54 protein-coding genes and 3 riboswitches (2 of these 57 cut by a window edge) are annotated in these 56,903 nt (G+C 64.5%); of the genes, 21 read left to right on the top strand and 33 right to left on the bottom strand.

Annotated features, from left to right (window positions below; all coding sequences use genetic code 11):
• Positions 1-1,359: the 3' portion of a VWA domain-containing protein gene (locus NZU74_03150; GenBank protein MCS6880306.1), read on the top strand. The gene continues 45 nt to the left of window position 1, outside the view; 1,359 of the gene's 1,404 nt are visible here — the last part of the coding sequence; its start codon lies beyond the left edge, outside the window; its stop codon occupies positions 1,357-1,359.
• Positions 1,360-1,624: 265 nt separating this feature from the next.
• On the opposite strand, the gene NZU74_03145 is transcribed toward NZU74_03150, so the two are convergent.
• The 5 genes from NZU74_03145 to NZU74_03125 all read right to left on the bottom strand — a co-directional run bounded on the left by NZU74_03145 (position 1,625) and on the right by NZU74_03125 (position 6,794).
• Positions 1,625-2,062: a gamma-glutamylcyclotransferase gene (locus NZU74_03145; GenBank protein MCS6880305.1), complete on the bottom strand. Its 438-nt coding sequence runs from the start codon at positions 2,060-2,062 to the stop codon at positions 1,625-1,627.
• On the bottom strand, positions 2,052-3,071 hold the full coding sequence (locus NZU74_03140) for an endonuclease/exonuclease/phosphatase family protein (protein ID MCS6880304.1): 1,020 nt from the start codon (positions 3,069-3,071) through the stop codon (positions 2,052-2,054). The genes NZU74_03145 and NZU74_03140 overlap by 11 nt, the downstream gene beginning before the upstream one ends.
• Positions 3,072-3,397: 326 nt before the next feature.
• On the bottom strand, positions 3,398-4,909 hold the full coding sequence (locus NZU74_03135; GenBank protein ID MCS6880303.1) for a restriction endonuclease-like protein: 1,512 nt from the start codon (positions 4,907-4,909) through the stop codon (positions 3,398-3,400).
• 56 nt (positions 4,910-4,965) lie between these two features.
• Positions 4,966-5,985: a magnesium/cobalt transporter CorA gene (gene corA / locus NZU74_03130; protein MCS6880302.1), complete on the bottom strand. Its 1,020-nt coding sequence runs from the start codon at positions 5,983-5,985 to the stop codon at positions 4,966-4,968.
• A gap of 197 nt (positions 5,986-6,182) precedes the next feature.
• Complete coding sequence (locus tag NZU74_03125; protein MCS6880301.1) at positions 6,183-6,794, bottom strand: GNAT family N-acetyltransferase; 612 nt, start codon at positions 6,792-6,794, stop codon at positions 6,183-6,185.
• Positions 6,795-7,176: 382 nt separating this feature from the next.
• On the opposite strand from NZU74_03125, the gene NZU74_03120 reads away from it, so the two are divergent.
• Positions 7,177-7,716: a flavodoxin gene (locus NZU74_03120; protein MCS6880300.1), complete on the top strand. Its 540-nt coding sequence runs from the start codon at positions 7,177-7,179 to the stop codon at positions 7,714-7,716.
• A gap of 263 nt (positions 7,717-7,979) precedes the next feature.
• Here the strand turns inward: NZU74_03120 and NZU74_03115 are convergent, their stop codons facing one another.
• Positions 7,980-9,260: a hypothetical protein gene (locus NZU74_03115; protein ID MCS6880299.1), complete on the bottom strand. Its 1,281-nt coding sequence runs from the start codon at positions 9,258-9,260 to the stop codon at positions 7,980-7,982.
• Between the two features lie 109 nt (positions 9,261-9,369).
• Here NZU74_03115 and NZU74_03110 point away from each other — a divergent pair, with 109 nt between their 5' ends.
• A complete protein-coding gene (locus NZU74_03110) occupies positions 9,370-9,972 on the top strand; it encodes a Uma2 family endonuclease (GenBank protein ID MCS6880298.1) in 603 nt (200 codons plus the stop codon).
• Positions 9,973-9,983: 11 nt separating this feature from the next.
• Here NZU74_03110 and NZU74_03105 read toward each other — a convergent pair whose 3' ends face one another.
• From NZU74_03105 to NZU74_02975, 27 genes are all read right to left on the bottom strand, one after another.
• Positions 9,984-12,320, bottom strand: a complete 2,337-nt coding sequence (locus tag NZU74_03105) for an FTR1 family protein (protein MCS6880297.1) — start codon at positions 12,318-12,320, stop codon at positions 9,984-9,986.
• Between the two features lie 7 nt (positions 12,321-12,327).
• Positions 12,328-13,443 carry an EfeM/EfeO family lipoprotein gene (locus NZU74_03100; protein MCS6880296.1) on the bottom strand — a complete coding sequence of 372 codons (1,116 nt, stop codon included), beginning with the start codon at positions 13,441-13,443 and terminating at the stop codon, positions 12,328-12,330.
• 222 nt (positions 13,444-13,665) lie between these two features.
• On the bottom strand, positions 13,666-14,877 hold the full coding sequence (locus tag NZU74_03095) for a radical SAM protein (protein ID MCS6880295.1): 1,212 nt from the start codon (positions 14,875-14,877) through the stop codon (positions 13,666-13,668).
• Between the two features lie 460 nt (positions 14,878-15,337).
• Positions 15,338-16,144, bottom strand: a complete 807-nt coding sequence (locus NZU74_03090; GenBank protein MCS6880294.1) for a YwiC-like family protein — start codon at positions 16,142-16,144, stop codon at positions 15,338-15,340.
• Between the two features lies 1 nt (position 16,145).
• Positions 16,146-16,619, bottom strand: coding sequence for a hypothetical protein (locus NZU74_03085; protein ID MCS6880293.1), 474 nt, complete (start codon positions 16,617-16,619; stop codon positions 16,146-16,148).
• A gap of 308 nt (positions 16,620-16,927) precedes the next feature.
• Positions 16,928-17,959, bottom strand: coding sequence for a hypothetical protein (locus NZU74_03080; GenBank protein ID MCS6880292.1), 1,032 nt, complete (start codon positions 17,957-17,959; stop codon positions 16,928-16,930).
• Positions 17,943-18,716 (bottom strand): ABC transporter ATP-binding protein, encoded by a 774-nt coding sequence (locus tag NZU74_03075; GenBank protein MCS6880291.1) that lies wholly within the window; start codon positions 18,714-18,716, stop codon positions 17,943-17,945. Before NZU74_03075 ends, NZU74_03080 begins: the two co-directional genes overlap by 17 nt.
• A 4-nt stretch (positions 18,717-18,720) precedes the next feature.
• The gene (locus NZU74_03070) at positions 18,721-19,533 is read right to left on the bottom strand and encodes an ABC transporter permease subunit (protein ID MCS6880290.1); all 813 of its coding nucleotides are present in this window, start codon (positions 19,531-19,533) and stop codon (positions 18,721-18,723) included.
• 9 nt (positions 19,534-19,542) lie between these two features.
• Entirely contained in the window at positions 19,543-19,878 is a 336-nt protein-coding gene (locus NZU74_03065; protein MCS6880289.1) for a cupin domain-containing protein, read from the bottom strand.
• 91 nt (positions 19,879-19,969) lie between these two features.
• Positions 19,970-20,803, bottom strand: a complete 834-nt coding sequence (locus NZU74_03060; protein MCS6880288.1) for a class I SAM-dependent methyltransferase — start codon at positions 20,801-20,803, stop codon at positions 19,970-19,972.
• 349 nt (positions 20,804-21,152) lie between these two features.
• A complete protein-coding gene (locus tag NZU74_03055; GenBank protein ID MCS6880287.1) occupies positions 21,153-21,839 on the bottom strand; it encodes a Crp/Fnr family transcriptional regulator in 687 nt (228 codons plus the stop codon).
• 1 nt (position 21,840) lies between these two features.
• Positions 21,841-22,782, bottom strand: a complete 942-nt coding sequence (locus NZU74_03050) for a nitroreductase family protein (GenBank protein MCS6880286.1) — start codon at positions 22,780-22,782, stop codon at positions 21,841-21,843.
• Entirely contained in the window at positions 22,779-23,516 is a 738-nt protein-coding gene (locus NZU74_03045; GenBank protein MCS6880285.1) for a metal-dependent transcriptional regulator, read from the bottom strand. Before NZU74_03045 ends, NZU74_03050 begins: the two co-directional genes overlap by 4 nt.
• Positions 23,517-23,589: 73 nt before the next feature.
• Positions 23,590-24,570: an iron chelate uptake ABC transporter family permease subunit gene (locus tag NZU74_03040; protein MCS6880284.1), complete on the bottom strand. Its 981-nt coding sequence runs from the start codon at positions 24,568-24,570 to the stop codon at positions 23,590-23,592.
• 91 nt (positions 24,571-24,661) lie between these two features.
• A complete protein-coding gene (locus NZU74_03035; GenBank protein MCS6880283.1) occupies positions 24,662-25,069 on the bottom strand; it encodes a hypothetical protein in 408 nt (135 codons plus the stop codon).
• On the bottom strand, positions 25,069-25,440 hold the full coding sequence (locus tag NZU74_03030; protein ID MCS6880282.1) for an antibiotic biosynthesis monooxygenase: 372 nt from the start codon (positions 25,438-25,440) through the stop codon (positions 25,069-25,071). Before NZU74_03030 ends, NZU74_03035 begins: the two co-directional genes overlap by 1 nt.
• Entirely contained in the window at positions 25,437-26,477 is a 1,041-nt protein-coding gene (locus NZU74_03025) for an ABC transporter ATP-binding protein (GenBank protein ID MCS6880281.1), read from the bottom strand. The genes NZU74_03030 and NZU74_03025 overlap by 4 nt, the downstream gene beginning before the upstream one ends.
• Complete coding sequence (locus tag NZU74_03020) at positions 26,474-28,087, bottom strand: iron ABC transporter permease (protein MCS6880280.1); 1,614 nt, start codon at positions 28,085-28,087, stop codon at positions 26,474-26,476. The genes NZU74_03025 and NZU74_03020 overlap by 4 nt, the downstream gene beginning before the upstream one ends.
• Positions 28,088-28,525: 438 nt before the next feature.
• Positions 28,526-29,581, bottom strand: coding sequence for an extracellular solute-binding protein (locus tag NZU74_03015; GenBank protein MCS6880279.1), 1,056 nt, complete (start codon positions 29,579-29,581; stop codon positions 28,526-28,528).
• Between the two features lie 218 nt (positions 29,582-29,799).
• Complete coding sequence (locus NZU74_03010) at positions 29,800-30,186, bottom strand: hypothetical protein (protein MCS6880278.1); 387 nt, start codon at positions 30,184-30,186, stop codon at positions 29,800-29,802.
• The gene (locus NZU74_03005) at positions 30,183-30,533 is read right to left on the bottom strand and encodes a hypothetical protein (GenBank protein MCS6880277.1); all 351 of its coding nucleotides are present in this window, start codon (positions 30,531-30,533) and stop codon (positions 30,183-30,185) included. The genes NZU74_03010 and NZU74_03005 overlap by 4 nt, the downstream gene beginning before the upstream one ends.
• Positions 30,530-31,489 (bottom strand): cytochrome c biogenesis protein, encoded by a 960-nt coding sequence (locus NZU74_03000; GenBank protein MCS6880276.1) that lies wholly within the window; start codon positions 31,487-31,489, stop codon positions 30,530-30,532. Before NZU74_03000 ends, NZU74_03005 begins: the two co-directional genes overlap by 4 nt.
• A gap of 24 nt (positions 31,490-31,513) precedes the next feature.
• Positions 31,514-31,897, bottom strand: a complete 384-nt coding sequence (locus NZU74_02995; protein MCS6880275.1) for a hypothetical protein — start codon at positions 31,895-31,897, stop codon at positions 31,514-31,516.
• 70 nt (positions 31,898-31,967) lie between these two features.
• A complete protein-coding gene (locus tag NZU74_02990) occupies positions 31,968-33,038 on the bottom strand; it encodes an iron ABC transporter permease (GenBank protein MCS6880274.1) in 1,071 nt (356 codons plus the stop codon).
• Positions 33,035-34,045, bottom strand: a complete 1,011-nt coding sequence (locus NZU74_02985) for a hemin ABC transporter substrate-binding protein (GenBank protein ID MCS6880273.1) — start codon at positions 34,043-34,045, stop codon at positions 33,035-33,037. Before NZU74_02985 ends, NZU74_02990 begins: the two co-directional genes overlap by 4 nt.
• A 114-nt stretch (positions 34,046-34,159) precedes the next feature.
• Positions 34,160-35,011, bottom strand: a complete 852-nt coding sequence (locus NZU74_02980; GenBank protein MCS6880272.1) for a heme ABC transporter ATP-binding protein — start codon at positions 35,009-35,011, stop codon at positions 34,160-34,162.
• 383 nt (positions 35,012-35,394) lie between these two features.
• A complete protein-coding gene (locus NZU74_02975) occupies positions 35,395-36,384 on the bottom strand; it encodes a deoxyhypusine synthase family protein (protein MCS6880271.1) in 990 nt (329 codons plus the stop codon).
• A 336-nt stretch (positions 36,385-36,720) separates the two neighbouring features.
• On the opposite strand from NZU74_02975, the gene NZU74_02970 reads away from it, so the two are divergent.
• The 18 genes from NZU74_02970 to NZU74_02885 form a co-directional block, all read left to right on the top strand.
• Positions 36,721-37,839, top strand: coding sequence for a permease (locus tag NZU74_02970; protein ID MCS6880270.1), 1,119 nt, complete (start codon positions 36,721-36,723; stop codon positions 37,837-37,839).
• Between the two features lie 139 nt (positions 37,840-37,978).
• On the top strand, positions 37,979-38,647 hold the full coding sequence (locus NZU74_02965) for an alkylmercury lyase family protein (GenBank protein MCS6880269.1): 669 nt from the start codon (positions 37,979-37,981) through the stop codon (positions 38,645-38,647).
• A gap of 170 nt (positions 38,648-38,817) precedes the next feature.
• Positions 38,818-38,963, top strand: a riboswitch (cobalamin riboswitch).
• A gap of 132 nt (positions 38,964-39,095) precedes the next feature.
• Complete coding sequence (locus NZU74_02960; protein ID MCS6880268.1) at positions 39,096-40,100, top strand: hypothetical protein; 1,005 nt, start codon at positions 39,096-39,098, stop codon at positions 40,098-40,100.
• Entirely contained in the window at positions 40,087-40,470 is a 384-nt protein-coding gene (locus NZU74_02955; protein MCS6880267.1) for a hypothetical protein, read from the top strand. Before NZU74_02960 ends, NZU74_02955 begins: the two co-directional genes overlap by 14 nt.
• 90 nt (positions 40,471-40,560) lie before the next feature.
• On the top strand, positions 40,561-42,717 hold the full coding sequence (locus tag NZU74_02950; GenBank protein ID MCS6880266.1) for an acyl-CoA mutase large subunit family protein: 2,157 nt from the start codon (positions 40,561-40,563) through the stop codon (positions 42,715-42,717).
• On the top strand, positions 42,714-44,951 hold the full coding sequence (gene scpA, locus NZU74_02945) for a methylmalonyl-CoA mutase (GenBank protein ID MCS6880265.1): 2,238 nt from the start codon (positions 42,714-42,716) through the stop codon (positions 44,949-44,951). The genes NZU74_02950 and scpA overlap by 4 nt, the downstream gene beginning before the upstream one ends.
• Positions 44,948-46,090, top strand: coding sequence for a methylmalonyl Co-A mutase-associated GTPase MeaB (gene meaB / locus NZU74_02940; GenBank protein MCS6880264.1), 1,143 nt, complete (start codon positions 44,948-44,950; stop codon positions 46,088-46,090). Before scpA ends, meaB begins: the two co-directional genes overlap by 4 nt.
• Positions 46,083-46,475: an acyl-CoA thioesterase gene (locus tag NZU74_02935; protein ID MCS6880263.1), complete on the top strand. Its 393-nt coding sequence runs from the start codon at positions 46,083-46,085 to the stop codon at positions 46,473-46,475. The genes meaB and NZU74_02935 overlap by 8 nt, the downstream gene beginning before the upstream one ends.
• Before the next feature lie 221 nt (positions 46,476-46,696).
• A riboswitch (cobalamin riboswitch) is annotated at positions 46,697-46,846 on the top strand.
• A 175-nt stretch (positions 46,847-47,021) separates the two neighbouring features.
• A complete protein-coding gene (locus NZU74_02930) occupies positions 47,022-47,465 on the top strand; it encodes an AAA family ATPase (protein MCS6880262.1) in 444 nt (147 codons plus the stop codon).
• A 23-nt stretch (positions 47,466-47,488) separates the two neighbouring features.
• Positions 47,489-48,088: a hypothetical protein gene (locus NZU74_02925; protein MCS6880261.1), complete on the top strand. Its 600-nt coding sequence runs from the start codon at positions 47,489-47,491 to the stop codon at positions 48,086-48,088.
• Positions 48,089-48,103: 15 nt separating this feature from the next.
• Positions 48,104-48,880, top strand: coding sequence for a hypothetical protein (locus NZU74_02920; GenBank protein ID MCS6880260.1), 777 nt, complete (start codon positions 48,104-48,106; stop codon positions 48,878-48,880).
• A gap of 133 nt (positions 48,881-49,013) precedes the next feature.
• Positions 49,014-50,048 (top strand): hypothetical protein, encoded by a 1,035-nt coding sequence (locus tag NZU74_02915; GenBank protein ID MCS6880259.1) that lies wholly within the window; start codon positions 49,014-49,016, stop codon positions 50,046-50,048.
• Positions 50,049-50,285: 237 nt separating this feature from the next.
• Positions 50,286-51,857, top strand: coding sequence for an ABC transporter substrate-binding protein (locus tag NZU74_02910; protein ID MCS6880258.1), 1,572 nt, complete (start codon positions 50,286-50,288; stop codon positions 51,855-51,857).
• Entirely contained in the window at positions 51,857-52,789 is a 933-nt protein-coding gene (locus NZU74_02905) for an ABC transporter permease (protein MCS6880257.1), read from the top strand. Before NZU74_02910 ends, NZU74_02905 begins: the two co-directional genes overlap by 1 nt.
• On the top strand, positions 52,786-53,697 hold the full coding sequence (locus tag NZU74_02900) for an ABC transporter permease (protein MCS6880256.1): 912 nt from the start codon (positions 52,786-52,788) through the stop codon (positions 53,695-53,697). The genes NZU74_02905 and NZU74_02900 overlap by 4 nt, the downstream gene beginning before the upstream one ends.
• A 158-nt stretch (positions 53,698-53,855) precedes the next feature.
• Positions 53,856-54,006: riboswitch (cobalamin riboswitch) on the top strand.
• A 559-nt stretch (positions 54,007-54,565) separates the two neighbouring features.
• On the top strand, positions 54,566-54,781 hold the full coding sequence (locus NZU74_02895; protein MCS6880255.1) for a hypothetical protein: 216 nt from the start codon (positions 54,566-54,568) through the stop codon (positions 54,779-54,781).
• Positions 54,782-54,855: 74 nt separating this feature from the next.
• On the top strand, positions 54,856-56,151 hold the full coding sequence (locus tag NZU74_02890) for an ABC transporter substrate-binding protein (GenBank protein MCS6880254.1): 1,296 nt from the start codon (positions 54,856-54,858) through the stop codon (positions 56,149-56,151).
• Between the two features lie 219 nt (positions 56,152-56,370).
• On the top strand, positions 56,371-56,903 hold the beginning of the coding sequence (locus NZU74_02885) for a hypothetical protein (protein MCS6880253.1). Its footprint extends 1,813 nt past the window's final position; the window shows 533 of its 2,346 coding nt (coding positions 1-533); the start codon lies at positions 56,371-56,373; its stop codon lies off the right edge, out of view.

Genomic DNA, 56,903 nt, shown 5'->3' with positions numbered 1-56,903 from the left:
GGCCTGCGGGTCAGCGTAGCGGAGAGCATTGACGCCCTGCGCGCGCTGGAGCATACCGGGGTGGCCGAGCAAGGGTTGCTGCGTAGAGCATTGCGCGCCACGCTGGTGAAGGAGCGTGCCGATCTGCCGGTCTTCGAGCGGCTGTTTCCGCTCTACTTCGGCGGCAACGGCGTCACCCTTGTCACGCCCGACGACGATGGCGCATTGAGCGCTGCGGAGCGCGAGCATCTGCGCCGGGCCGTTGTAGAGGCGGCTGCCGCGGCGCCCACGCCCGCCCTGGCATGGCTCTTCACTGCCATCATTGCCGGAGAGCCGTTGCGCCGGGAGCAACTGGATGCTCTGCTGGCAGGGGTGGACCAGCTCGAGGTGAGCGCTCCGCTCTTCGAGCCGTGGATGGCCCGGCGGGCGCTGCGTGAGGTGCAGTTCGAGCGCCTGGAGGGGCTGCTGCACGAGCTGCTGGAACGTTTGCGGGCCGCGGGGATGCGCGCGGAGGCGCTGGAAGCGATCGCCCGGACCGCGCGGCTCAACCAGGAGGCCCAGGCCGGCCAGATCGGGCGCGCCGTGGCCCTCAGCATGCAACGGCGGGCCGCCACCCGGCGAGATGCGCCTCTGCCGCGAGAGGAACTCCTCGACCGCCCCTTCCACCTGCTCGACAGCGAAGAGCGCGCCGCCCTGCGGCGCGAAGTCGCCCGGCTCGCGGCCCGTTTGCGCGCCCACGCCGCCCTGCAGCGTCGCCGCAACCGCCGGGGCGCCCTCGACCCCCGGGGCACGCTGCGAGCCAGCCTGCGCTACGCCAGCGTGCCGGTGGACCTGCGCCGCCGCCGGCGCCGGCTGACGCCGCGGCTGGTGATCCTCTGCGACCTCAGCGCCTCGATGCGCGAGGTCGCCAGTTTCATGCTCCACCTGGTCTACGCCCTGCACGACCACATACGCCGCGCGCGCGCCTTTGCCTACATCGCCGAACTCTACGACATCAGCGCCGACTTCCACGCCGCGCGACCGGCGGAGGCCGTTAGCGCGGTCCTGCGGCGCATTGACGCCGCCTATACCGCCACCGATTTCGGCGCGGCGCTGCAACAATTCATCCGCGACCATCTCCACACGCTCGATCGGCGCGCCACCGTCCTTATTCTCGGCGACGGGCGCAACAACCGCAGCGACCCCGGTCTGGCCCATCTTCGCCAGATCAAGGCCCGCGCGCGCCAGGTGATCTGGTTCACCCCCGAGTCGCCCCGCGACTGGGGCACGGGCGACAGCGACCTGCCGGCCTATCTCCCGCTCTGCGACAGTGTGCACGTAGTCCGCAACCTGCGGCAACTGGCCGAGGCGGTCGAGCGCCTCGTGCTGCGGATGGTGTGAGTGGTTTTTGAACTACGTTTTCCGACAACCACCCGCCCCCTCCCCAACCCTCCCCCGCTGGGGGAGGGCAGGATCGGATCGGTGCGCGGCGCCTTCCCAGTGCCCCAACCCTCCCCCGCTGGGGGAGGGCGCCTGGCGCCTCCCCCCAACGGAGGGAGGCTGGGAGGGGGGCGGACATGCAGGAATCTCTCCTGGCCACTTTCCGTGAAAATCCGAAGACTCCGGACCCCGCCGGCCCCCAAGCCCCCGCCGAGCCGAATTCTCGTTACAGGAGCCACTCGCCGCCGGGCACGCGGCGCATGCGCCCCTGGCGAATGAGCCGCAGGGGGCGCTCCGCTGCGACGTACACCCAGGCCCGCCGTAGGCCGTCCGCCGTCTCGACTTCCAGAGCTACTCGCTCGTACAGATTGGTCGCCCGCCCGGCAACGAACCCCTCCAGCCGGTCGAGGGCGGCCAGGGTCTCCGGATAGAAGGCGGGGTGAACCGCGATCAGGTCGCCGCGGACCGTATCGGTGGGGGCCGCCAGTTCGGGAACAGTGGTGAGAAACGGGAATGGCCCGGGGGTAAACAGGACCGCCCCGCGCAACACAGCCGGGGTTTCGGCGCTGGTGCGCCCGAACAGATACTGCCGGTAACTGATCCCGCCGGGCCGCAGGGTGCCGTAGACGAAGAATGGCAACTGCATCGCAATGCTACAACCCAAAACGCCCCACATTCAGGCAGTGATCGCTGCCGCGAAAGGTGCAGTCGGTCTCAAAGGCCAATGGTTGAACCAGGTCGTTCGTGAACACGTAATCAATGCGGATCAGCCCGAACGGCAGCGTGATGGCGCGCGGGCGCCAGGTAAAGCCGAAGCCGACCCCCGCGGCGCGATGCGCGTCGCGCAGGCCGTTGGAGAGGTCGAAGTACGCCTGTTCGCGCTCGGTCACGTTCATATCCCCGGCAACGATCAGCGGGTCGCCGGTGCGCGCCCGCAGGTCGTCAATGAAGGCGCGGATGGCGCTGATCTGCCGATCGCGGATGCCTGTATTGTAACAGAACACCAGGCGGCAGCCATCAACCCGGATCAGCGGCGGCACCGGATGGGCATTGACCACCGTCACCGGACGCCCATCAATGTCCAGCCGCGCCCAGACCAGCCGCAGGGCGAATTCGGTCGCCTGTGGACCTTCAAACACGCCTGATTCGAGCACCTGGTAGCGGCTGAGGATGGCCGTTCCCAATGAATCGCGTTCGGGGCGGACAACCTGGTAGGGAAAACGCGCCGCCAGCGCGGCATTCGCGCCCAGGGCCTGGGCGTTCACCTCCTGGAAGGCTACCACGTCGGGCTGGCGCGCGTCGAGCACTGCCAGCACCTCTTCAGCGGGTACACGGTTGAAGTAGAGGTTCCAGGCCAGCACCGTCACCTCGCGGGCGCCTGTCGGGGGCGGAGCGAAGTTCAGCGCCGGGGGGTAGACCAGGAGAAAGGTCACGCTGGCAGCCGCCAGGGCCATGCGTAACGTAACCATGTTCCGCAGCAGCGCCAGAGGTACAAGAAACAGGGCGGCGGCAAACAGGTAATGGGCGAACACCTGGGCCAGGGCCACCACACCTGTCCGCTGCGGGGCGATCAGCGTCACCAGGACAAACAGCACCAGCGCCAGGGGATAGAGGGCCAGCGTCACGTCACGGATCAGACGCCACAGGGTCAGGCGACGACGGGATGGGTGCATAGAGCGACTCCGCGGTAGCGGGGAGCAGGGGAGGGCGAAGCCATGCGTGCAAAACACGGATGCATCACAGCCGGATCGTCAAACCACACAGGTGCAGAGTTGTCAGTGATACTATAGCAGACCGCAGCGAACAGAGGATGACCGGCGCTTCATCCGAGCACATACCGGCTTTCGCCCGCCGTGGGCGAAGGACCGGCGCAGCCAATCCTTCGGCCCAACAGCGACGCACGGACGCAGGTACTGGCCTGCCTCAGAACCGCGCCGAAACAGTGGAGGATTCCACCGATTGGGTCTTGAGGTCAGCGAGAAAGTCATCAGCCGTCATATTAAAGAAACTCTGCGAGCCAGGCCGTGAGCGCCGTGGTCGCGCCCGGCAGGAGGGGCAGCGCGGCGACGCCGCTGGGGTAGCATTCTGGCGCGCCGGTCCCCGGGTAGAGCAGCGCCACGCCCAGGGCCGCGCGCGCGCCATCGGGCGCGCCAAGGCCGCCCAGATAGCTGTAGGCCTCGGCCAGGGCCTCGGCGGGCACGCCACCGGCGGCGTCGAGGCGATATTTCGCATCGAGCGCCAGCAGCCGCGGCGCCGCGCCGGGACGCCAGATCTCCAGCCCCAGGTCGGGAATACGGACGTGCCGGTCGAGGGAACCGATGCTCAGGGATGGCTTCCCCGGCAGGGGAGGGCGTCCGGTCTCGGCGAAGGGCCGGTAGCGGGGATGGTAGCGCAGGCGCAGTTCGCTCCCGTCGGGGCGCGCCAGCACCACCAGCGGTTCGTCTTCAGTCAGGCCAGGCCGCCCCTCGTCGTCCTCCGCCAGCAGCGCCTGGCTGACCAGGGTATGGCCGGGCCATTCCAGCAAGGTCAGGGCGACCCGCGCCACGCACCAGCGCTCGTACAGCCGGGGCAGATCGGCGACCGGAACGGCCAGGGGCGTCTCCTCCCAGCGCACCTCGCCTTGCTGGCGCATCAGCCGCCAGAAGCGATGGACGATACGATAGTCGGAGTCGCGCAGGAGACGGGGCGTAGGGCCGCGATAACCGTCCAGCGGCGGCACGCCGGCCAGGAACGGTTGGGCGCGCAGGGCGCGCAGGCGGGCGCGGACGGCGCCGGCCCGCTCCGCCAGGGCAACGGGGAGGTCCAGGGCGGCCGTCAGGGTCTCCAGACGGCGCGACAGATCATCGAGCAGTCCCCGCAGCAGACGCGCCTCGTAGCTGTCGTAGCCCGCTATCGAAGCGCTGATCAGCGCCGTGTCGCGGTCGTGAAGCACAGCGCGCAGACCCGCCGCCGAGCGGAGCTGGCCCAGCCGCACCTGGCGCAACGCGGGGCGCAGCCGGTCGGGGGGGCGGGCGGCCAGACGCTCGACCGCGGCGGCGAAGCGCTCGAACTCGGCGCCAGACAGACGGTGAAACTCCTCGACCGGATCGGGAGGCCAGGGGAAAGCCGCCGAGCGTGCGACAAGCGGCTCGGCCCCGCCGCTCAAGGCAGTTACCAGGGCGCGCCTGAGGCGCTGGAGATCGGCGCACAGGGCCTCGTAGCGCTCCTGGTCAAGTTTGCCCGGCCGCACCCGCAGGCGATAGCGCTGCTCCTCGACCCGCCCATCGGACCAGACGAGCCGCAGGCGGAGCGGATACGTCCCGGCGGCCTGAGGAGCCGCCCAGCGCCAGCGCCAGGCGACTTCTCCGGGGCGCAGAAACGGCTCCAGCGGCGCGGCCCCCGCCCACAGCGCCAGGGTCGCGCCGGGCGGCGGCGTGGCGCTGAACTCGACCGCCTGGCCCTCGGAGAGTTCCGTCGTCCCGACGCACGGTGCGCCGTTGATAAGCAGATCCACGGGCAAGTTGACTTCCACTGACGGCTCCCCAAAGTGGGAGGGCGAAGCCATCCCTGCCGGCAGAGGCATACCCACTACCACCAGTTGCGGCTGCGGAAAAAGAGCGCCAGACTCGTCCCGACGCCGAGCATCATCCCCAGAGCCATCGGATACCCCCAGCGCCAGGCCAGTTCGGGCATGTTCTCGAAGTTCATACCGTAGATGCCGGCGATGAGCGAGGCGCTCATCAAAATGATCGAAGCCAGGGTCAACGTCTTGACCAGTTGGTTGAGTTGATTGGACTGGATCGAAAGGTAACTGTCATACGCGCTGGTGAGCAGTTCGCGGTACAGATCGATGCTATCGGTTACCCGCACCAGGTGATCGTAGACATCCTGGAGGTAGACCAGCTCGCCGGGCTGCACAATCGGCACTTCCTGGCGCAGCAGGATGTTGAGCACATCGCGCTCCGGCGCGACCACGCGACGTAACAGCAGCAGATCCTTCTTCAGGCCGAAGATCTCCTTGATGGCATCCTGGCGTTCACGGCTAAAGATCAGATCCTCCAGTTCATCCACCCATTCGGCGATCTGATCCATCAGAGTGAAATAATCATCAACAATTGCATCGAGCAGACCATAAAGAATACTGCTAATGGAGTTGCCCAGCGGCATCGTCGGCATCCGCCAGCGGGCCATGGTCTCAGCCACCTGGGGGATCGGCTGGCGCCGGATGGTCACGATAAAGTTCTTTCCGACGAAGATACTCAGTTGCCGCAGGTCAATCTGCGGCTCGCGCGTGGCATCGTTGGGGCCACTCGCACCGCTGGTTGCGGCCAATCCGCCATTCGCGCCGTTGTACGACGCGGCGTAGAAGATGAGCAGGTAGTAGTCGGTGTGCCGCTCGATCTTGGGGCGCTCGTGGTCGCGCACCGCGTCTTCAATCGCCAGGGGGTGAAAGTTGAACTCCCGCTGCAGGAGGGCGATCTCATCCTTGCCTGGCGACTCCAGATCCAGCCAGACGACCGTTTCCGGGGTTTCAAGGTGCTGGCTGATGGCGTCAAGGTCGGTGACGGCGCAGAAATCGCCAGCCTGGCACACCTGTAGTTGATTCATAGTCCTATGTGCAAACTCCGGCAAATCCTGTAATAGCCCTCCGGTTCACAGGCGGGAAGCCCGCTAGCCCCGGACCCGACCTTGCGAACCAGGTCGTCCTGTACACATCAGCCGTCGTCATCGAGGCGCGCGAAGCGTGTCCATACGCGGCCCCAAACAGACTCCGCATCCTCCGCGGTATCGTGTTCACACGCCGCTCAGGCTTCCCAGACGAGCAAGGTGGCATCTTCCACCAGGTCGCCGCCGCCCAGATAGCCCGGCAGGATGCCTCGCACCTGAAAGCCATTCCGCAACTGGGTCGTTAACGTAGGGTCAAATAGCCGCCCGGCGACCACTTCGGCGACATACTCCTCGACGCTCATGCGCCCGGCGTAGGAGTGATAGCCCGGCAGCGCGCCGCCCGCGACCATGCCGCGCAGCCCCAGGCGGCGGATCAGCGCCTTGCGCGCGTCGTAGAGCATCGAGGAGATGCGCCGGCCCCGGTAGTCGGGATGCACGCTCATATCAGCGCCATAGAGCCACTCGCCCGCAGGATCGTGGGTGGTGAAGAAATTCGCGCCGGTGATCTGGCGATAGGTGTGGGGCGCGAAGGCCAGTTCGGCGCTGACGCGCAGAGTAGAACTCTGCGCAACCACGCGCTCACCGTCGAGGGCCACGTGCTGCCCTTCAGGAAAGAGGCGCAGGTGGGCCGCGAAGTGCTCGGCGGTCATCCAGTCCTCGGCGGGAATGGTTGGAAAGCAGAGCTGCTGGTGCGCCGCCAGTTGCGCGAAGTGTTCGGGCCGGGTATTGGCAATGACGATTGGCATCATTCGGCTGCGCCGCACGACAACGAAATCCTGGCTTCACTGGAGGGGCCTTGCCCTCCCTGCCAGGGGATGATACGTCCTTCCAGGCTCGGCGTCAAACCGCCGGGCCAATGCGACGCGAGCGAGCCCCGGACCGAGCGTTTGCGAAAACCGATCCTGTCTGGCAGCGCAGCCGCTCCGCACCCCGCCGCCGGAGACCGGCTTTGCTCAAGCCCTGTTGATCGAGGAAGGAAGGTTGTTGAATCACAATATTTAGTAAATAGATACCTAAGTTGTTAGTATATACGAAACCTGTATAGTCTATCCAGCCTTTGCGCGAACCCCGACGGCTTGACAGTCTAAGAGTTGATCGTTGAACAAGCCCATCCGTACGGAGGATCCTGCTATGATCGCCATTGTCTACGGAAGCTCGACCGACAACACCCGCGGTGCAGCCCTCGATATTGCCGATACGCTGCGCAAACAGGTCAGTACGCCGATTGACGTTTTCGATGTTGCTGCCATCAAAGAGGACCTGCGCCCGTTACTCAACTATCGGGTGCTGCTGCTCGGCTGTCCCACCTGGAACGTAGGCGAACTGCAAGACGACTGGTACGACGCCTTTCCACAACTCGACGACCTGGATTTTGAGGGCATCACAGCGGCGCTCTTCGGCTGTGGCGATCAGCGCGATTACCCCGATAACTTCCAGGATGCGCTGGGCATTCTGGGACGAAAGCTGCGGGAGCGTGGGGCAACGATTATTGGACGCTGGCCGACTGACGGCTACGACTTCTACGAATCGGCAGGCGTCGAGGATGGCATGTTCTTCGGTCTGGCCCTCGATGAGATCAATCAGACTGAGTTAAGCGGCGAGCGCATCCGCACCTGGGTGACCCAGATTGTGGCCGAGCTCAACCCGGCGCTGCTCGCAACACAAACCTGACCCCACCCGGGGGAAGGGTGTAGATCGCAGTTCACGCCCTTCCCCCGGCTAATCCGCAACGACGCCTGACACCAGTAGTTCCAGGAGCTCACCAGGCTGTCCAGGTCGTGAGACCCCTAGAATCTTAAGCTATGCGAATTGCGCTCATTGGCGCCGGCGTTGTCGGTGCGACCTTATGAGCAGCGCGACGACAAGAAGAAAGACCACCGCCAGCCGGTCAGTTTGCTGCCGGATTGGCTTCCAGAAGATCCTGGTCTTATCACTCACTTCTTCAACTCAATTTCCCAACCCGATGGCCATATTTTCACTTTGTATTCTGGGTTATCTTGCCAAACTGCAATTTCCGCGCGCCATTTTGGCCATTCAGGATCAATTATAAGCGTCGATCGGTATCGAACAGCGCCAAAAGCCAGAATGACGAATAATATGATGAAACAAAACACCGCTCGAAACTTGTTTCCAGACCAGAAAAGACCATTCCTTATCAACAGAAAACCGAATATCGCGTTAGGAACCCAAAAATACCGCTCTCCTACGCCGACGACGATATTAAGTTTATCTCGAGATAACGCACCAATATAGGAGAATACCACTAGAAGAGCGTAACTCCCGAGGAATACCACACGTTCGCGAACCGTCAATCGCACCGACAGCCACCAAAACAAAGAAGCAGTCAATGCTGTCAAGCCGATCCAGGTGAGCGCAATAGCGATGTCACCTGCTCGATATCCCGCAACGATCCAGGATGCCACTTGATGCATCCATTCTGATCCAAATATCATCAAGCCGATGCCCTGGGTCCATATTGCAAACACCAATGGAAACAGACCACTATGACCTAGACCGGCAAAACGCAAATCCATATGGTCGCTTGTGCTGAAACGAAGCAATAGTCCTGCTTGTAGAAGGGCGCAGACTCCAAGAATTGCTGTCTGAATCCCACGCTCTCGCTCCCTGGTCAACCACGTCACGATGCCATAAGCCGGAACAAGCATGCTTGCCACCGGACCGGTCAGGCCTGCGAGAAGCAGGATGAACCTGTAGAACCATGTTGATAAAGGTCGCTTCTTGATCGGTTCCATCAGGATCAGTACAGCCGCCAGAGCTAAATAGAACTGACTATTGATTGTATTTAACCAGATCTCACCACTTAATGGAGTTAACAAGACGACAAGCACTCCGGCGGTTTTTCTCAAAGGCGAATCCCAGAGCGGCGCATCGCCCCAGACGATCAAGCCCAACGGAATGAGTTGCACCAGGAATGCCATCAGCGTTGTCACAAGCGGCGCGTGATCAATCGGAGCAAGGTTGGCTGCAATAACGGAGGCGATAATTGGCCAAAAGGCTAAATAACCTTGTGGAATATTAATTAAGCCTTTATACCACAATGATCCATGTGCATATTGAAAAGCATAAGCGTAATAATGCAAGCCTTCCTCCGCCCAGAATCGTGGCTCCAAGAAAAATGACGGTTCTCGCAGGAACATTGCTGCCATGCCCGTCACGAAAAGGAGCCATCCAATACTGACCTTCCAGCGCTGCATAATGTGGCAATCCCTTCCAGGTACAGGATCAACCGGCAAGTTCCTCTCGCGGAGGCCGTGCTATCATAACACTGAAATGGATCCGCCCGGAGCCATATGGAGGCGCCCGATGACCCTCACCGACACGCTCCCGACCGTCATGCCGGCCAGTCACGTCCCCGGCCCGCCCCAGGGCCGCTGGACATATGCCGACTACGCCCGCCTGCCCGATGATGGCCAGCGCTATGAAGTGATCGATGGAGTGCTGTATATGACCCCGGCCCCCGGCACCGAACACCAGAGCGTAACCAACCTGATCGCCACGTTTCTCACGATGCACGTTCAATTTGCCGGCCTGGGCAAGGTCTTCAGCGCTCCAACGGATGTGGAACTCGCCCCCGGCTTCGTGGTGCAACCCGACGTCCTGGTGATCAGCGCCGACCGGCTGCATCTGATCACCCCGAGTTGCATCAGCGGCCCCCCGGACCTGGTGGTCGAGGTGACCTCGCCGGGCACGGCCGGCTACGACCGGCGCGAGAAGCAGGACGCCTACGCCCGCGCCGGGGCGCCCGAGTACTGGATCGTCGATCCGCACGCGCAGACCGTCGAGGTGCTTGTGCTGGAAGAGGGTTCCTATCGCTCGCAGGGGGTGTTTCGCGGCCAGGCTCGCCTGCCGTCGCGGGTCATCGCCGACTTCCCGACGCCGGTGGCGCGGTTTTTTGGGGGGTCATGAGAACAAGCGAACTATGCCTCTCGCAAAGTTGACCCGGAGGCCGGCATGCGCTGCCGCCGCCGGTGCAGGTATTCAGCCAGAACGTAGCTGCCGATAACGAAGATCGCCGCCGCAGCCTGGAACAGGATCCCTTCCCAGGTCGCATACAGCCCGAACCAGAAACCAGTCCAGTAGGGCAGGACGAGCCAGCGGATCGGGTGGATCGACATCCAGCCTACCGTCTGCATGACGTGCACCGTGTGTCCAACCATTTGCAGCAACACGGCGCCGATCAAAATCCCCGTCACAATCAACATTTTCTTGTGTGGCAAGCGCATTTGCAAGCCAAACACGGCAAACCCGACGCACAGCGTCAAAATCAGACCAACGCTTACTCCGCTTAGAACGATGCGGCTCCCGCCCTCTAGAACCAGGGCTTGCAAGAAGAGCACCGTTTCAAACCCCTCGCGATAGATGCTGGTGAAGCCCAGGGCGATCAACCCCGCCCACTGTCCGGTTACACCGCCCAGAATGCGCCGCTTCTGCTGGTGAAAGCTCTGCATCCAGCCTTTCCAGTAGACGTCGTGGAAGAACCAGTTGGTAATGAGCAGCAGCACGGCAATGGCGATGAGTGACACAATGGCTTCGAGCCGTTCGCCCAGGCGGGCCATTGCCAGCAGCGCGCCACGGGCCAGCAGCCAGGTGAGGACGGTCGCCAGGAGGGCGAGACCGGCGCCAATCCAGAGCGGGCGGCGGAAGCGGCGCTGGGCGCCGATCTTCAGGCTGCCCATCAGCGCGGCTAGAATAAGCACCGCCTCCAGTCCCTCCCGAAAGACGATAACCGAGGCATTGGTTGCAATGGCGAATGGCGCGTTTTTCCCAGCCAGCGCCTGTTCAGCGTCGGCGAGGGCCCGGTCGAGGGCGGCGCGGGTCGCCGCGATTTCAGCATAGGGGGCGTTGCGGGCGATCAGATAGGCTAACCCTTTCTGTTCATCCTGGCCATACCAGAAGTAGCCCTCGATAACCGGCTTCAGGTGCGGAGCGAAGGCGATCAGTTTCACTTCCGGCCCGATCTCCATCATCGCATACGCTTCCAGGCGCGCCGACTCCGCGCGAGCATAATCCCCAAGACGCGCGGCCTGCGCCATTTGATCCAGGGTGGTGCGGATGACATCAAAATCCGCCCCGCTGTCTGGCTGTTGCCATTCCGAAGGTAGAAGCTTCCGCAGCTCGGCGAGCAACGTGTCGGTACGCTCGCGAACGGTCGCCGGCTCAGCGACTGCGGCGCGACTCCCCGCGGCGGCCAGGATGTCTCCTAGTTCCGCGAATTGTCGCGCGACCCGCGCTGTTGCAGCGGGATCGCGCCGCTCCAGCACAGCGCGCAGATCGGCGAATGCCGCCGCGGCCCCGGCATGAAAGGTGATCGCTTCGCGGATTTCCAGATCAATAGTCACCTGACCGCCGCGCACCCCACGTGCATACTCAACAGGCACAAGGCCGAGGAAGCGCAGGATCTGACCGGTGCGCCGGATGCGTTCCGCCGGGCTTAGCGGCGCGGCGCGAAAGCCGCTGAGCGTCATCTCGACGGCTGCCAGCGATTCGGCTACTGGCTCGCCACGCACGGCGGCGCTCCGCAGATCGGCGAAGGCGACTGTAGCCCGCGCCATTGCCTCATCACCGCGCTGTTCGGCGTAGGCGGGCGCCAGGATGGCGAAATAACCCTCAGCGAGACTGGCCGCTTCAGCGCGACGGCTGGCAAACCCCTGAACGTCAGCGGTTTTGACGGCATTGAGGGCCTCGGTAAGGCGCGCCTGATAGGTGTCGAGCAGATCGGCTCGCACCACCAGCACCGCATCGGCAGCGCTGACCGAACCAGCAGCCATATCGCGCAGCGCTCGCGTCGCGTCGGCAGCCGGACGCGAGAACCGCGTCGCATGACGAAACTCGCGGAGGGGCAGCCAGAGCTGCGCGGCGCCGGCATCTTCAGCGCCAAGGGCGGTCATGACCGCGTCGTACCCGCCCGCCAGCAACGCCGTCCAGATGCGCGCGCGAGCAGCCGCGAACGCCGGCGCGTTGCGCCCGGCAAGAGCCTGACGGGCTTCCACGAAGCCTTCCTCAATACGCTCAGGAGCAGTAGTCGCCACGTGTCCGAGCGGCTCAGCCAGGATCGTGCTGTAGGTGGCAAAGGCTTCTTCCAGGAGCGCCGTCGCCGACGCTGGCTCTGAAAGCATCACGAACTGGGCCTGTAACAGCGCTGTTCGGATCGCCTCTGCCGCAGCGCCCGGCGCCAGCCCCTGAGAGGACGCACCGGGCGTTCCGGCAAGTATTAAGAAGAACAGAGCCGTCAGGGCGGCCAGAACCTTACGCATACCTCGCTCACTCCGCCTCGATGGCCACGCCCAGAGCGCCGGCCATCTGGCTGATTTGACCGGTGATGGCGGTCGCGCGGTTCTGCGCCTCAACGCCGAGGATATCGGCTTCTTCGGGCGTAAAGCGCCGACCATTCTGTTCTTGACGGTAAATATCGGCGACGAATGCTTTCAAGTCGCGCAACCCTGCTTCAATCTGTTCGGCCTGGACGGGATCCACCTTTTCGACGCGCGGGCGGAGTTGAGCGTAGACCAGCTCAAGACCGCTGAGGATATCTTGAATATCGGCCAGCCGCGAGATGACATTGAAGTCGCGCTGCGTTGCAGCCTCACCCGACACGAAGCGCGAGTCTCTCCAGGACGCGAAATACTCGCTCATCGTCGGCACCATCACCACCAGCGCGGTAAAGGCGTCTGACTCCGTGGGTTCCCAGGCCTGAGCGGCGGCGGCAAGTTCATTGGCTTTGGCAAAGAGCATCGCCGCGGCTGATTCGAGCACATGAGCATCAGGGAGGGTTTCACCGAAAGTGATGCCTCCATCGCCGTTCCAGTCGGCATCAACCGGCGCGGCGTACTCAGGCTCGGTGCCCCAGAGAGCGCTTTCCGTAACCCCGAAGAGATTGCCGGGTTTCGGAAAGATGCGGCCATCGAGCAACACGAGATCGAAAGATACAGCATTCTCTGGATCGTCAGCCGCGGCTGCGCCGGCATCAATATCAACATCAAACTGCGCCAGAGCGGGCGTTCCGGCGACAATCCCTTCCATTTTCTCATAGATGGGACTGGCCACAATCCAGGCTGCACGGGCGGCTTCAAGCTCGGCAATGACGGCATCGCGCCGATTGGCCCAGAGGGTGGAATAATCGAAGTTCAACTCTCTGGCCAGGGCGAAATACCGATCCACGGACGTCTGCAAGTCAGCGACGGCATCAACCAGCCCCGCGGTTTGCTCTACCAGGTACTTCTTTATCCCGGCGAGATCGGCGGAGGCCGCCGCACCCGGCGCGGCTGGCGCCGAGGTTGGGCGCGCAGGGCCCGGTGTAGACATCTGCGCCGCGGGCTGCCCGCCACAGCCCGCAAGCATGATGGCAAGTGACAAGAGCCATAGGACGTATAGACGCATGGAGCGCTCCCTTCTGAGCAGTATATCTAAGGGGCTTGTTTGGAAGGATTTCGCATTCCCCAGACCTTTCCTCTAGCCAGGACGCAGGGAATTCCTCCGCCTGCCGCAGAGGGCAGGGCCGTAGCGCCCCCCGTTTCCCCGCCTGCCGCAGAGGGGCAGGGCCGCGCGAACTCCTTTTCTCCGCCCTCCTCCAGGCGGCTGCTCATCGCCGCGAGATAGTAGCTAGTAGATAAACTCCTCGATATGGTAGAGCGCCACCTTGGCGCGAGGATCGCAGAGCGCTCGCGCACCATCCTTCAGGTACGTCAGTTGAGCGTTGATCGCCGCGTGATCGAGCCACGGACTGCCGGCCTGATCCAACTGTTCGGCATAAGGACCAGTAGGAGAAACGATCAACGGCGAGATGTACACGAGATCGCCTTCGCTCAGACCCATAGCTGCCAGCGCTTCGAGCGAGTGGTTGACGTGCGCCGGAGCCAGCCGCGCGCCGCCGGCGCCGGCGAGCAGGATAATGCCCACATTCAGACCGGCGGCCTTGATCGCCTGCACGGCTTCAATACAGGCGGATGGCGAACCGGGCTTGTTGAGCAACCGAAAGACGGTCTCGTCGCCGCTTTCGAGACCCAGGTAGATGCGCCGCACTCCGGCGTCGCGCAACTCGCGGTAGTCACTGACCGTCTTGCGCTCCGCGCCGAAGATGTCAAGAAAGGCATAAATGCCTTTCAACCCTTTGTCGCCAATCACGAACTCCTGGTGAACGACGGCCAGCAGTTCACCCAGCCGGGCCTGGGGAATGATCAGCGCATTCGCATCGCCGAGGAAAATAGACTTGCGCATGCGCAGTCCTGCCCCAACGAAGGCTTTGACGGAACGGACATGCCGGCGAAACTCCTCAGGCGTCTTGATGCGAAACTTCCGGTCGCGATACAGGGAGCAAAAGGTGCAGCGGTTCCAGCTACACCCCTCCGCCGCCTGGAGCACCAGGGCAAGATACTGATCGGGCGGCAGGATGCTGATAGGCTTGTAGATCTCTTGAAAGGCGTCACGCTCGGCCTCAAGCCGCTCAACGTCCCAGGTCAGAGCGCGATCAAGCCAGGCGCACACCTCAGGGCTGGCAACCGACTGGGCGCATTCGCGAATGGCCGCAACATGGGCGGAGACGACCGACAGCAACTGCCGGCGTTCGAAGGTTGAAAGCATGCGTCGCCGTTTGGTGCGTCCCCCTACGACCTGTTTCATCAGAATATCGCCCCCCAGACCGCGCCGGTAATTGACGCCGTCGAGGAAAGCGCCCAGCAGGCGACCTTCGCCGTCAAATGAGTAGGTGGTGCGCAGGTTGTCCGACACTGTCAGAAAATGAGGCTGAGGGTTGAAGTAGAGACGGTGAGGATCAGCAGACTTGTTGGAGGATGACGTATGTTTTGCCGCAACCATAGGCGTCTCCGGAGTAGCGATATCGCACGCGCAGGCGAGTGGCGAGCATCCGCGAGCGTAGAGCGCAGTGATAAGCATCTTAAAATATTTTTAATTAGTATATACTAATCTTTTCTTTTTGTCAATACATAACTTTTATCGTTTTTATACTCCCTGGCTCTTCGGCCGATCAGCAATTTTGTCCTGAGACATCGTTTCGCTCCGCGGCGGCAGACCTGTCCTGGGTGCGCCAGGGCGCACCCCCGCCGCGGGCGGAACAGTGAGCGCGGGGAAGCTCAGCCTCCCCGCGCTGCTCCAAACTGCGTCTCAGATGTTAACAAGGTCGAGGTCCTACCTGAACACCTCCTGCGAGAGGGCAGCGAAACCGGGTTTCTCCACGCTCCTGCCTGAGAGGAGGTTCCGGGCCGACGCAGCCCGCCTCACCCTCCCGCAGTAGTCAGGCACGCGGTCTGGCAAGGGATCACCACCCCAACCGCAGACCGAGGGCGATCCCCGCCACGGCAAGCAGGCTGAAGCCTAGTTCTTGCATGCCGACGAGGGGGGTGGGGGTCTTCAAACTGCAAGGCAACACTCCGAGAAGGGATCGGGCCAGGAGCGCGGCAAAGACCACGGCGCTGAGCCGGGGCGCCAGGCCGGTCCAGACCAGCGCGAGGACGATAACCAGGGCCAGGAGATGGGCCACGTGGGCCGGCCAGGCGCGGGCCGCCTCGCCCCGCGCCAGCCGCAGCCGCGCGCCGACATAGACGATCGCCGTGGTCGCCTGAAGCGCCAGGAGCAGCCAGAGCGCGAGGGCCGGTCGAAACTCCCAGCCCGCGGCCATCACCATTGCGGCGACCGTTGCGCTGATAGCCACGGCTCCGCACATCTCGGCCGCCAGAGCCCGGCTCTGTTTGAGAATGTCGTACCGCAACTGGATCGCTGCCAGCGGCGCCGCCAGGACGATGGGCGGCCAGAATGGCGCTACAGCGGTAAACCACGCCGCCAGGAACGATAGGAAGGCTGTTCCACCATACAGCACGATAAAACGTTCGGCCCAGATCGTGCGCGCAAAACGCCTGCCGCGCCGCCAATCGCCTACGGCCAGTTTGAGCGGCTGGCGCGCCAGAAAGGCCCCCAGCGCCGCCAGGCTGAGCCAGCCGCCCGCCACCGAGGGCGCCACCCACAGGCCGAGCAGGATGGGCGCGCCGAGCAGCCCCCAGCCGCCGTGCTCGGTCGGCAAGGCGATGGGGCGCAGACGAACCGGTTGTCTTATCGTTGGCGTTGACATACTATCCTCCCCAGAGGCGCAACCAGGGGCGTCCGTAGTCAAGAAAGGGCCAGGGGATGGCGATCAGGGTGATCCCGAAGGCCAGCGAGAAGAGCAGCGCGGCTCGCCGATGCCGGCCGATATGGCGTGTCGCTCTGGGTGCGAGAGCGACCCCCGCATGGGCGAGACCCAGGGCAACCACCATCTGGACCGCATGCTCAAGCACGATGAAGCGCAATGGGGGGACGCGCAGCACCGTGCCTGGATCAAATATGAGCATCTGGGCCATTGAGCCAGGTAGACAGTAGAACAGCCCTCCAATAAAGAACTGGATGGTCAGGGCTGTCGCAAACCATTGCCCGGCGTGCCGGTCTTCCGGAGTCCAGGGACGCCTGCCCCACCAACCACGATAGGCGCGGTAGATGGCCCAGAGACCAGCTATCAAGGTAATCCAGCGCATCAGGTTGTGGAGGGTCAGAACAGTCAAATATATCATCATATCACGGCGCAATGAATAACCACGCTTCTCTTGGCGATGATTGCGGAGTCTGTGGTCTCCAGGAAATCTCCCCTTCCGATGTGGTACGGCTTCATCGCGCTGCACTAACAACGAGCTTTCGGCGGATTGAAGCCCTCCGAGCCTCTCATAAGAAGCAAAGTTGTGGCAGCCCCAGGCCCCGGACTGCGTTCAGCGTCAGCCATTCCCTGGAGAGGGTCAAGGAGCGAGCTCCCTGCCACCCTTCCGCCCGGTGAGAGGAGGACTGTCCCGGTCCTGGTGCTGCCACGGCAGGTGTCCACTCTGTATCAGCCCGCATAAAACCTATCGTCTGGCAGATCGCCCCCGATCAGATCAGGAGACAGGGATTTCAACTGAGTGAAGAAGAACTCCAGTTCTCCCCGCGCTTCGCTTGCCGGCACAAACTCCAGGGGCACATTCGGGAGAGCCTGTGCAATGACCGGGGCCTTGAGTCCTGCTAGATGCTGCTCCCCAAGCGAACCAGCCTCCTTAGGGTTCTGCTTGACCCACTCAACGGCGCGACGTAGCCCCTCCTGGATAACTTTGACGACCTGAGGATGCTGCTCGGTCAATTCAGCTACGGCTAGCGTACCGGCCATAGGAATGCGCGGCTCGCGTCCCATCGCCCGGCCCCACTCCTCCTGCATGTTAAGGACCCGGCGGACGTCCAGATTATTCTGTTTGCCCTGTAACTGCGCTGCGGTAGCGCCAGGTTCGGAAAGTTGCGCCAGTGGCGTCTGTCCGGCCAGCAGGAGTTGTTGAGCCTCCACTGGCGAACTCACGTACCGGATCGTCATGTCACGGTCAGGATCAAGCCCGTTGGCTCGTGCCAGCACACGGAAGACAATGTCCGGCATATCGCCTTTGAAGGGTACAGCAATGGTCTGACCGCGGAGATCATTCCATCCTGTGATAGATGCATCTGTGCTCATCAAATACAAAATGCCCCAGACCATCACGTTAAGCAGGCGCAGATCGATGCCGCGATTATACAGTGTTGCGGCGACGTTCGTGGGGGTTGCGGTGAGATGTAAAGCGCCCGCTACCACGTCGGCACGGAGTTGATCGGGATTCGACCAGGTGGCAAAACTAACCTCTCCGACTACGCTCTTGAGTTCGGGGTCGCCGGCCAGCCGCACCAGGGGGATCGTCGGCAATCCGGTAGGCCCCTTGATTACTAACTGCGCCAGTTGACCGACAGCCGGCGTTACGATTGGCGCAGGCACCGTGGTTTGCCGGGCGCACGCGGCAAGTGCTGGGGCTATCGTAATCCCGCTGCCAATCATGAGAACGTGCAAAAAGTCACGACGGCTCAGCATAGGGCCTCCTTGGAATAAACACGCGCTCACCTCTTGCGGCAACGTGAAAAGCATCCGCGACCGCAGGCACCCGTAAAAGGTGAGCGACCGTCTCATACACATACACAGGATCGCGCTGAGGAGCGGAACGCGACTGCTGCCAGTGTTCAACCACTCGACCCGGCGCGGGGGTTAAGACCATCACTTCATCACCAATTCGCACGGCCTCGGTCAAATCGTGGGTAACAAAGAGGGCAGCCAGGCCCCGTTCGGCAATGAGTTCGAGGAAGAGATTCTGAAGATCTCGGCGCAGCCCCACATCCAGCGCGCTAAAGGGTTCGTCGAGCAGCAGAAGCTCCGGTTCTACGGCGAGAGCCCGTCCAAGAGCCGCACGCTGGCGCATACCGCCACTCAGTTGATGGGGGTAACGATCCAGTGCTTCGTCAAGGCCAAGCCGCGCACCAAGACGTTCGGCAATGCCGCGCCGTTCGGCGCGCACCACTCCGTGCGCCTTGAGCCCGAAAGCAATATTGTCGCGGGTGTTTCGCCACGGTAGCAGGCGCGGTTCCTGGAACACCACCGCTATGCGCCGAAAGTGGTTCGTTACCTCACCTCCGCTGGGCGGGAAAAGTCCAGCGGCGATGTGGAGCAGCGTGGTCTTGCCACAACCCGATGGTCCGACCAGACAGATCACCCGCCCTTTCGGCAATTCCAGACTAACGCGGTCAAGCACCGGCGTTTGCCCGTAATGGTGGGAGATGTCAGTCAACCGAAGCATCGGTTTATCCTGTCGGCTTAATCCGCACATCGGCTCGCGAGGACAGTTCAGGCTGACGATCTCCCCGATGACGCCAGGGCTCAATCCAGCGCTGTAACGGAAAAACGATCAGATACTCGACCAGAAACATCAGGCTAAGAACGATGACGATCCAGGCAAATACCGCCGCCGTATCAAGATTGACCCGCGCGACACCCAGATGTTCGCCGATCCCGCGCGCACCAGACAGCAGTTCAGCCATCAGAGCAATCTTCCATGATTGGCCTAAGCCTACGACTATCGTCGGGAAGAGGTAAGCCGCGAGATGAGGCAGGTAGATGTCACGCAAGACCAGAGATGCTGGCGCGTTATAGCTGCGCGCCATCTGGATGAGCAGCGGATCGGTATGATGAACACCGCCGATAGTAGTGATTATCAGCAGCGGGAGGGTAGCTGCCATCACGGTAAAGGTAGCCGTGCGTTCACCAGTTCCGAACCAGAGTAGAGCCAGGACAATCCAGGCAATCGGAGGAACACCCTGTACAACCCCAACTACAGGGTGTACCAGAGCGCGCACCACCGGTTGCACGCCAGCAAGCAACCCTAGCGTCACGCCCAGAAGCAACGCCAGTGCAAACCCGCCAAGGGCATGGGCGAGCGTGTGGACAACCGCTGTTGCCACGGCGCCGCTGGCCCAGAGTCGGCCGAGCGCCGTAAAGGTAGCCAATGGTGAAGGCATCACCAGGGGGTGACTGACCAGCGCACCTGCATGCCAGGCAAGCAGCACCAGCAGCAATCCAGACAAGCCCACCCACGGAACCAGCGATGACCCTCGCATCCACGCCTCCTATGTAGCCTGGATCGCCGTTGCACCTTTCAGTAGAAGCAGCAGCATGATCACCGGCGTGCTTGCGCTAATGCTATGAGGCAGATGGGCCGGCATATGCACCCAGGTGTTGGGTTGCGCCGTGATCACCTCGGTTCCCAGCGTCACCCGCGCCTCGCCCTGGATAAAGTGCAGGATTGCCGGCGCCGCCGCGGTGTGTTCCGACAGCTCCTGGCCTGCCGCGAAGCCGAACAGCACCACTTTCAAGCCGTGATCCTGATAGAGGGTGCGGCTGAGCGTGCCATCCTCAGGAATGGTCGTCTCTGATGCGAGATCAAGAAACACGGTCGCGGTCATACTTCCTCCTTAGCGCGTTTCTCGAAAAGGTTGATCCGCAACAATGGCGACACGAGCGCCGCGAGCCACGGGGCCTGGCGTCCTCAGTAGATCAGGCATGCCGGTCAGCGCTCTCGATCACCGGTTTCACGGCAATCAGCGCAATCGCCGTCAGATGGGCCTGATGGGTGCGAAACACCCGGCGCATTGCCAGCACGCGCTTGCGAGCAGGCGGGGTCCGCAGGATATTAAAGACGATGCGCAGGGCTCGTCCCAGGCCCTCATCCTGGATAAGGCGTCCGGGTTCGAGCAGATGCATCGGAGCAGTGAACGTTTCACGGACCTGGAAGCCCTCGGCTTCTAGGACGGCCCGCCATTCTGAAGCAGTCAGCGGGCGGGCGCCGACGTGAATGGCCGCCGAAAGATCGCGCAACACCGCTTCTTTCACCGCTTCGTCCAGGGAATCAGGGGTCAGTCCCAGTTCGTGGATGCCATAGCGCCCGCCGGGTTTCAGGATGCGATAGGCCTCGCGCACAATGCGCGCCTTCTGGCCGGGTGTATACATCGTGAGCATAGCCTCGCCGTATACAACGGTCGCTGAGGCCTCCTCAAGCCCCGTCTCCTCGGCCGAGCCTACGAGGCAACGGTAGTTCGGATAATCTAAGAATGTGCGCACCCTGGCGGCAGCAGCTTCTTCACGCTCGATGCCGAGATACGACGCCGGTCGCGCCTGGAGGGCCATCCGCGCCGTTACCCCTAATCCGGGGGCGAATTCAACTACGTGATCACGCGCGTTGAGCGCCAGAGCGTCAAGCATCCGCCGGGTCAACTCCAGCCCGCCAGGGCGCAACACCCGCTTGCCCATGCGAGCCAGAAGCCAGTGACCCGGCATCCTGGCCATATCCAGACCGGCGCCGGGCACATACTCTTCAGTCTGAGAGGCCATCTCGTTCTCCTTTCAGACGAGACGCGTATAATCAAAGGACTGTATCGAGGCTGTCAGTACTGCGCGTGATCATTTCGGACAGCCTACAGGTACGCCAACAGCATAGCGCCTCGCTGAAATCCTGTCTTTGCGTTAGCGCAAAGACAGGAATATTACCGCTCAAACAGCACTATTCCATCCTAAGCAAGCAAAGAAGCGCCGCTTTTTATGAATAAAACGACGACGAACGCAGAGATCGTCTCCCGCTAACAGCAGGAATGCCCATTTTCTAGTATAATAAATTGGAAAACCTGAACCAGACCACAGGATCATATAAACCTGCGGCAAAATATCTATGTTTTGCCCAGAACTACGCTGGAGGACTATCGGCGATCTGCATCATTCGGTGCGGGTCGCAAATAATGACCTGTTCACGGGCGGAGACAACGATGCCTTGCTGCGCCCAGCGACTCAACACCCGGCTCGCCGTATATAATGTCGTGCCGCTCATTTCGGCAAGCTGCTGCCGCGACAGGGGCAGGTCAACCAGTGTTCCGGCAGTCACTGGCTGCCCGACCTGCTGCATCAGGCGCAGTAACGTATGGGCTATGCGGCGCTCGACGCGCTGGGTGGCCAGTTCCAGATACTGATGTTGCAGATCGGCGAAGCGCCCGGCCAGTAAGCGCAAGGCGCGTAGCGCCAGAACAGGGTGCCGATCCATCAATCCTGTGAGCGTAGAATGATCCCACGCCAGCAAGGTACAGGGCAGAATAGCCCGCGCCGAAAGAGGATACACGGTTTGCGACAGGCTGGCGATAACCCCGATCGCATCCAGAGGTTTTACGGCGCGGATGATGACCTGCTGACCGGTATCGGCCAGCTTGCTCAAGAGCGCCTGCCCGTGCATAAGGATGTAGAACGTCGTTGCCGGTTCGTGTTCATGGAAGATAAAGCGCTGAGCGTCAACCTCGCGGATAGAAGCCGTGCCAGCTAAATCACACAAAACTGCCTGCTCCAACCCGGCGCAAAATGGGCATTCGGCGATCGTCGCCTGCACATCATCCGCTATAACCCGATGGGATCCCATTACCGTCCTCGTGTATCCAGCGCACCTTTGCGACGATTGACCGGCGGCGCCCTTCAGGCCAGGGCACAGCCGGTCGCCCGACATAGAAGAAGCCGTACAGTCGGGTCTCCGGCCCGAACCCGACAACTTCGGCAACGTGCTGATGGAGCGCCCATGCCGCGCTCGACCATTTTCCAGCCAACCCCAGCGCGCTGGCCATCAGGTGCATGTTATGCACTGCACAGCCGAAGGCGATCAGCTCTTCCCACTCTGGCATCTTCGGATCGGGCCGCATTCCCAGCGCGATCCAGACTGGCGCCTGCCAGACCCGTTCCCGCCGAGCCTGCTCACCGGGGCTTCCGGCGGGCTGATCCGGGTGCAATTGCCGATAGGCGACCGCAAAAGCATCGCCAATGATCCGGCGCGCCGTACCGGTGTAAACCACGAAGCGCCAGGGCTCTGTCCGACCGTGGCTTGGGGCCCAGTTGGCGGCTTCAAGCATCTGGGTGACTAGATGAGATTCGACAGGCTCCGGCGACAGATCTTCCAGTCTGAAACTCCTCCGGGTGGCAATCACGTTGAAGAGGCGCCGGGCCAGGTCTGGATCACGCTGAGGCGGAGGCGCCTGATGCAGATCCGCCTCTGAGACAACTCTGCGGGCGCGCTGCACCAGGGCGATCAACGTCGGGCGGAGGTGATCCGGATCGGTCAGGGGCGCGTCAAAGAGGATGCGAGCGATAGCGGTCTGACCATGACCCTCGACGTGCAGTTCTAGACCTTCAGCGGTAATCGCGCTGATGCGGGCCGTCTCTGCCCACTCCAGCCCGGCCAGACCACGCGCATAGGCCAGTACCGCGTCGGCGTGGTCCCGGTTCATATGCTCAGTCGCAGCGGCGGCGACGACGCCGAACGGATCAGAGGCAGGCTGTATCATACGTTACTCTTGCCTGAATTTCTAACGACGCCCCAGAGAAAGCCCGCCACCCGGCGCGAAAGGATCACTCGCCGCCCGGCGCGCTGGATGCGCACGCTGCCGGGGGCATCGTGCATGCGCACCAGGGGCGTGCCGGGCACCAGGCCGTGAGTCCAGAGGAACTGGAGCGTGCAACTGTCCTCACCCGCCTCCTCGTCAATCCGGGTGATCACGAACCAGTCGCCTACCGGCGCGACGACCAGCGGCAGATCATCGGGCGGCGGCGTTCCGCGGCCCGGAATAGGGTTGCCGTGCGGCGAGACGGTGGCTTGCCCAACCAGTTCGGTGATCCGCGCTTCCAACACCGACGACAGGACGGGTTCGAGCAGGGTGGCCTCACGGTGCACTTCGTGCCAGGGCACGCCCACGACGTCGTGGAGAAAACATTCCAGCAGGCGATGACGGCGGATAATGCGCTCCGCGATAGCCGCACCCTCGGAGGTCAGGGCGATGCTGTGCCCGCCGTCACGCCGGATCAAACCTTTTTGCTCAAGCCGCTGCAGCATATGGGTGACGGTGGGTGGCCGCACCTTCAACCAGCGAGCGATCGAGACCGAAAGGACCGGCTCACGACGGGCTTCCAGATAGGCGATCACTTCCAGATACGCCCGCTCGGCGGGAGTCAGGTTGTGATCGCCGGTATGGGCGTCATCCATAATGCGCAGGGGTGTCGTGCGGACCGTGCGGAAGCTCATCACGCCTCCTTTGCTTGCATACGGTTTTCTCGGGAGCGCTGCGTCCTCCCGCCAGACCCTCCCAATCCCGGGTCTATGCGCGGCGCCTCCTGAACGTCGCTGCTCCGACCATCAGACTGGCCACAACGAGGAACGCGCCAACCGGCGCCTCGCTGATCAGTCCCAGCGAGGGAAGCAGCGCTGTGAGGCCGCGGGCGATCAGATCGGCGCCGAGCAAAAAGGTGGCCCCGATGATCGCCGCCAGAACCAGCTGCCAGCCGCTGCTGAGGCTCAGCAGGCTGGCCCGTCGCCCGGCTAACCAGCCAATCAGGCCGATGGCCCCCGTTGCCAGGGTTGCCGACGTGGCGGCAAGCGTTGCGGCGATTCCCAGCGCGATCGGCATCCGGGGACGCATATGGCATACCGCCAGCGCTATGAGCGCCAGGAGGGTCACTGGCCAGACCTGCTGCCAGGTGGCCCAGTCACGCTGTTCCAGACTGCCCAGACACCAGCGCACCCAGGTCGCCAGGCGCACGTCGCGGATCAGCAAGATGAAGGCAACTGCCGGTGCCACGATGGCCAGCGCCAATCCAAGGGCCATGACGCGGCGTGGCGCGAGTGGCCAGCGGCGATGGGCGCTCACCAGCGCCGCCACGCCCAACCCGCAGCCAGCGCCGACGGCCAGAGCCAGCGCCCAGCCCGCGCTCGCGGGCGCCGCCACGAGCAGAATGACCGCGGCAAGGGCGCCGAGCGCCAGCACCCCGCTCCAGCCGGGATCGCGCGCCTGCGCGCCGCTCAGGCGCCCCAGCAGCAAGGCCGCGACGCCCAGCAGCGCCCCGGCGCTTACCGCCAGCAGCACTCGCGGCAGGCGCAGGTTGCGCACAATGGCCGCAGCCGGCGGATCGGCCGCCGGAGCGAACAGCCCCGTCACGACCTGGCCGGGGGTTAATGCCACCGGGCCAAACATCAGGCTACCCACGATCAAGACGATCAGGACCCCGCTACTCAGCAGCAACGCCTGCCAGGAGGAGCGATCCGTAGCGGGGAAGACCGAAGCCTTTGCTGGTTGTTCCATAGCTTCTCATCCATGACGAGCACGCCATCGAAGCCGATGCACTGGCGCGGAAGCGCAGGGGCGGATATGCGTTGCGTCAACGTTTCTGTCTCTAATTCCGGGCATTAGCGTGTTCGGCCACCCCTGTCATCACCAGATAGTCATCGAGCCAGTGACGGGTTGAGCGCCGCGGCGCAGTGTTGAGGAGCTGGAGCTTTCCTGCCGCTCGCCAGAGCAAATCTCGGAGTTGCATCAGTTCGTGTTCGGTAAGCAACAGACCGGCGCAGGCGCACCAGAGTTGCATGTATCCTCCCGCCATACGGCGCACGGCAAAGCCTTCACTTTCGGCATAGGGCTGGTTGGGCTTCCAGCTCTGAAGGAGCGCCAGCAGGTTGAGCAGGTCTTCGGGGATCAGAAAGATGTTCGCCCGCACCCAGAAGAGATGAATAGTCCCGTGTTCGCACTGGGCGATCCGATGAGCCGCGTCATCGGCGGCCAGGATGGTAATGTGCTGGCACATCAGCGCTCTCCTTCCGCGTGAGGTTGAAACGGCACACCGCGCGGCTCTGGCACAAGATCCGGGCGCGTGGTGTCGAGAATGATCTCGTGGAGTTCGAGCCGGTTGGGGGCCGTAAACGCTTCCTTCGGCAGCGTCCCCGAGCGGGCATGGCCCTGGCGAAAGGCCTCGGAGCCGACCCAGGCCTCAAAATGCGCGCGGCTCTCCCAGACGGTTAGAACAATGTAGGGGTCTCCAGGATTGACCGGGCGCAACAACTGGTTGCTGACGAAGCCGGGCATCCGATCAACCAGCCGTGCGCGGGTGCGAAAGGTCTCCTCGAAACGATCGGCGTAGTCGGGATGGACGTAGATCCGGTTGGCAGTGGTAATCATGGCTTCTGCTCCCGCGGAAAGGCGCTGACCGCGCCGCATACCTGAAGCTGAACTGCCGTTCCAACGCTAACATGCGCCTGCCCGAGGCGCCGGGCGCGCAGCAAAAGGCCCGTGTCGCCGACCAGCGTGACCAGGGTGTCGTGACCAAAGAAGCGCATCTCGCGTACCCGCCAGGCGCCGGCAGGGTCCGGCGCCATACAGAGTTGTTCGGGCCGGATCAGCACATCAACCGGCCCCTGAGCCGGCGCGGCAAGAGGAACAACGCCCAGCGCGCAGCGGACGCGCCCATCTTCGGCATACCCGGGCAGCCAGTTAGCCGCGCCGATGAAGTCGGCGACGGCGCGTGTCGCTGGACGGTCGTAGATCACGAAGGGCGAGGCATGTTGCACCACGCGGCCGTCGAGCATAAGCGCAATCTGATCGGCCAGACTCAGGGCCTCCTCCTGGTCGTGGGTGACCAGAACGGTCGTGGTGGCCGCCGCGCGCAGGATCTGCATCACCTCCTCGCGCAACTCGCCGCGTAAGGCGGGGTCGAGGCTGGCAAACGGCTCATCGAGCAGCACGACCGCCGGCTCAGGCGCCAGGGCGCGGGCCAGCGCGACGCGCTGTTGCTGCCCCCCCGAAAGCTGGTGTGGATAACGGCTCGCCAGTCCTTCAAGCCCTACCAGGGCCAGCAACGTGGCGACGCGCTGCTCGCGCGCCCCGCGAGGCCGGCCGTTGAGGGCAAAACTGATGTTTTCCGCAACCGTTAGATGCGGGAACAATGCCCCCTCCTGAAAGACCAGCCCCACCCGCCGCTGCTCCGGCACGACCCAGACCCCGTTGCCGGCCACGGTACGCTCGCCCACCTGAATCAAGCCCTGATCCGGACGCTCCAGACCGGCAATCAGGCGCAGGAGCGTGGTTTTACCACAGCCGCTCGGACCGAGCAGGGCCAGCACGCTCCCCGCGGCGACCTCCAGCGTCACACCGGCGACCGCGCACGGCCCTCCGGGATAGGTCTTCCACACATTGTTCAGGGCAATAGCCAGGGTCATGGCACTACTCGACCTCGTTCTCCAGCGCGCACCAGCACGGCGACTGGCGCGACCCCTGCCAGTACGATAAGCAAAGCCGGTATCGCTGCCGCCTGCCAGTACGACTCGGCGGCGAGCATGTAGGTCCAGATGGCCAGCGTATCCATACCGAAGGGACGCAGCATTAAGGTAACCGGGAGTTCCTTCATCACATCGACAAAGACCAGTATCGCGCCAGCGAGCAGGCCCGCGCGCACCAGGGGCGTATGAATGTGCCAGAGGATGCGTCCCCGGCCGGCGCCGAGGCAACGGGCCGCCTCCACCATCCGCGGGGTCACTTTCTCGACGCTCGCGTCGGCGCTGCTGTAGGCAACCGCCAGGAAGCGCACCAGGTAGGCGTACAACAGACCCGTCAGCGAACCGGTCAGCACCAGTGCGGCGGACAACTCATCTCCAAACAGCGCCCGATCTACCGTCGCCAGGAAGGTAAGCACGCCGACACCCACCACCGCGCCGGGCATGGCGTACCCCGAGGTTGCCAGACGTACAGCGATGCGCTGCCAGCGCCCTCCTTCCAGCCGCCCGAGCACCGCCAGCAGCAGGGCGACCAGCGTCGTCAGCAGAGCGGCGCCGCCCGCCAGGGCCAGGGTAACGCCAATGTAGCGCCAGGCGACGCCATCAGCGGTGGGGAGCGTTGGCTGGCGGGTTTCGGCCACGGTCCAGGCAATCAACTGTGACGCCGGAAGGCCAAAGGCCAGCGCCAGGACCAGCAGACAGACCCCCAGGGCCGCCGCCGCGCGCCAGCCCCGCAGCGGCGTGGGTTGCATACGCTGCACTGCGCCGCCGGCCTGGGTGTAGCGCGCCTGGCCGCGCAGGCTGCGCTCGAGCAGAATCAAGCCAAGCGCGACCAGGAGCAGCAACGTGGTCAGTTGCATCGCGGTATCGCGATCCATCATCCCTTCCCAGACGCGGAAGATCCCCTCGCTGAGAGTCATGACGTTGAAATAGCGCACCGTCGCGAAATCGGTCAGCGTTTCCAGCGCTACCAGGGTGACGCCGGCCACCAGCGAGGGCCGGGCCAGCGGCAGGACGAGCCGTATGAAGGCTCCGGCGCGGCTCAGCCCCATCGCGCGGGCCGCATCGAACGTGACCGAGGACTGCTCGGCAAAAGCGGCCCGCGCCAGCAGGTACACGTAGGGGTACCAGACCAGCGTCAGCACCAGCGCGGCCCCGCCGATGGAACGCACCTCGGGGAACCAGGTCTCGGGGCCGAACCAGGCCCGCAGGGTCGTTTGCACCGGGCCAGCATAGTCAAAAGTGGCCATGAACACGAAGCCTAACACGTAACTCGGCATCGCCAGGGGAAGCACCAGCAGCCAGGACACGACCCCGCAGCCCGGAAAGCGGTAGGCGCTCACCAGCCAGGCCAGACCTGTACCGAGGGCCAGCGTGCCCGCGCCGACGGCCACAACCAGCAGGGTGGTCTGTAGCAGCATATCTGGCAGGCGGGTCTCCCACAGATGGACCCAGTTCGTGGCATCGAGCCGCAGCAGGTTCGCCGCCACCAGCAGCAGGGGGGCCATGATCACGACGGCCAGGCCGATCAGCAACAGACGATATACGTACCCCATACCAACCCTATGCGGTTTCAGCGCCTGGAACATTTCTCAGAAAGGTTGATGCAACGGCGTGAAGGCGCAACGTGTTTGCGGCAGTGATGCCAGACCCTGGCGCCATTGCGTCCCAGTGGTCACAAGTGACCATGCCCTGGTTCAAGGTATGCAAGAAATGCTGTAACTTCGACATATTAAGTAGTCTGCAAAGTAAGTTTCCTGGCCTTTCCGCCCCCCTCCCAACCTCCCCCCGTTGGAGGGAGGAGCCGGGCGCCCTCCCCCAGCAGGGGAGGGTTGGGGAGGGGGTGGAGGTTTAGCGAAAGACTTTGTTTGCAAACTAATAAGCGACCTTCCCAGATTGGCTATACCTTTCCAGAATCGTCCACCGGGCGGGGGCCAGGGGTGTGGGGAAACCTGCCTGGCCCACACCCCTCCCACGGTCACCAGAGGCGTCGCCTACCGATACCCGGCCCGTTCCATCAACCGGATCGCGGCGGGCTGGAAGCGACCATACTCGAACTTGCCGATCGGGTCAATCTTAAATGTGCCAAACCCGGCGACGATGGGATGCACTGGCGCGACCGGGTTGGCCGGATACTCGAAGTTGCCGCCCGAGAGCGTGTCCGGTGCGGCGCCCTGGCCCTTGCCGTCGGTGGAGAGCCATTCGAGCAGCCGGATGGCGTTGTCCCGGTTCCGCGCAGCAGTGGTAACGCCCATGCCCGACACGTTGACGTGGGCGCCGGCCTCATTCTGGTTTGGCCAGAAGATGCGCACCGGGAAATCAGGGTTGCGGGCGAGTTGCTGGGCTACGTAGTAGTGATTGGTGATCCCGACGTCGCAGCCCCCGGCGGCGATGGTTTCGAGGATGCGCGTATCGCTATCAATGTACCGGGGATTGTTCCGCACCCACGGACGAACAATCTGCTCCTCCGTGACCTTCTCGCCGTGCAGGGCAATAAAATGCGCAACTAGCGCCTGGGTATAGATGTGTGAACTGGGACGCAGACAGAGCCGGCCATTCCACCTGGGATCGCCCAGAGCCGCGTAGGTCGAGAGTTCCGAGGGGCGGACCCGGTTCACGTTGTAAACAATAACCCGGGCCCGTTGCGTCAGTCCAAACCAGCGATCGGTCGGGTCGCGCAGGGCGTTGGGAACGTTCTGGCGCAGGACAGCCGAATCGACGCGCTGCAACAAACCCTCTTCGGCGGCGATCCACAGCCCGCCGGCATCAATGAAGAGCACAGCGTCCGCCGGGGTGGCGCGCCCCTCGGCCCGCAGCCGTTCGAGCAACGACTGCACCGAACCCTGCGAGAGGCGCACTTCGATGCCGGTTTCCTGGGTGAAGCGCTTGAACACGCTCTCCAGCGCACCATAATGGCGCGCCGAGTAGATGTTGACCACCTGCGGCGCCGACTGCGCCGCCGCCGGGCTGCCGCCGCCGGCAACGGCTAGCAGTACGAGAGCAAGCGCGACGGCCAGACGAACGACGATTGGACTGATCATGCGAACCATACCTGATACTCCTGTTCTAGACAGCGACACGAATCCCCAACTCTGGGATGAGGCGATCGTTTTTTAACTACACCTGCCTCAGTAGTCTGTAAACAAAGTTTTTCGCTAACCCCGCCCCCTCCCTAACCCTCCCCCGCTGGGGGAGGGCGTCTGGCTCCTCCCCCCAACGGGGGGAGGCCAGGAGGGGGGCGGAAATGCCGGGAAACTCACGTTACAGACTACTCAGTTCCATATGGTGACGGTGCATTAGTCAAGCGCTGCGCGCTCATTACGTCGTAGGCCTTCCGGCAGATGTTCGCCAGCATGTGCAGATCAACGCGACTCACGATGATGATGAACTGGTCAAACACCATCACGTAGCGCTCCAGCGCCTCTACGTAACTCACCGCCCGCGACGGATTGAGCGCCGCGAGAGGCGCGCCAGCGTCCGAGGGCGATCTGGCAGCCGCCTCCAGGAGATATAACCAGGCCGTAAACTCACTCCACTGAAAGACCAGCCCCGGATGTCCCAGCGTAAGATGGATGGTTCCATCGAGCAGTTCGCACACCTGCCAGCCACGGCCATCACTGGCAAGCAAGTGACGGGGGGGTAAAACGCGACTCATCGCTCCTCCCGGGTCTTCCGGATCTGGGACGAAAGCGAATGGTGCGGGCCGGGCAACCACATCGGCCCGCTACAGCCGCAGTGGAGCGCGACCAGCGCCATGAGCCACTGGAATGGCTGGTCGTTCGTGACGGGCGTCTCAGGCACGGGTGACGCCACTGATGACTCGGTCACAGTGGGAGCGGCGGAGGGGCCGGTCGAAGACGCGGGCGGATCCGGCGGCGCCTCGATAGCGCGCCGGAGTTCGCGCAACCGCGCGTAGATCCGCCCCAGGTAGAGCGCAATTGTTCCCCAGACCACCAGGGTCGTCGCCAGGGCGATGTATACGGCTGTCGCTCCTTCGGTCATGCCCATGCCACCTTTCGCTGCTCCACGGCGGTTTCCAGATCCAGCACCTGCGACCGTACCAGGAACATCCAGACGAACAGGGCCGTGAAGCCAAGATTGGCCGCCAGGAAAACCCATAGCGTGCGCTGATTAGCCAGGAGGCCGGTTCCGGGCGCTTCGATGTTCAGGCGCACCGTGCCGCTGGCTATATCCACCTCTTCCAGAGCCAGCGTGAAGCGCTGGCCAGGGATGGCAGGCCGATCAGTGTACGCGCCTGCCGCCAGATCAAAGCCCGGCGTCAGAACGGCTTCGCTGGCCAGGCCCGGCGCGCTCACCTGCACGCGAGCGGTTACCAGATCGCCGTTCTGACTTAGATCGAGCAACTGCACCTTTTGATCGCCCAGCACCCCCACATGGCCTACCTGGAGCGTAATGCCGTCACAGTCGCTACCCCGGATAAAGGCGCAGTTCGGGTGAAGCGTGCTCTCGGCCATACGTGGCGCGACGAACATCAGGAACGGCATGGTGACGAAGGCGAAGAGGCTATAGACTGAGGCAAGGGTGCGGCGTCGGTCAGGATCGTCAATCGCCGCGCGAAGCACGAACAGGGCCGCATAGATCAGCAGCAGGATAAAGATCGTCACCTGCCGCGGATCCCAGTTCCAGAAGATGCCCCAGGCCACCTGCGAGAAGATCATTCCGGTGAGCGTCGCCAGCAGGGTAAACAACAGCCCGCTCTCGGCTGCGGCGGTTGCCCGATGATCATCGGCGAGGCGGCGACGCCAGAGGTATAACCCGCTGAAAACGGCTGACACGGTAAAGGCGACTACGGCGACCCAGGCGGTCGGCACGTGCAGGATCACGATCCGCCCGGCGTCGCCGAGGCCCTGGTAGGAGGGGATTACCACAAAGGTCGCGATCATCACACCGGCCATCCACAGGCCGATCAGCAGCTTGCCTAGCGTTCTGAGCGCCATGTCACGGCTCGCTTTCCAGACTTTTCAGTTCAAACCACTGAAGGTTGAAGGCGGAGGCGTAGGGTTGACGCCGAGCCTGTTGCCCGCCTCGCGACACAGACTGACAAAGGCCACTGCTTCGTGCGGCAGGAAGCGCAAGATCATCCCCTCAAAAACGAGCAGGATCGTGCCATGCTGAGGATCGAACCAGACGCTGCGCTCCACACCGGCGTGCGCCATACAACCCGGGACGGTCGGCTCCGACACGGCCGCCTCAACCAGGCCGTGGATCAACTGAAAGGCTTCGCGGGGAAAAGCCACGGCAAAGGGGCCGAAGTCGAGCTGCACACGGCCGTCGCCCAGGTGCAGGATGTACCAGTTTCGTCCGTTGTGGGCCAGGATTCGAAATGGCGCCTGGTGAAAGGCCATTGCAACCGCTCCCGTTCCAGCCTCGGCAGGGATCAGCATATGAATGTTGGTTTGAACAACCGGCAAGCGCTCATTCCCACCCGTAGCGCTGGCGCGAGCGCAAAATGAGGGCCAGGAAGAACGGGCCGCCGGCCAGCGCGGTTATCAGCCCAACCGGCACCTCGGCCGGAGCAGCAACGGTGCGGGCCGCCAGGTCAGCCAGGATCAGCAGGCCGGCGCCGCCGAGCGCGGCGGCCGGCAACAACAGCCGGTGATCCGGCCCTGCCGCCAGCCGCACCATGTGCGGGACAATCAGCCCGATAAAGCCGATCGGCCCAACCAGCGCCACCGAGGCGCCCGTCGCCAGAGCCGCAAGAAGCACAGCCGCGCGCTTCACCTGTTCCACCGTTACCCCCAGATGGCGAGCCTCTACTTCGCCGAGCGCGAACAGGTTTAGCGCCCGGCCCAGACGCGGAGCGAGCAGCAATGCCAGCGCAATCCCCGGCGCCGCGGCCAGGAGCGTCTCCCACAGCGCGCCGCCCAGACCGCCCATGGTCCAGAAGACAATCGAGCGCAGTGCCGCGTCATCGGCCAGGTAGGTGAGCAGGCCGGTGAACGCGCCGGCAACGGCGTTGAGCGCCAGGCCCACCAGCAGCAACATCGCAATATCGGTATGCCCATGGCGCCGCGACAGGCGATAGACCAGCAATGTCGTCGCCGCGCCGCTCACGAAGGCCGCGAAGGGCAGGGTGAACAACCCCAGCGGCGCCAGCCCGGAGACGATCACCGCCACGGCGCCAAGAGCTGCACCGCTACTCACCCCGATCAGCCCCGGGTCGGCCAGGGGGTTACGGAACACGCCCTGAAGCAACGCGCCGCTGACTGCCAGCGCCGCCCCGCTCAAGGCCCCCAGCAATACTCGCGGCAGGCGGATGTTCCAGAGCACGGCCATCTGCTGTTGAGTGACCGGAATATCGAGCGTAATCCCCAACTTGCTCAACAGGATCGCTATAACCACCTCAGGCGGCACAATGACCGGTCCGAGACCAACCCCAACTAACAGCGACCCGATCAGGAACGCCAGCAAGAGTGGTATCAGCAGGCGCCTGCCCCGAGGGTGTGCAGCACTGGCGACGGGGATTGTCTGGCCGGTGGTGCTCATCGTCCCGCCTCCCGGAGCATAGCGGCGCGAAAGGCCATCGTCAGATCGGCCAGCGCCTGTCCGGTGCGCGGCCCCATACCCAGGAGATACAGATCGTCCATCGCGACGATATGCTGGTGTCTGGCGGCAGGGGTGTCGGCGAGACCGGGGATGCGCAGCAATCCTTCAACTCCGCCGACCGACTCGAGACCTTTCTCCAGCAGGAGGAGCACGTCAGGTTGGGCGGCAACAATAACCTCGGGACTCAAAGGCTTGAACTGGACAATGCCCGCCTCTGCGGCAGCGTTCACGCCCCCGGCGCCCTTGATCATCGCATCAATCGGCGTTTCGCTCCCGCCCACCTGTTGTACGTCCGTACCACGCAGGTAGAGGAAGAGCACCCTGGGGGCAGCGGACAATTCGCGGGCCGCGGCGCGCGCCGTAGTGATCTCGCGTTCAACCTGCGCTGCGAGCGTCTCGCCGCGTTCGGGTATGCCAAGAGCAGCGGCCACGAAGCGGATCTTGGCCATCGGCGCCGCAAGATCCGGCGGATCGGCCGTGAGCGCCACCGGCACGCCAGCGGAGCGGATCTGCGCCAGAGCCTCGGGAGGACCGGCAGTTTCATCACCAATGACCAGCGTGGGAGTCAGAGCCAGAATGCCCTCGGCGTTCAGCCGGCGCTGATAGCCAACGTTGGGCAGAGCTTTGGTGCGTTCCCGCGGATAGGTCGCGCTGCTATCCACACCGACAATTCGATCGCCCATGCCCAGCGCGAAGATGATCTCGGTAATATCACCGTTCAAACTGACAATCCGCTCGATAGAGGTAATGGCGACCTGCTGACCCTGATAATCCGTTACGGTGACCGGCAAGCGGGGCGCCTCCGCACCGGGAGAGGGGACCGGCGCGACGGTGGGCGCTGCCGTCGCGCCGGCGGGTGGAGGGGAGACGGGGGAAGCAGGGGCGGTTGGCGGCGCTGCGACGCCGGTCGTCGAGGTGGCTGCGCCACAGCCCGCCAGAAGGATCATACACAGCAGGGAACACCAGAATGTAGCGCTATGGAAAGCCGACCGACAAATGGCGACCTCTGATCTGGCGCTTTGCTCAGTCATATCAGCCGTCCAGGCGTGTTATGCCCATTATTATGACCGGCTCACATCCACAGCGTGCGCTCGGGAACGTTCCGGCGGCGGCAGCGATCGCGCAGCGTCCTGCGCGGCGCTTACGTTGGGCAGCGAGAACACCACCGGCACATCCGCGTGCGGATGCGGCGTAACAACGACCGTAACCCCGTAGACCGGACCAAGCACCTCAGGGCGCAACACCTCCCACGGCGGGCCACAGACCACGAGCCGGCCTCGGTGGAGCACCCCGATGCGGTCAGCGTACCAGGCAGCCAGATTCAGATCGTGCAGCACCGCTAACACAGCGCCTCCCTGAGCGGCAATGGCTCGCGCCAGGTGCAACGCGCCATGCTGGTGGCGCAGATCCAGGGCCGCGGTAGGCTCGTCCAGCAGTAGCAGGGGGGCCTGTTGCGCCAGCACCCGCGCCAGGCTCACGCGGGTTTGCTCGCCGCCCGAAAGCGTTGGAAACGCGCGCCCGGCATACGGCAACATCTCCACGGAAGCCAGCGCATCACGGGTAATCGCATGGTCAACTGGACGTTCCACATCGGCCCGGAGCCGAGGATGCCGTCCCATCAGCGCCACTTCGTAGGCCGTGAACGGCAGCGCGACCCCGAGGCGCTGGCGCAGGACAGCCCGGCTCCGGGCCTGTTCCAGAGCCGAGAGTTGCGTGAGAGATACGCCCTCAAGCAGCACATCACCCGTCGTCGGACGCAGATCGCCCGCCAGGAGGCCAAGCAAAGTGCTCTTCCCGGCGCCATTCGGACCAACGAGAACCATGACCTCGCCGTAGCTCAGAGAAAAAGACACGTCATCAATGATCCGATGACCGTTGACAACGTAGGAAAGTGAGCGAACGTCGAGGAGCATACCTATCACAACTTTCCAGAGTCGGCCCGCTAACAACTGGATATGAGTGTAGGCGACTGGTGGTGATTAGCATATACTAATCTTCAATTTTTGTCAATACTCAGCAGGAAGCCAGTCAGGGCTTATTCTACAGGGGCAAGCTGCACACCCTGCCGCAGAAGGCAGCAGGGGCGACCGGTCGTGTGCTCCTGGGGGGCCCGGTGCGGCCTGGCCGCGCCGGGGAATAATTTTGGGCGGTTTCGGCGGTTGCGCCGCCAAAACCACCCAAAAATCCATAACGGTCGTTTTCCGAAGTGGCGATGAAGCGCCGGTCGGCGGAGGACGCGGGGAATCCAGGTTCTACACGCCACGGCCTGCCCGGCAATGGCAGAGCAACCCCGCCGTCACCAACCCAGCACCAGCGCAAAGATCAACGGCGCGACGATAGTCGCGTCGGACTCGATGACGAACTTCGGCGTTTCGACCGCCAGTTTGCCCCAGGTGATCTTCTCGTTCGGCACCGCGCCCGAATACGAGCCGTAGCTGGTGGTCGAGTCGCTGATCTGGCAGAAGTAGCCCCAGACCGGGGTATCGGTCCGTCGCAAGTCCTGGTGCAGCATGGGCACCACGCAGATGGGGAAGTCGCCGGCGATGCCGCCGCCGATCTGGAAGAAGCCGACCGAGCGCCGGGCCGCCGTGCGGGTGTACCAGTCGGCCAGCTCGATCATGTACTCGATCCCGCCGCGCACCGTATGCACATTGCGGATCTCCCCCGTGATGCAGTGGGCGGCGTACATGTTGCCCGTGGTCGAGTCTTCCCAGCCTGGCACATAGATCGGCAGGTCGCGCTCCATGGCCGCGTACACCCACGAGTCGCGCGGGTCAATCTGGTAGTACTGCTCCAGGGCGCCCGAGCGCAGGATGCGGTAGATGAACTGGTGGGGGAAGTAGCACTCGCCGGCCCGGTCGGCGCGCGTCCACTCCTCAAGCAGCGCCCCCTCCAGGCGGCGCAGGGCTTCTTCTTCGGGAATGCAGGTGTCGGTGACGCGGTTCATATGGCGCTCAAACAGCGCCTGCTCCTCCGCCGGGCTGAGGTCGCGGTAGTGCGGCACGCGCTCGTAAAAATCGTGGGCGATCAGATTGAAAATATCCTCCTCCAGGTTAGCGCCGGTGCACGAGATGGCGTGCACCTTCTCCTGGCGGATCATCTCGGCCAGCGAGAGACCCAGTTCGGCGGTGCTCATCGCCCCGGCCAGGGTTATCAGCATCGCCCCGCCCTGCTCAAGATGGGCGCGGTAGGCTTCCGCGGCGTCAATCAGCGCCGCCGCGTTGAAATGGCGAAAGTGATGGCGCAGAAACTGGCTGATCGCGCCGGTTGGCGTTGAACTGGTCATGGAGGGAATTCCTTTCTTCCGTGTGTCGGCGCAATCCTCTGAATTGCGCCAGCCGGATGATGAGAACGCGGATACCGCGCGGATTGTTTCGAGGATAGTCGCATCTCGCCGACCGGTCAAGTAAGGGCAGATCCGGCGCCTGCCCGGCGCTACCGCGGAGGACGCGGAGGAGCGCGGAGAGTCGTAAGCAGCCCCTCCTCTGCGCCCTCTGCGGTGAGGAGCCGTTCAACCATTCGTAAGATCTGAACCGCCGCTTGACAGGGGAGCGCGCGCTGCGTTATCATCCCTCAGATAATTGATATTATCTATCATTTTATGCCAGCGCGGAGTCCGACGATGCGCCACCAGACCCTCAGCAATCGTATCGAGCGCTTTCTGCCGATCATCACCCTGGGGTTGCTGATCCTGATTGTCAGCCAGGTGCTCTATGCCAGCCTTCAGGCCTGGCTCTCCGGCGCCGAGCTTAACCGGGTGATCCCCGTCTTCGAGGCCCCCATCGCCAGCGCGGGCAAGGCTCTCGGCGCGGCGCTGACGGCCTGGATGCCGCAGTGGCGCATCCCGACGCCGTTCGGCCCGCTGGACGTGAGGTATACGGCGGCCTACACCCTCTATGAATGGTTCAAGCTGCCGATCATCCTCTTCCTGACCACCTACGCGATGGCCCTGCTGCGTCTCAGCATCGGCACGCAGTGGATTGACCGGACTCTGGGCCGCAACGATCTCATCGGCGCGGGGGGCGGGGCCGTGCTGGGCATGTTTACGCCGGTGTGCTCCTGTACGGTGACCAACATCTACACCGGGCTGGTTGCCGGCGGGGCCAGCCAGCGAGCCTCGGCAGCCTTTCTCTTTGCCAGCCCGGCCCTTAATGAGTTCGCGATCATCTTTATGTTCGCCGTCGCCGGGCCGCTCGGCGGCGGGATCTACCTGCTGGGGGGGCTGCTTGCGGCCTTGCTCACCGCCTACATGGCCCCCCTGCTGGGGCTGCAACCCGAGCGGTTCATCGGGCAGATCATCCCGCTGCAACCCCGACGCGACATCCCACGCGAAAACCTGTTGCTCCGCGCCCATCGCGAGACCTGGCGCCTCTTCCGGCGCCTGCTGGGGGTGGTGCTGCTGAGCGGGCTGCTGGCGGGCCTGCTGGTCAACTTCAACCTGACCCTGGTTGAGGGCCTCACCCGGGCCGGGGCGGCCTGGTGGGGGCCGATCCTGGCCGTCATCCTCGGCCTGCCCCTCGATATTAACGCCGCCTCGACCGCCCCCATCCTCGTGGCCCTGCACCAGATCGTGCCGCCGGGCACGCTGGTGGCGGCCATGATGGCCACCACCGTGTCATCAATCCCCGAGTGGGCCATGCTTAACCGGCTGCTGGGCCGGAGCGCCACCGTCAGGGTCGTGGGCTGGTTCGCGGCGTATGTGATCGCGCTGGGGCTGGTCCTCAATGCGATCCTGGCGTAAGCGGAGAAACCTGCCTGGTTTCTCCGCCTTCTGCCCAGAGGGGAAGGTTAGAGAGGGCTACGCTCTGTCCAGAGGACTTTTTTCCATTTCGTTACTGTGCGGCGAAACCGCATGGGGCCTATCAGGAAAGGAGAGTTCAATGACCACCTCGCAGGAACAAGTCGTGGCAAGTGCGGTGCGGCGGCTCGAGCAGCAATTCCCGCTGCATGCTCGCTTCGCGGCCCTGGAACCGGCGACCCGCAGGCTGTATCAGGCCATTCTGCGCATGATCATCCAACGCAGCCAACCCCTCGAACGCGCGTTGTTCGCGACGGAGATGGCGGCCGAGCAACTCGAGACCGCGCTCGAGCGCCTCAATCGGGACGATATGATCATTCTCGACGCTGAGAAGCGGATCGTCGGCGCCTATCCGGTAACCCTCGAAGACACGCCCCATCATCTGGTCGTTAACGGCGTCGCTATCAATGCCATGTGCGCCCTTGATGCCCTCACCGTCGGACCGATGTTTGGCGCGGAGGTGGAGATCAATTCGGTATGCCGCATGAGCGGCGAACCGATCCATATCCGCCAGCATGGACGCTCAATCCTCGAGGCCCGGCCTGCGAGCGCGCTGGTGGGCATTCGCTGGGCCGCGCCCACGACCTGCCACGCCGCGCATAGCATGTGCACCGAGATGATCTTTCTCAAGGATCAGGATAGGGCCAGGGAGTGGCAGGCCGGTGATGCTGAATACACGAGTCTCTTCGGTCTGGAGGAGACGGTGGCGTTTGGGGATGCCTTCTTTACCCCATTGCTGGCCGATTCTTAGCGGTGCATCGGGCACGTTCCAGAAAGCGAGGGACGGTGAGGGTCACTTCCTCTCCGCCCCTCGCTTTCTGGTTAAATAATCACAACCTTATGATAGTATTTGTTCAGTTAATTGATCAACCCTCTCCCACTTTGGCGCAACACGTGGTATAATTCCGCAGCCCCTGCACCTGTGCAACTAACCGTCGCGGTGACCCGACAGCCCGGATGCTAGGGCGTAAAGGTGGAAGCTGGTGCAAGTCCAGCGCTGTGCCGCAACTGTAACCGGCGCTAATCCGCCGGAAGCCAGGACGCCTGCCGCGACGTTGTTTGTTCTATCCTTCTCGAGCCAGGGAGGACGAACATGACCCGCGCCCCGTGACCGTCTCCCGCCTGATGGTCCTCTGGACCGTGTCGTGCCCCGTTGCTCGCCTGAGGCCGGGGTTTTGCGTAAACCATCTGCGGGAGCCATGCAACACCTGATCAACTTCTCAACCCACGCGATCCATCTCGACCAGTTCGAGCGCGACTGGGAGCAGGTTCGCGCCTTTGTCACCCGGTTGGGGCTTGACGGCATCGAGTTGCTGATCGGCGATGATCCGCCGCCTGATCTGCCCGCGGGCCTGGTTCAGGGCGTCCATCTGCCCTACTGGATCCGCTGGGTGGAAATCTGGCGCGCCGGCGCCGATGCCGCCGTTTCCGCCGAGGAGCGCGAGTTCCTCGCCGGGGGCGCCCGCGATGCCTCGCACATGGTCGCCCTCCAGCGGCGCCTGTGGCGCCAGGCTGCGGCCCTGCGTCCCCGCTATGCGGTCTTCCACGTCAGCCATGTCGCCCTGGAGGAGAGTTTCACCCGGCGCTACGCGTGCAGCGCGGAGCTGGTGGTCGGCGCGACCATTGACCTGCTCAATGCTACTGCGGCGACCTTCCCCGGCGGTGAACCGCCGGTGCGCCTGTGGCTCGAGAATCTCTGGTGGCCCGGCCTGACGTTTGCCGATCCGGCGCTGGCCGAGGCATTCGTGCGACGCCTGCGCTTTGAGAACTGGGGTTTCGTGCTCGACACCGGCCACCTGATCAACACCTGTCCCGACATAACCGACGAAGAGGCGGCCGTAGATCTGGTGCTGGAACGGCTGGCCCGCCTCTCCCCGCAGGTGCGGGCGCGGATCGAAGGGCTGCACCTCAGCCTCAGTCTCTCCGGCGCCTACCAGCGCAGCGCTCCCGCGCTGCCCGACGGCTTCGCCGCGCTGCCCTTCGCTGAACGCTACGGCCTGGCCCGCAACCACGTGGCGCGGATTGATGAGCACCGGCCCTTCACCAGCCCGCGCTGCCGCGAGATCGTCGCCGCGGTGCGCCCCGGGATCATCACCCACGAACTGTTGCGGCACGACCGCGACGAACTGGAGCGCAACCTCGGCATCCAGTGCCGCGCCCTTACCGGCGCGCCCCCCACGGGAGGTTCCCATGCTACGCTGTGATGTGAGCGATATCTGTACCGAGTTGAGCAGGGTGCACGAACGCATCCAACGCAATCAGCAGGAGTTCGCCACATGGATTCATCGGGCCCCCGCCTGTGCGTTGCACCTGCTCGAGCCGATCGCCGCCGATCGAGCCCGAGAATTGTCCCTTTCCCTCTTGGCAAACGGGCTTAGTTTCGATTATGATCGTTGGGCGCAGGCTTCCATCACCGAGCGCATGTGCGCGATTGGCTTCCGCCGCGTCTCGCGGAACCGCGATCTGTATGTGCGCCGCACCCATGAGGGTTTTGAGCTTTCGGATCTCTTCTCGACCGTGCGTATCGATCCGGAAGATCTGGAGGCGTTGCTGTTCAGCCTGCGCCATGTGTGAGATGGCCCGACAGGGTTGTGCCACGAGACGCTCATGTCGCACGGACTCTGAGCGCTGGCCGGCCCGCTTCGCCGATGAAGGAGTGGATCCATGACCCAGGACACCCAGGCGACCAGCCCCGACGTCCCGGAGCGCCTCTTCGCCGAGTTCGAGCCCGCCAGCCCCGAAGCGTGGCGCGCCGCCGCCGAGAAGACGCTGAAGGGCGCGCCCTTCGAGAAGCGGCTGCTGACGCGGACCTACGAGGGGATTACCCTGCAGCCGATCTATAATCTCACCGACGCGGCCAGCCTGCCCCACGCCGCCTCGCTGCCCGGTCTGCCCTCCTATGTCCGGGGCACGCGCGCCCTCGGCTACCTGATCCGCCCGTGGGAGGTGGCCCAGGAGATGCCCTACCCCACCGCCGCGGAGGTCAACCAGGCCGCCCGCGAGGATCTGCCCCGCGGCCTGACCACGCTCCACGTGCGGCTGGATCGGGCGACCTTGCTGGGGCAGGACCCTGACCAGGCCGCGCCGGAGGCCGTCGGCCAGGGCGGCGCCTCGCTGGCTACGCGCGACGATTTCACCGCGCTCTTCGCCGAGATCCCCCTGGCGCAGACGCCGCTGCTCTTCCCCGCGGGGGCCGTCGCCCTGCCCCTGGCGGCGCTCATCGTGGCCGCCGCCGAGGCCCAGGGCGTCAAGCCTAGCAAGTTGCAGGGGTGCATCGGAGCCGATCCCCTCGGCGCCCTGGCCGCTGACGGCGCGTTGCCGATCGCGCTCGAGCGGAGCTACGACGCCATGGCCTGGCTGACCGCCTGGGCCGCGACCCATGCGCCCGACCTGCGCACCATTCAGGTCGAACTGCACCCCTACCACAACGGCGGCGCCAGCGCCGTGCAGGACCTGGCCTTCGCCCTGGCGACCGGGGCGGAGTATCTGCGGGCGATGCAGGCCCGCGGCCTGAATGTGGATACGGTAGCGCCGCGGATGCAGTTCGCCTTCTCGCTTGGTTCGACCTTCTTCATGGAGATCGCCCGGCTGCGCGCGGCGCGTATGCTCTGGGCGCGGGTGGTGGCGGCCTTCGGCGGCAACGCTCAGGCCCAGAAACTGCGCCTGCACGGGCGCACCTCGGCCTGGACCAAGACCCGCGCCGACGCCTACAACAACATGCTGCGCGCTACGGCCGAGGCCTTCGCCGGAGTGATGGGCGGCTGCGACAGCCTCCACGTCAGTCCCTTCGATGAGGCCATCGGCCTGCCCGATGAGTTCTCGCGGCGCATCGCCCGCAACGTGCAGATCATTCTGCAACAGGAGTGCAACTTCTACCGTCTGGTAGACCCCGCCGGCGGCTCGGCGGCGGTGGAGACGCTGACCGACGAGATCGCCCGCGAGGCCTGGGCGCTCTTCCAGCGCATCGAGGAACAGGGGGGCATGGCCGCGGCTCTCATCGCGGGCTTCCCGCAGGCGCAGGCGGCTTCGGTTCGTACTGAGCGCATGAACCAGATCGCCCTGCGCCGCGAGGTGATCGTCGGCGCGAACATGTACGTCAATATCAAGGAACAGCCCTTCACCCCCCGCAGCGTGGATCATGCCGCGCTGCACGCGGAGCGCGCCGAGGCCCTGCGGCGCTTCCGCGCCGGCGCCGATGCCGGGACCGCGCTCGAGGACCTGGCCCGCGCCGTGGCTGGCACGCCCGAGCAGGTGCTGCCGGCGGCCATCGCCGCCGCGCGCGCCGGGGCGACCCTGGGGGCGCTGACCGCCGCCCTGGCAGCCGGGAGCGACGCTGGCATCACCGTCGAACCCATTTCCGCCCATCGCGGCGCTGAAATGTTCGAGGCCCTGCAGGACGCCGCCAGAGCATACGCCGCTCGCACCGGCTCGCGCCCCAGGGTATTTCTTGCTACAATGGGTCCGGTCTCGCAGCACAAGGCTCGCGCCGATTTTTCGACCGGCTTCTTCGAGGCTGGCGGCTTCCAGGTGATCGCCGGCCCTGGCTTCCAGACGGTTGAAGAGGCAGCCGAGGCCGCCCACGCCTCGGGGGCCTCGATTACCGTCATCTGTTCGACCGACGAGACCTACCCCGAGCTTGTGCCGCCGCTAGTGCGGCTGCTCAAGGAGGGGCGACCCGACATGACCGTGGTGCTGGCCGGTTACCCGGCCGACCAGGTTGAAGCGCACCGCGCAGCGGGAGTGGACGAGTTCATCCACCTGCGCGCCGATTGCTACGCGACCCTGGCCCGGCTTCAGCAGTTGAAAGGAGTGGCCCTGTGACCACCCCCGATTTCACCAAAATCGCCTACCGCGACGACAATGCCGCGCCCGACCTGGCGCAGTGGCGCGCCCTGGCCGAGCAGGAGGCCGGGCAACCCCTTGAGAACCTGGTCTGGCGGACGATGGAGCAGATTGATGTCAAGCCGCTCTACACCGCCTCCGACCTCGAAGGACTGGAGCACCTTGGCTTCACTGCCGGCATTCCGCCGTACCTGCGCGGGCCGTACCCGACTATGTACGTCACCCAGCCCTGGACGGTGCGCCAGTACGCCGGCTTCTCGACCGCCGAAGAGAGCAACGCCTTCTACCGGCGCAACCTGGCCGCGGGCCAGAAGGGCCTTTCGGTGGCCTTTGACCTGGCCACCCACCGCGGCTACGACTCGGATCACCCCCGCGTCGTCGGCGACGTGGGCAAGGCGGGCGTGGCGATCGACTCGATCCTCGACATGAAGATCCTCTTCGACGGCATCCCGCTCGATCAGATGTCGGTCTCGATGACCATGAACGGGGCGGTGATCCCGGTGATGGCCTTCTACATCGTCGCCGCCGAGGAGCAGGGCGTGCGCCAGGATCAGCTCACCGGCACCATCCAGAACGACATCCTGAAAGAGTACATGGTGCGCAACACCTACATCTACCCGCCCGAGCCCTCGATGCGCATCATCGCCGATATCTTCGCCTACACCGCGAAGCACATGCCCAAGTTCAACAGCATCAGCATCTCCGGCTACCACATGCAGGAGGCCGGGGCCACCGCCGATCTGGAACTGGGCTATACCCTGGCCGACGGGCTGGAGTACGTGCGCGCCGGTCTCAAGGCGGGGCTGCCAATCGACCGCTTCGCCCCGCGGATCTCCTTCTTCTGGGCCATCGGCATGAATTACTTCATGGAAGTGGCCAAGATGCGCGCCGCGCGCCTGCTCTGGGCCAAGATCATCAAGCAGTTCGATCCCAAAGATGAGAAGTCCATGGCCCTGCGCACCCACTGCCAGACCTCGGGCTGGAGCCTGACCGAGCAGGACCCGTTCAACAACGTGGCCCGCACCTGCATCGAGGCCATGGCCGCGGCCCTGGGCCACACCCAGTCGCTGCACACCAACTCGCTCGATGAGGCCATCGCTCTGCCCACCGACTTCTCGGCGCGCATCGCCCGCAACACCCAGCTCTACCTGCAGGAGGAGACCGGGATCTGCAAGATCGTGGACCCCTGGGGCGGCTCCTACTACCTGGAGAGCCTCACTGACAAGCTGGCGCGACGGGCCTGGGGCCACATTCAGGAGGTCGAGTCCCTCGGCGGCATGGCCAAAGCCATCGAGGCTGGCCTGCCCAAGCTGCGCATCGAGGAAGCCGCCGCGCGCCGCCAGGCCCACATCGACTCGGGGCAGGAAACCATCGTCGGGGTGAACAAGTACCGCCTGCCCTCCGAGCCGCCGCTGGAGATCCTCGAGGTGGACAACACCGCCGTGCGCCAGGCCCAGATCGAGCGCCTGAAGAAGCTGCGCGCCGAGCGCGACGAGGCGCGCACGCAGGCGGCGCTGAACGCCCTGACCCGCGTGGCCGAGACCGGCGAAGGCAACCTGCTGGAGGCGGCCATCGAGGCGGCGCGGGCGCGGGCCACCCTGGGCGAGATCTCGATGGCCATGGAGCGGGTGTTTGGCCGCTACAAGGCCACCATCCGCGCCATTTCGGGCATCTACAGCAGTGAGTACAGCGACGCGGAGCAGATCAACCGCGTGCGCGCCCTGGCCGACGCCTTCGCCCAGGAGGAGGGCCGGCGCCCGCGTATCCTGGTAGCCAAGATCGGCCAGGACGGCCACGACCGCGGAGCCAAGGTGGTCGCCACCGCCTTCGCCGATATGGGCTTTGACGTGGACATCGGCTCGCTCTTCCAGACGCCGGAGGAAGTAGCCCGCCAGGCGGTGGAAAACGACGTCCACGTAGTGGGGATCAGTTCGCTGGCCGCCGGGCACAAGACCCTGCTGCCGCAACTGGTTGAAGAGTTGCGCAAGCTCGGTCGCGAGGACATCGTGGTGGTCATCGGCGGGGTGATCCCGGCGCAGGACTACGCCTTCCTCCGCGAGCACGGCGCGGCGCTGATCTTCGGACCCGGCACCATCATCCCCGTTGCCGCCGAGAAGCTGCTCAACGAACTGCGTCGCCGCCTCCACGCGAGCGAAGCGACGGAAAGCGATCCGGCGCTCTCGGCGAGCGCGGAGACAAGGAACGACGTATGAGCAACGGCAGGCATCGCCCCGAATGGCAACCGGCCACACCGCCGAAGGACGCGGTCTTCGCCTCGTCGGTGATGGACGGCGTGGCCGGCGGCCACGACGGGCTTCCGGGTCAGAGCAGCGGCGGGGGTTCCAAACCGGTGGCGCGACGGCGCCATCTGACGGCGCCTGACTACGTGGAAGGGGTGCGCCGCGGCGACCGCACCATCCTCGCCCGGGCCATCACGCTGATCGAGAGCAACGCGCCGGCCCATCTGGCCCAGGCCCAGGAGGTGTTGCAGGCCCTTCTGCCCTACACCGGGGGAGCCCTGCGCGTCGGCATCACCGGCGTGCCCGGCGTGGGCAAGAGCACCTTCATCGAAGCCCTGGGGGTGATGCTCTGCGAACGGGGCCATCGCGTCGCCGTGCTGGCAGTGGACCCCTCCAGCAGCGTCACCCGCGGCAGCATCCTTGGCGACAAAACACGCATGGAGGCTCTGTCGCGGCACCCCAACGCCTACATCCGCCCCTCGCCCACCGGCGGCAGTCTCGGCGGCGTCACCCGCAAGAGCCGCGAGACCATGCTGGTCTGCGAGGCGGCCGGCTTCGACGTGATCCTGGTCGAGACCGTGGGCGTCGGCCAGAGCGAGACGGCCGTGCGGGGGATGGTGGACTTCTTCCTGCTGCTCATGCTGGCGGGGGCGGGCGACGAGTTGCAGGGGATCAAGAAGGGCATCATGGAACTGGCCGACGCCCTGGTGATCACCAAGGCCGACGGCGAGAACCGCATCCGCGCCATGTCCGCCCAGGCCGATTACAACAAGGCCCTGCACTACCTGGCCCCCGCCACCCCCGGCTGGAAGACCCGCGCTCGCATCTGCTCGGCAGTGACCGGCGAGGGGATCGCCGAGATCTGGGCGGAGATCGAGCGCTTCCGCGAGGTCACGACCGCGTCCGGGGTCTTTCAGGAGCGGCGGCGCCAGCAAACCCGCGACTGGCTGCATGCGCTCATCGAGGATTACCTGCGCTCGCGCTTCTTTAACCACCCCGCGGTGAAGGCGCGCCTGCCGGAGATCGAGGCCGCAGTCGTCGCCGGGACGCTCCCGGTGACGGCGGGGGCCCAGGCTCTGGCCCAGGCGTTCGAGGAGGCAGCCAATGGCTGAGGCCAACCGCGCCGAAACGCGCATGGTCCTGCCGATTTTCCCCGCCGACACCAATCACTACCGAACGCTGTTTGGCGGCCAGGCGGTGGCCTGGATTGACCAGGCAGCGTTCATCTGCGCCACGCGCTGGTGCCGGCGCAAGGTGGTGACGGTGCACATCGGCGAGGTCAACTTCCACCACCCGGTGCGCGAGGGGTCAATCGTCGAACTGATCGCGCGCCTCAAGCGCACCGGGCGCACCTCGATGCATGTCGCCGTCGAGATGTGGTGGGAGCCGATGGACCGCGACGAACGGGTGCTGGCCTGCCAGGCCGAGTGCATCCTGGTGGCCCTTGACGACGAGGACCACCCGGTGGCCGTGCCGCAGTTGCCGGCGGTCGAATAGGAGAGCTCGCCTTCTTCTCCCGTAAGGTCCCCTCGCTTACGGGAGGGTCGTAGTGGGAGCAGCAATACGGGGGCCTCCACTGCGAAAGGCTCCCGCGCTTGTGGTGTAGCCGCCACACACGTCGCCGGCGGCGTTGGACTTTGCATCAACGCTGAGTTGAGAACCGTACACATTGCAGGCCGCGTGAGCCTGTGCTATAATCGCTACCATCTCGCACCTGTGCAACGCATACCCGTCGCGGCGACCCGTTGGCCCGGATGCCAGGGCGTAAAGGTGGAAGCTGGTGCAAGTCCAGCGCTGTGCCGCAACTGTAACCGGCCGTTGGTTGAACGCCGGAAGTCAGGACGCCTGCCGCGACGTTGTTGTTCCGCCCTTCTCGAGCCAAGGAGGACGAACATGGACCACGCCCCCGATACCTTCCCCCATCCAGGGCGCTGAGTGTGAGTTCTTTCCCGGTTCTCGCAAGAGGCCGGTTTTTTTGATGTTCCACTCCTCACCCTCTAGCGATAGGCCCATTGAGACCGGTGGTCCAAAGGTAAGGTGATCATGCGGATTGCGCTTTACGGCAAGGGCGGCATCGGCAAATCCACCATCGCGGCCAACCTGGCGGCGGCCTTTGCCGCAAGGGGCCGGACGGTCCTGCAGGTCGGCTGCGACCCCAAACACGACTCGACCCGGCTGTTGCTGGACGGCCGGCGGATCACAACGGTGCTTGAGTACCTGCGCGACACCCCGCCTGATCGGCAGCGCCTGCCCGATGTAATGCACCGCGGGTACGGCGAGGTGGCCTGCGTCGAGGCCGGGGGGCCGGAGCCGGGCGTCGGCTGCGCCGGACGCGGCATCCTGAGCACCTTCGCCCTGCTCGACCGGCTGGGGCTGGATACGGCGGCATTCGACGTGGTGCTCTACGATGTGCTGGGCGACGTGGTCTGCGGCGGCTTCGCCGTGCCCCTGCACGCCGGCTACGCCGATGTGGTCTGCATCGTCTGATCCACGAGGAGTATGGCAGCAGGCTGGCGGCCTGGCTGCACGAGCGCTATGGCATGGAATGGGTGTTTCCACAGCACGGGGCGCCGGTTGGCTTCGACGCGACGGAGTCCTGGCTGGCGGAGGTCTGCCAGGCGGTCAACGCCGATCCCGCCCCGGCTCTCGCTGCAGTACGGTCGGCCCGGCAGCTGAGCTACGAGGCGATCAGCCGCTTCAATGCGCTGACGGGCCTGCCAAAGGGCGCGACCTTCGCGTTGCAGGCAGAGGGATCGCTTGCCTACCCGCTCACACGCTGGCTTCACGGCTACCTGGGGATGATACCGCTGGCAATCCGGCTCAGCGACGAGAACAGCGCGTATGCGCGGCCCTTGCGCGAGTATCTGGCCGCTATTGGCTGCGCCGATGCCTGGGGCGTGGAGATCGACCCCAACCGGATGCCGGACGCCGTGGTGGGGAGCCGGGCCCTGAACGACCGGGCGCGCAGCAGCAGCGCGCGCGTGGCCGGGGTCGAGATCGCCATGCCCGGCGGCAGCTACCTGGATGTTATGCCAAAGAAGCTGCTGGGGGCCGAGGGGGCGCTTTTTATCCTTGAACACATCTTGAACGGCCTGTACCGCCATATCTAGCATAGGAGCAGCCTGATGCACGATGTCGTCATCCTTCTCGGGCGCGGGAACCATGGGCCTGCGCCACGCCGTCAACTCGAGCAGATGGCTGCCATGGTGTATGCCAGCGGGCGTTACGCGCTCGTGCTGACGGCGCTGATTGACCAGGGCGAGCCTTCGCTGCCCCAGGCGCTGGACGCCTGCGCAGTCGCCGGGGCCAGCCGCACGCTGGTCATTCCGGTCAGCATTCCCCGGGAACCCAGACTCCAGACCTGGATGGCCAGGGTGGCGCGACGCTGGCAGGCGGCCAACCCGGCTAGCAACCTGGCGATCGTGATGGGTGCGGGCCTGATTGAGCAACCGGCGCTCGCCACGGCTTTGCTAGCTGCTGCGCAGGCCGCCGAGACAGGGACGGACGTGCGCAGCCTGCCTCCGGAGGGTTGGGAGCACGACCCTGAGAGCTGGCAGATCCTGCCAGCGCACCAGTTCCACCTGCTGACCTGCCGGGGACCCCGGTGCACGGCGCTCGACGCAAGCGCATGCTGGCGCCAGTTGCGGGCGAGCCTGGACGAACATGGTCTGCGCGGCAACGCTGAGCGCACGCTCGTGACCGCCACCGGTTGTCTCTACCCCTGTGGCTGTGGGCCGGTGCTGGTGGTCTACCCTGCCGGGGTCTGGTACGGTCACCTGACCCCGGACGCAATCAGGCGCATTGTGGCCGAGCACCTGGTGGCAGGCCGGCCAGTCGAGGAACATCGCATCACTCCAGGAGGCGCGGCCTCCTCCAGCAACGGCGAAGATGCGCCCTCATGAGCGTCTAACGTGCGCGCGGCGACTCGGAGGGGTGGGGGGAAACGTAGATTGCCCCACACCCCTGCCTCCAGGCGGCAGGCATGCCCCCCAGAAACTCCTCTATGCGGCGCTATCGTATCACTGTGAGGAAAGCATGCACATCACGACGGCCCTGACCTGCGCCACCCTGGGCGGCGGGGCAATCACCGGCATCGGCAGCCTGCCGCACGCCGATCCGGCAGCCGCAGTACAACTGGTGGCCGAATTCTGCCCGGAGATCCCGTTCTGGCCACAGCTCCCGCAGCGCGCCCCAGGCGAACTGATGGTCGCGCAGGCGCTTGTCCCGGTTGCCGACCTGCTGCGGACCCGCGAGGGGCGTTATGGCTACCAGCTCGAGGCGCGCAACCGGGCGACGCTGCTGAACCGGCTCGCCGATGCCCGCGGCGAACTGACCCCGGCGGTAGCTGCCGGCTTCTTCGCCCTCGAGGCGGCCCTGGCGGCGAATGCCTTCCCTCGCGCGGTCGCGCTGAAGGGGCAGATCATCGGCCCGCTGACCCTCGCCGCCCAGATCTTCGTAGACGAGCAGCCATTGCTGTACGATCCGGAGGGGCTGGCCGTGGTGAGCGCGTATGTCGAGAGTCTGGCGCGCTGGCAGATCACCCGCCTCGCCCGCTGGCGCACGCCGGTGCTGCTGATGCTCGACGAACCCTGCCTGGCCTTCCTGCCCGAGCCGGGGGACGGGCAGATGCTGGCAATCGTGCAGGGGCTGAGCCGGGCGCTGCGGGCCGCGGGGGCGCTGGTTGGCGTTCACTGCTGCGCGACCCTGCCTGACCGGACGCCGCCGCTGGCGCTGCTGTGCGCGACCGGGGCCGACGTCGTCTCCTTCGACGCCTACCAGCGCAGCGAGGCTTTCTGCACCGAGCCGGCCGTGCGGAGCTTTCTTGCCAGTGGCGGCGTTCTGGCCTTTGGCATCGTGCCCACGTTCAGCGATCTGACCAGTGTCTCTCTCGCCGACCTTCTGGTGCGCTGGATCGTCGCCAGCCGCAGCGGCCCGCCTGGTATCGCGCTGAAGGAGCACACCATAATCACGGCGACCTGCGGGCTTGGCCTGCTGACGGAGAGCGTGGCCCGGCGCTCCTTTGAACTTGCGCGCGAGCTAGCAAGCGCCGTGGCCGGCGCTACGTTGTAAGGTGCGTTTCGGGAGAAGGGCCATCACGAGCCGATCCCACACTGGACGGCGGCGGCTTTGAATGATGTATACTATCAGGTACGTATACCCGTATGTCCAGGGAGAGTGGCCCCCGGATTAAGCTCGCGCCGGTTGAGACGCTCAACGGTGCCAGGCATTAATGCAAGCACTTTAAAATCTTTTAAATTAGCATATACTAACTCTTGAGTTGCCGCCATCTTTGTCATGGAGAAGCCTATGCGATCACTCGTTCACTACCTGACCACCCTGCTCGCTCTGATGGTTCTCGTCGCCTGTGGCGCGGCGCCGACGACGACGCCGGTCGCGACCCCCGGCGCCCAGTTACCCGCTGCGACGACGGCGCCGACCGCGCCAACGGCTGCGAGCCGCGGCGAGTTGCGTATCGGCACCGGTCTGAGCATCCCCGCCACCCTGGACGTTACCCAGGGCTCGACCGGCTTCACCATGATCACCTACGGCGCCGGCGAGACGCTGACCCGCCTGACCCCGGAGCAACAGCTCGAGCCCTGGCTCGCCGAGACGATCACCGAGCTTGACCCGAACACCTGGCAGGTGACGCTGCGCCAGAACGTGCGCTTCCACGACGGCAGCCCGATGACTGCTGAGGCCGTTGCCGCCTCGCTCCAGGACAGTCTGACGGCATTGCCCGGCGCCAAGAACTTCGTACCGGCCGACACTGCGATCACCGTCATTGATGAACGCACGCTCACGCTGCGCACGCCGGCGCCGGCGGGCAACCTGCCCTACAGCCTGGCAAACTGGAACTTCGTCATCCACCGGCCCGCCCAGGACGGGATCTCGATCCTCACTGGCATGTACCGTCCGGTGAGCCTGGAAAAGGACCAGGAGTTCGTACTGGAGCCTTTCGCCGACTACTGGGGCGGCCCGCCGCCGCTAGCGCGGCTGATCGTGCGCAAGATCACCGACGGTAACGCGCGCGCCCTGGCCCTTCAGAGTGGCGACCTGGATATGCTCACCAATGTGCCCCCGGATATCGCGGCCAGCCTGCCCGCCGACATCTCCCAGACCAGCGTGCCCGGCACGCGCCTGCACTATATGATCCTCAACCATACGCGCGCGCCTTTCAATGATGTGAAGGTGCGCGAGGCAGCCGCGTGGGCGATTGACCGCGAGGCGCTGCTGGCTGCGACCCTCAACGGCCAGGGCAGCGTGGCCGCGAATATGTACCCGCCCTCGGTGGGCATCGAGATTGTACCCGCCCAGGCGACCGATGTTGAGAAAGCGAAGCGGCTGCTCGACGAGGCCGGCTGGGTCGCGGGCGCCGATGGGGTGCGCGTAAAGGACGGCCAGCGGTTAGAGTTCACGCTCTATAGCTACCCTGGACGACCGGAACTGACGCCGATCGCCATCGCCATCCAGGCTCAGCTCGGCGCGATTGGCTTCGCAGTCAAGGTCGAGGAGGTGCAGGACATCACCTCGCAGATCGAGGGTGGCGAGTTCCAGGCCAGTATGTTCTCGGTGCGCGTGGCAAGCGATCCCCAGTATATGCCGGGCGTCACGCTGGTTGAAGGGGCCTCCTATAACTACGGCGGCTACCGCAACGATGCGCTGGAGGCGCTCTTCAAGGAACTCCAGGCCGCCAGCGATCCCGCCGAGCGCCAGAAGCTGGCGCGCCAGATGCAGGAGATCGTCGCGAAGGATACGCCCAATATTTACCTGGTAGTCCCACCGCTGATCACTGCGTTCAACGGCAAAGTGGTGAGCGGCTATACGCCCCACCCGGACGATCTTTACCTCGTCACTCGCGATCTGAAGGTGACACGGTAATGCTGGCGCAACTCCTGGCCCGCATTAGCGGCGGCCTCCTGGCGCTCTGGCTGGTCAGCCTGCTGGCCTTCGGGTTGATGGCCCTGGCCCCGGGCGAGCCAGCGCGCCTGCTGCTCATCGCCGAAGGGGTGACCATGCCAACCCCGGAACTAGTGGCCGCCAAACGGGCCGAGTTGCGACTTGATGATCCGCTGCCAGCGCGCTACCTGCACTGGCTGTCCGGGGCGTTGCGGGGCGACTTCGGGGCATGTTACCGCAGCGGGCGCCCGGTGTGGGCGATCTACAGCGAGCGCTTCCCGGCCACGTTGATGCTGGCGGGGCTGACCCTGGCCCTGAGCCTGGCGGTGGCGCTGCCACTCGGGCTGATCGCCGCCATCCGGCGTGGCAGCGTGCTCGACGCTCTGCTTCAGGCGCTGGCTGTGCTTGGCGCCGCTGCCCCCGGCTTCTGGGTGGCCCTGATTCTAATGCTGGTCTTCGCCGCCACCCTGCGCTGGCTGCCTGCCCTGGGCAGCCCCACCCTGGCCGGCATGCTCCTGCCGGCGATCACCCTGGCCCTGCCGAACGTGGCCGTGCTCTCGCGGCTGGTGCGCGCCGCAACGCTGGACGTGCTCGGCCAGCCCTTCATGGTTACCGCGCAGGCCAAGGGATACAGCTCGCGTGAAGCAGTCTGGCGCCACGGTCTTCCGAACGTGTGGCCGGCAGTGGTCACCGCGATCACCCTGGAGGCGGCCTATCTGCTCACCGGCACGGTGATCATCGAGACGGTCTTCGCCTATCCGGGGGTGGGCCGGCTGGCGGTGGACGCGGCCCTGCTGGGCAATATGCCGGTGCTGGCTCTCTGTGTGCTCATGGCTGCTGGAATCTACGTGCTCGGCAACTGGCTGGCCGATCTGCTGATGTTCACGCTTGACCCGCGGGTACGGAGCATATGAGCGATCGTCTCGTCTCCTCCAGGGCTGCCCCGGCGGTTACCGCAGGCGAGGGCCGACGGCGACCGGGCGCCGTCCGGTCGTCGGTGGAACGGCGCCGGCAGCGCGGCCTGGGCGCCAGTGGCCGGGCGGCTCTGGGGGGTCTGGCACTGATGGTGGCGCTGGTGGTAGTGGGGCCGCTGCTCTGGCCGCTCGACCCGCTGGCCCAGGCGATTGACAACCGCCTCGCCCCACCTTCGCTGGCCCACCCGCTGGGCACCGATCAGTACGGACGCGATACCCTGGCGCGCCTGTTGACGGGCGGACGCTGGTCGCTGCTGGGAGCGCTGCTGGTTTGCCTGGGCACCACTGGCATCGGCGGAGCGCTCGGCGCAGCGGCGGCGCTCGGCCCGCGCTGGCTCGATGGAGTGATCGGGCGGATCACCGAGACCTTCCAGGCCGTACCGGGGGTGCTGCTGGCGCTCGCCCTCACTGCGCTCCTGCGCCCCTCGTTCGGCAACCTCGTGCTGGCCCTGGTGCTGACCAACTGGACCTGGTACGCGCGCATGTACCGCGCCCTGATCGTGCGCGAACTGGCCGCGCCCTACATCGAAGGCGCCCGCGCGATCGGGGTCAGCACGGGCCGGCTGCTGGCGCGCCACATCCTGCCGAACATCCTGGGGCCGGCCCTGGTCGTAGCGACCATCAACCTGGGCGCGGTCATTCTCAACCTCTCGGCGCTTTCGTTTATCGGACTGGGGCTGCCGCCGCCTACTCCTGAGTGGGGCAATATGATCAATGAGGCCCGTCCGCTCTTCCAGCGCGTGCCGCGGCTGATGCTTGCTCCAGGATTCTGCATCGCGATGGTTGTGCTCTGCGTCAACGTGCTGGGCAACGCCCTGCGCGACCGGGTTGATGTGCGGATCACATAAGGAGGAAGGCCCTGAATGCCCGTTCAATAACCTGCCTGCGCATCATCATCAGGTCTCATCAGACCCCCACAATCCAAAATCCACAATCCAGAATGGTCTGACGCCTCCCTTGCACGTTTCGACGCTTCTGCGTATAATGTGCGCCATCAGCACCTACGCAACCCAATACCTGTCGCGGTGACCCGTTGGCCCGGATGCCAGGGCATAAAGGTGGAAGCTGGTGCAAGTCCAGCGCTGTGCCGCAACTGTAACCGGCTGTTCAGTCGAACGCCGGAAGTCAGGATGCCTGCCGCGACGTTGTTGTTCCGCCCTTCTCGAGCCAAGGAGGACGAACATGGCCCGCGCCCCAGCACCCTTCTCCATACAGGCGCCGGTCGTACCCGTCACCCCCGTTCTCTGATGAGGCGGGGGCTTTTTGTTGGATCACAGCGCAGCCCTCCGGCTAGCCATAGGAGGGATGAGGTGGGCAGAACCTGTCCAATCCCTTTTGTCAGGCACAAGATTAATGATTACTACTATCAATTAAGACGCGAAGGCCGTCCGCGGTAGCGAGTCTAAGTACTCGGTGAACGAAGTTTTTCGGTAACTCCGCCCCCTCCCCCGCTGGGGGAGGGAGTCCGGCTCTTCCCCCCAACGGGGGGAGGTTGGGAGGGGGGCGGAAATGAAAGGAACCTTCGTTCACAGACTACTGAGTAGTCTGTAACTTAAGTTTCCCGGTGCCTGTCACCCCGAGCGCAGCGAGGGGTCTACCGCATCAGAAGGCGGAAGATGCTTCGCTGCGCTCAGCATGACCGGGCGGGCAGAATACCGGGAAACTTCGTGCACAGACTACTAGGGCGGTCAGGCCGCCCGACACATAAGGACAGAAATGCACCTCGACGACGAACTCTGGCACGAACTGGCGGCAAGCATGGAACGCGCCGCGCAGGCCGAGCAGGAGATGGAACTGCTCGGCTGGCTGCCCACCGCCGCCGCGCATACCGCGCTGACGCGCCTCGCCTGGGAACGGTCGCGCCAGGCGGCGCTGCTGCGCCTGCTGCGGCGCTCATCGCCGTGGTTCTGCGCTGATGAACGTGGCCCGTGATGAGGCGCCCACGCCTCATCGTTACATACCCAGGGACAGGTCCGCTCCCCAGTTCGGTACGAAAGGGAAACTCCATGTCGCGTTTCCGACTCTCCTGGATGGCCACCCTGCTCCTCGCCATCGCCCTCGTCGCCTGTGGCGGCCCGCGCGCCACTCAGACGCCCACGGCCACGCCAGCGGCGCCGGCTACCGCAACCCCTCCGCCCGCGCCTACTGCCGCCCCTCCTACCCCCGCGCCCACGGTGGCGGTTCTCGAAGCGCCCGTCACCAACCTCACCGAAGGCTGTGTCACCGATTACGACCCCGACCTCGATTACTTCCCTGAAAAGGTCACCCTCGAAGATGCCTCCGGCTGGACCATTGAGTACTTCAACAACTACAAGCTCATAACCGTGCTCAACCCCTGGCGCGACGCCGATGTCCAGTTTCGCTACGTGCTGGTGCAGTGCGGCACCCCCGCCCCGCCAGACGTGGGCGATGCCCAGGTGATCGAGGTGCCGGTGAAGTCCATCATCACCATGTCTACCACCCAGTTGCCGCACCTGAAGGAACTCGATCTGCTGGATCGCCTGGTGGGCGTTGACACCTTCAAGTACATCAATACGCCCGAGGTGGTGGAGCTGATCGAGGCCGGCAAGCTGAAGGAGATCGGGAGCGGGGCCGAGTTGAACGTTGAGCAGGCGATCGATCTCGAACCCGACCTGGTGATGACCTACGGCGTGGGCAACCCGGAGTTCGACTCGCACCCGAAGTTGCTCGAAGCCGGCCTGAAGGTGGCCATGAACAGCGAGTACATGGAACCAACCCCTCTGGGACGGGCCGAGTGGATCAAGTTCACTGCCGCCTTCTTCAACCGTGAAGCGCTGGCCACCGAGGTGTATGCGGGGATCGCCGGGCGCTACGCCGAGATGGCCGCAAAAGCGCAGGCGGTGACCGACAAGCCCACGGTCTTCTCCGGCGCGCCCTTCCGGGGCACGTGGTACATGCCCGGCGGCAACAGTTACGCCGCGAAGCTCCTGGCCGACGCAGGGGCGGCCTACCTCTGGGCCGATGACACCTCGACCGGCAGTATGCAGTTGAGCTTCGAGGAGGTGCTCGACCGCGCTAAAGACGCCGACATCTGGGTCAACCCCGGTTCCTGGAAAACCCTGGCCGAGGGTCTGGCCCAGGACGAGCGCTTCGCCCAGTTCGCCGCCTTCCAGAACGGCAGGGTCTACAACAACAACAGGCGCCTGAATGCCAACGGCGGCAATGACTACTGGGAAACCGGCGTGACCAACCCCGATCTCGTGCTGGCCGACCTGATCGCCATCTTCCACCCTGAATTGCTGCCGGACCACGAGTTCGTATTCTACCAGCGCCTGGAGTAGGTGTGGAGATGTGGAGGTGTGGAGGTGTGGAGGTGTGGAGGTGTGGAGGTGGGAGGACCGGAGACATTCCTTCTCGTCTCTGCCAAAGGGGAGGGCAAAGCCCTCCCAAGAAAGCACGTTAACGATACTTCTTCTTTAATGAGGAGGCTCGGAGGGGCTTCACCCCTCCGAAAATCCCCGCCACGACGAGATGTCGCTGTAGTATCGGAGAAACGAGCCATGAACCGCAAACGCTCCTGGTCGGCGCTGCTGACGCTCGTTATTGCCCTGGCGCTCGGCACAATTGCGCTTGGACGCGCACCTGTAAGCCTGGCGACCGAGCCGGCCCAGTCGGCGAGCGCCACCTATCCCTACTTCGAGAGTGAGGCGATTGAACGGGCCGTCGGGTACCTGCGGACCCAGCAGGTGGCCAGCGGGGGCATCAACTCCTTCGGGGCCGGCGCCGATCCCGGCGGCACCAGCCGGCTGCTGATGTCGCTGAATGCCGTCGGCTACCCGGCCAATGCCCTGGTCTCCAGTAACAACCGGACCCTGGCTGACTATCTGGCCGCCGAAACCGTCGGCTACATCTATAAGGATGATACGCCGGCAACCGACAATCTCTTCCCCGGTCGCGCGGGGCTGGTGCTGGGAGCGGTGAGCGCCGCCGGGCTGAACCCGCGCAACTTCGGCGGCGTGGACCTGATCGCCGCGCTCGAGGGGGTCTACCGCGCCGATGGCACGTATAGCACCGATGCGGTCGAGGGCTTTGC

It is taken from the genome of Chloroflexaceae bacterium, from assembly GCA_025057155.1.
GTDB lineage: Bacteria > Chloroflexota > Chloroflexia > Chloroflexales > Chloroflexaceae > JACAEO01.
The sequence above is the reverse complement of the archived record's forward strand: the minus strand, read 5'-3'. Positions and strand labels throughout refer to the sequence as shown.

Bases quoted from the DNA above. Each gene is read 5' to 3' on its own strand.
- NZU74_03140 (MCS6880304.1), bottom strand. From the start codon at position 3,071: ATGCACCCATCCCGTCGTCGCCTGACCCTGTGGCGTCTGATCCGTGAC.
- corA (MCS6880302.1), bottom strand. From the start codon at position 5,985: ATGAATCAACTACAGGTGTGCCAGGCTGGCGATTTCTGCGCCGTCACC.
- NZU74_03125 (MCS6880301.1), bottom strand. From the start codon at position 6,794: ATGATGCCAATCGTCATTGCCAATACCCGGCCCGAACACTTCGCGCAA.
- NZU74_03120 (MCS6880300.1), top strand. From the start codon at position 7,177: ATGATCGCCATTGTCTACGGAAGCTCGACCGACAACACCCGCGGTGCA.
- NZU74_03115 (MCS6880299.1), bottom strand. From the start codon at position 9,260: ATGCAGCGCTGGAAGGTCAGTATTGGATGGCTCCTTTTCGTGACGGGC.
- NZU74_03110 (MCS6880298.1), top strand. From the start codon at position 9,370: ATGACCCTCACCGACACGCTCCCGACCGTCATGCCGGCCAGTCACGTC.
- NZU74_03105 (MCS6880297.1), bottom strand. From the start codon at position 12,320: ATGCGTAAGGTTCTGGCCGCCCTGACGGCTCTGTTCTTCTTAATACTT.
- NZU74_03100 (MCS6880296.1), bottom strand. From the start codon at position 13,443: ATGCGTCTATACGTCCTATGGCTCTTGTCACTTGCCATCATGCTTGCG.
- NZU74_03095 (MCS6880295.1), bottom strand. From the start codon at position 14,877: ATGGTTGCGGCAAAACATACGTCATCCTCCAACAAGTCTGCTGATCCT.
- NZU74_03090 (MCS6880294.1), bottom strand. From the start codon at position 16,144: ATGTCAACGCCAACGATAAGACAACCGGTTCGTCTGCGCCCCATCGCC.
- NZU74_03085 (MCS6880293.1), bottom strand. From the start codon at position 16,619: ATGATATATTTGACTGTTCTGACCCTCCACAACCTGATGCGCTGGATT.
- NZU74_03080 (MCS6880292.1), bottom strand. From the start codon at position 17,959: ATGCTGAGCCGTCGTGACTTTTTGCACGTTCTCATGATTGGCAGCGGG.
- NZU74_03075 (MCS6880291.1), bottom strand. From the start codon at position 18,716: ATGCTTCGGTTGACTGACATCTCCCACCATTACGGGCAAACGCCGGTG.
- NZU74_03070 (MCS6880290.1), bottom strand. From the start codon at position 19,533: ATGCGAGGGTCATCGCTGGTTCCGTGGGTGGGCTTGTCTGGATTGCTG.
- NZU74_03065 (MCS6880289.1), bottom strand. From the start codon at position 19,878: ATGACCGCGACCGTGTTTCTTGATCTCGCATCAGAGACGACCATTCCT.
- NZU74_03060 (MCS6880288.1), bottom strand. From the start codon at position 20,803: ATGGCCTCTCAGACTGAAGAGTATGTGCCCGGCGCCGGTCTGGATATG.
- NZU74_03050 (MCS6880286.1), bottom strand. From the start codon at position 22,782: ATGATACAGCCTGCCTCTGATCCGTTCGGCGTCGTCGCCGCCGCTGCG.
- NZU74_03045 (MCS6880285.1), bottom strand. From the start codon at position 23,516: ATGAGCTTCCGCACGGTCCGCACGACACCCCTGCGCATTATGGATGAC.
- NZU74_03040 (MCS6880284.1), bottom strand. From the start codon at position 24,570: ATGGAACAACCAGCAAAGGCTTCGGTCTTCCCCGCTACGGATCGCTCC.
- NZU74_03035 (MCS6880283.1), bottom strand. From the start codon at position 25,069: ATGTGCCAGCACATTACCATCCTGGCCGCCGATGACGCGGCTCATCGG.
- NZU74_03030 (MCS6880282.1), bottom strand. From the start codon at position 25,440: ATGATTACCACTGCCAACCGGATCTACGTCCATCCCGACTACGCCGAT.
- NZU74_03025 (MCS6880281.1), bottom strand. From the start codon at position 26,477: ATGACCCTGGCTATTGCCCTGAACAATGTGTGGAAGACCTATCCCGGA.
- NZU74_03020 (MCS6880280.1), bottom strand. From the start codon at position 28,087: ATGGGGTACGTATATCGTCTGTTGCTGATCGGCCTGGCCGTCGTGATC.
- NZU74_03015 (MCS6880279.1), bottom strand. From the start codon at position 29,581: ATGGTTCGCATGATCAGTCCAATCGTCGTTCGTCTGGCCGTCGCGCTT.
- NZU74_03010 (MCS6880278.1), bottom strand. From the start codon at position 30,186: ATGAGTCGCGTTTTACCCCCCCGTCACTTGCTTGCCAGTGATGGCCGT.
- NZU74_03005 (MCS6880277.1), bottom strand. From the start codon at position 30,533: ATGACCGAAGGAGCGACAGCCGTATACATCGCCCTGGCGACGACCCTG.
- NZU74_03000 (MCS6880276.1), bottom strand. From the start codon at position 31,489: ATGGCGCTCAGAACGCTAGGCAAGCTGCTGATCGGCCTGTGGATGGCC.
- NZU74_02995 (MCS6880275.1), bottom strand. From the start codon at position 31,897: ATGGCCTTTCACCAGGCGCCATTTCGAATCCTGGCCCACAACGGACGA.
- NZU74_02990 (MCS6880274.1), bottom strand. From the start codon at position 33,038: ATGAGCACCACCGGCCAGACAATCCCCGTCGCCAGTGCTGCACACCCT.
- NZU74_02985 (MCS6880273.1), bottom strand. From the start codon at position 34,045: ATGATCCTTCTGGCGGGCTGTGGCGCAGCCACCTCGACGACCGGCGTC.
- NZU74_02980 (MCS6880272.1), bottom strand. From the start codon at position 35,011: ATGCTCCTCGACGTTCGCTCACTTTCCTACGTTGTCAACGGTCATCGG.
- NZU74_02975 (MCS6880271.1), bottom strand. From the start codon at position 36,384: ATGACCAGTTCAACGCCAACCGGCGCGATCAGCCAGTTTCTGCGCCAT.
- NZU74_02970 (MCS6880270.1), top strand. From the start codon at position 36,721: ATGCGCCACCAGACCCTCAGCAATCGTATCGAGCGCTTTCTGCCGATC.
- NZU74_02965 (MCS6880269.1), top strand. From the start codon at position 37,979: ATGACCACCTCGCAGGAACAAGTCGTGGCAAGTGCGGTGCGGCGGCTC.
- NZU74_02960 (MCS6880268.1), top strand. From the start codon at position 39,096: ATGCAACACCTGATCAACTTCTCAACCCACGCGATCCATCTCGACCAG.
- NZU74_02955 (MCS6880267.1), top strand. From the start codon at position 40,087: ATGCTACGCTGTGATGTGAGCGATATCTGTACCGAGTTGAGCAGGGTG.
- NZU74_02950 (MCS6880266.1), top strand. From the start codon at position 40,561: ATGACCCAGGACACCCAGGCGACCAGCCCCGACGTCCCGGAGCGCCTC.
- meaB (MCS6880264.1), top strand. From the start codon at position 44,948: ATGAGCAACGGCAGGCATCGCCCCGAATGGCAACCGGCCACACCGCCG.
- NZU74_02935 (MCS6880263.1), top strand. From the start codon at position 46,083: ATGGCTGAGGCCAACCGCGCCGAAACGCGCATGGTCCTGCCGATTTTC.
- NZU74_02930 (MCS6880262.1), top strand. From the start codon at position 47,022: ATGCGGATTGCGCTTTACGGCAAGGGCGGCATCGGCAAATCCACCATC.
- NZU74_02920 (MCS6880260.1), top strand. From the start codon at position 48,104: ATGCACGATGTCGTCATCCTTCTCGGGCGCGGGAACCATGGGCCTGCG.
- NZU74_02915 (MCS6880259.1), top strand. From the start codon at position 49,014: ATGCACATCACGACGGCCCTGACCTGCGCCACCCTGGGCGGCGGGGCA.
- NZU74_02910 (MCS6880258.1), top strand. From the start codon at position 50,286: ATGCGATCACTCGTTCACTACCTGACCACCCTGCTCGCTCTGATGGTT.
- NZU74_02905 (MCS6880257.1), top strand. From the start codon at position 51,857: ATGCTGGCGCAACTCCTGGCCCGCATTAGCGGCGGCCTCCTGGCGCTC.
- NZU74_02900 (MCS6880256.1), top strand. From the start codon at position 52,786: ATGAGCGATCGTCTCGTCTCCTCCAGGGCTGCCCCGGCGGTTACCGCA.
- NZU74_02895 (MCS6880255.1), top strand. From the start codon at position 54,566: ATGCACCTCGACGACGAACTCTGGCACGAACTGGCGGCAAGCATGGAA.
- NZU74_02890 (MCS6880254.1), top strand. From the start codon at position 54,856: ATGTCGCGTTTCCGACTCTCCTGGATGGCCACCCTGCTCCTCGCCATC.